Source organism: Streptomyces sp. NPDC004539, assembly GCF_040610055.1.
GTDB lineage: Bacteria > Actinomycetota > Actinomycetes > Streptomycetales > Streptomycetaceae > Streptomyces.
Genome location: NZ_JBEXLS010000048.1, coordinates 1 through 50966, shown reverse-complemented (window position 1 = coordinate 50966; position 50966 = coordinate 1). Strand labels below are relative to the sequence as shown.

Here is a 50966-nt window from a genome sequence, read left to right as displayed (position 1 = left end):
TCTCGGGTGACAGCCACACCCGGCACTCCTGGGTGTCCCGATCCTACGAATGACCCGGATCAACCCACGAAGAAAGGTATGGATCGGGTGACGGGAGCGATGCCCGCAACGCACGAGGCTCCCGTGCTGTTGGGGGAGGTGTTCGAAGTCTCAACCCACAGGCACAGGAGCCGCGTTGGTTCCGTATTCTGCCGCACTCGACCTGCCCCACGCCCTGGTCGAGTGGGTCACCATGCTTATCGTCACCCGCGAGGGTGACCGCCGTTGCAAGCTCCCACCGCACCAGCGTGCCCTGGTCGGCCTGGTGTACCTGCGCCGGCACGACACCCTCGCCCAACTCGCTGCCGGGTTCGGTATCTCCGTCGGTACCGCCCACGCCTACACGACAGCGGTCGTCGACCTGCTCGCCGACCGCGCACCTGGCCTGCTGCGCGTCCTGCGCGAGGCGGATCCGGACTACGTCCTGCTCGACGGCACCCTCGCGGAGTGCGACCGGGTCGGCGACAGCCGGGCCGACTTCTCCCACAAGCACCGCCGACACGGAGTGAACGTGCAGGTGGTGACTGACCCGGTCGGGCGGCTGCTGTGGATCTCGCCGACTCTTCCTGGTCGCGCGCACGATCTCACTGCGGCCCGCGCCCACCGGATCATCCGGATCTGCGAACGCCAGGGCGTGCCTATCCTTGCCGACCGCGCCTACATGGGAGCTGGCCCGTGGGTGACGACACCCCTCAGACGCCCGCCGGGCCGTGACCTCACGCCGACCCAGCAAACTGTCAACCGGGCGCTGTCCGCAGCGCGGGCGCCGGTCGAGCGTGGCGTCGCGCGACTGAAGTCGTGGCGGATCTTCCGTAGGTCCCGGTGCAGTCCGAATCGAATGTCGTCAATCGCCGCGGCCGTCCTCACTCTGGAGCGGCAGCGCTGAAAGAGCTCACTCAACCCTGTTGATATCCCGGGCTACGACGGGACGGCCTCGCGTCTAGCTGCAGATCTGGCGGTACGGGGCGTCCGGAACGTACACATCCCACTCGGTCCGTGTCAGATCGCCGCGCGCACGGGCGCAGACCAGTGTGACGGCCTTGTCAGGAGCAACGGTGTAGCGCTGGAGCGGGACATGGGCGCTGCCGGCGTACAACGTGTCGCTGCCGCTGCTGAAGGCGAGCGTCTGGATGCCTTCCCCGGGGGTGGTGATCGGGCCGCCGAGTGGCTGCTGGGTGGCGATGTCCCAGAGCTGGAGCGTGCCGGCGTCCCCGCCGACGGCCAGCGTGCGTTGGTCGGGGCTGATGGCGAGCGCGCTGACTGCTTCGGGGGTGTCGCCGAGCGGGGTGGGGAAGACGTTCCGCAGGACGCCCACGCGGTGGCGCAACGTGCCGTCCCACAGCGCGACACGGCCGGTCTGGTCGCCCACGGCCAGGCGGGTACCTTCGTGGGTGAAGGCGAGCGCGCCGACCTGTTCACCCTGGACAAGGCCCTGCCTGGCGACTGCCCCGGAGGGAAGGTGGGCGATGCGGTTGTCGCCGACGAGGAGGCGGCCGTTGGGGTGGGCGGCCAGGTGGATGCTGGCCAGGTCAGTGCCGAGGGGTGCTCTGCGGCCCGAGGTGGTGTCCCATGCTTCGTTGATCACTTCACCGATGGCCGCGATGCGCCCGACGTACAACGTGCGTCCGCCGGGCCCGGCGGCCAGGGCGACCACGCTTCCGGCGGACGGAGGCCCGGCCAGGTCCGGTGTGGCACGTCTGTGGTCGCGGGTCAGGTCCCAGACGACGAACCGGTGGGATGCCGCTTCATGGCCGGGCGGCGCCGAGACACCGTACGTGAGCGTGCCGCCGTCGGGGCTGAACGCGAGGAGCGCGACAGTGTCCTGTACGGGGATCGGATCTGCGGGATCGCGTGAGACGGGCACCGGCGGGGATGGCAGCTTGCGTATGAGATGTCCGTCGTTCGTGGCGCGGAGTTCGAAGCGGTAGCGCGTACCGGTGCGTTCTGCTGTGGCGAGAGTACGGCCGTCCGGGCTGATTCGTAGGGCGTCCAGCGGATTGCCGAGCCACTCGGGCGTGACAGCCATTCCGAGGTCAAGGCAGTGGACGGTGCCGCCTTCCAGATAGCGCAGGACGGTGTGATCGTCCGGGTCCCAGGCGAGCCCGTACAGATGCTGGTTGTTCAGGGAGTGCCGGAACACCGGAACTGCTGGGTCCGACAGCCGCCACACTCTGATCTCCTCACTGCCCGCAGTGGCAAGGAAGGTCCCGTCCGTACTGAAGGCGGCAATCTCCGCGGAGTGGTCGTCGATGTCGGCGACCTGGCGACCCGAGGTGGTATCCCAGACACGCACCCCCGAAGCGGACAGAGCCGCGAGCCGCGCACCGCCGAACACGAAGGCCGTCCGCTCCTCGGCGCACAGATTCCGGGACTGCTCCCAGATGCCGGGCACGATTTTGCGATGCTCGGTGTCCCAGATTTGCGGCGCTCCGCCTTCTGGGCAGACGGCGAGCAGTCGGCCGTCGGCGTTCACTGCCGGGGGCACCAAGCCGGGCGCCCGGGTCTCGAGCAACACCCTGCCGTCCTCGACGGACTGCAGCCGTACACGGTCGTCGTCGCTTTCGCTGAGGACGTGGCGTCCGACTTCGATGCCGGCGAAGGGCTCGATAGCGAGGGGGCGCTGGTCGCCCGTCCACCGTCCGGCGGTTCGGTCCCACAATCGGACGCCGTCGTCCTCGGAGACGGCCAGAAACCGGGCGTCGGGCCCTGCCGTGAGTACTTCTCCGGCCGGTAGCCGTCCGGAACCGGTGCGGCGGCCCTTGACTACGTCCCAGGTCCGCCAGGTGCGGCCGTCGATACTGAGCAGTGTGCGGCCGGAGTCGGCGAGGAAGCGCGTCGGCTCATCGCCGGGGGCGGGATCGGTGAATACGGCGTGCTCTGGCTGGTCGAGGGAGCCGAGCAGGGCCCGGCGCGCCTCGGGCAGCGGCGAAACTCGCCAGGCGGCCACGCCCAGCAACATCGCGGAGCGGGGGTCGGTCGTGCGCAGCGCGTCGGCGACATCCGCGATCCGCCGGGCAGCGGCATCGGTGCGCTGACGCTGGTTGTCCTGTTGCTGCTGCCACGCAGTCAGTCCCGCTACCAGCGACACCGCTAGCACGGCGGAGAGCGCGGAGAGGAGGACACGCGACCTGCGGGTGGCCCGGGAGGCAGCCCGGCGCTCCGCCTCGCGTGTGCGGAGCGCGGCAGTGAGGAACTCCTGTTCTGGCACGGTCAGTACGGAGCCTCCGCCGCTCGTTCGACCATTCCCGTTACTGTCGGCGCTGGCCTGGAAGTTGTCGGCGAAGAGTTCCTCCGCGCGGGCCAGGCGGGCGCCTCGGTAGAGCGAGCCGGGGTCGCGGTCGTGCTCGAGCCAGGCGCGTGTCGCGTCGGTCAGCTGCCGGTGGCGGCGCAGCCGCTCGCGGTCCTCCTCGATCCAACTACGCAACCGAGGCCAGCAAGTGATCAGTGCCTCATGGGCGAGCTCTACACCGTCCTCGCCGCTGGTGAGGAGCCGGGCACGGGCCAGCCGCTCCGCCACCAGGGGCACGTTGGGATCGGCGCACTCGTACAACTCGTCCCGAGAGAGCGGGCGCCGGGTGTCGGCGGTGCCCTGGCCCGGTTCGATCAGCCGCAGCAGCAAACCCCGGGCGGTGACCGCCTGCTCTCGGGACAGCTGCCCGTACACCTCTTCGGCGGTCCCCGCGATGGCGCCGTGAACCCCTCCCACCGCCTCGTACGCCGCCAAGGTCAACAGTCGGCTGCGGCGGCGCTTCCAGGTCTCCAGCAGAGCGTGCGAGAGCATCGGCAGGGCTCCGGGCTGATCCCTGACATCCTCGACGATCCGGGCCGTCAGTTCCCGCTCGACGAGGAAGCCGAGAGCCTGAGCCGGGCGTACGACGGCTTCCCGCAACTCGTCCGCCGACATCGGCCCGACCAGCAGTGCGACGCGACCCAACATTTCCGCCAAGTCCGGGTGGTCGGCGCATCGGGCGTAGAAGTCTGCACGCACGGCGATGACCACCCGCAGTCGGCTTCCCGGGTTCCGGGCGGCCAACAGCATGTCAATGAACCGAGCTCGCTCCGCCCGATCCCGGCACAGGGTGAAAACCTCCTCGAACTGATCCACCAGCACCCAGCCCTCTGGCCCGTCTTCCGCCGGAGCGAGCAGATGTCCGTGCGTGGTCGCGGGCTGAGCGCCTGGAGTGAGAACCCGAACCACCGCCGGACTCTCCTGCCGCGCGATGTGCTCCTGCAGGCAGGGGATCAGCCCGGCCCGCAGCAGCGACGACTTACCGCTGCCCGAGGCGCCGAGCAACACCGCGAAGCGATGCCCGCTGATCAGTTCCTGCACCGCCTCCACGAGCCGGTCACGCCCGAAGAACAGCCCTCGGTCGTCCGGATCGAACCGCGCGAGGCCCCGGTAGGGAGGCGAGGCGTCCTCTGTCTCCTCACGTACAGCGCCCGCATCCTCCGCTTCCGCCTCCTTCCACCGCTGTTCCCACTCCGCCCAGTCACCACCGCACACTCGTACATATCCCTGCACCACGGCGAGCGACGGGAGCCGTATTCCGGCTGCCGCGTTGGACAACGACGCGGCGGAGAAGCCCGCCGACTCGGCCATCGTCCGGTACGAGGGGTTGCCCGCAGACCTGCGCAGCTCACGGAGCTCATAGGCCAGGCGTTGTATGGGACCGGCCTCAGGGTCGACAGGCCTCTCGGGACGCCCCACAGGACCACCACCTCTCGTCCACGCCGGGGGGATGGGAACTCGCTTCGCAGAGCTGTGTTTGACACAGATGCGGCGTAAACAGGTTCCGGCCAGGCGGCGGCGTTGACGACATCATGGAACTTGACGGTGACCTGCCGGCCGTGCCGTGTGTGGACAGCCTGTGCACCAAACCGCACCAGGTCAGCTGGCTCTTGGGCTGTTCGTGCTGTCCGGACACATACCGGCGTGGCCGTCGCCGGCGGCGATCATACCCGCATGCACACCAGAATCCTCAATCGATGCATGCCGCCGCCGCGATCTTGGTCACCACCAGAACGGATTTCGCCATAAGGACATGGCCGCCGACCGAAGGTCAGGGCAGTACGACGATCTTGCGTCCCTGGCCGGCCGCGAACTGCTCCAATGCCCGCGGGTACTCGGCCAGCGGCAGCCGGTGGCTGATGAACACCTGTGGATCGAGCACCCCGGTGGCGAACAGTTCCGCGGCGCGTTCGTAGCTGTGCAGCACGGCCATGGAGCCGGTGATGGTGATCTCCTGGTTGTAGATGCGGTACGGGGAGATGGTGGCTGTCGTCGCGTAGTCGGAGACCCCGAACTGCAGGAACGTGCCGGCCTTGGCGACCCGCTCCAGGCCGTCCTGGATGGCGGCGGCGTTGCCGGTCGCGTCGACGACCACGTCCCAGCCGCCCGGCCGCCCCAGCTCGTCGGCGGAGAGGGCTGCTTGAGAGCAGCCGAGCTTCTCGGCCGTCGCCAGGCGTTCGGGGTTGATGTCGATGACATCCACTGAGGCGGCGCCGGTGCGCTTGGCCAGTTCCAGCATCATCAGGCCCATCGTGCCGCTGCCGTAGATCAGCACGTGGGAGCCGAGCCTGCTGCGCAGTACGTCGTAGCCGCGTACGGCGCAGGACAGCGGTTCGATCAGGGCGGCGTCCTGGACGTCCACGTGGTCCGGGAGACGTACGCAGTTGGCGACGGGTGCGACGGCGTACTCGGCGGCGCCACCGGCCACGGTCACGCCGATCGCCTGCCAGCGGTCGCAGAGGTTGTTGTGGCCGGTCCGGCAGTAGCGGCACTCGTTGCAGTACAGGGATGGATCGACGGCGACGCGGTCGCCGATGGCGAGTTCGGTGACGTCGCTGCCGAGGCCGACGACCTCGCCGGCGAACTCGTGGCCCGGCACGACCGGCAGGGTGGGCGCGAACTCGCCCTGGAGGATGTGCAGATCGGTCCCGCACAGTCCGCAGGCGGCCACGTCGATCACGACTTCGCGCGGCCCGGGGGTGGGGTCGGGCACCGTGGTGACGGTGACCTTGCCGGGGGCTTCGATGACGGCGGCTCTCACTTGACTGCTCCAAGGGACAGGCCCCGGACCAGTTTGTCCTGGGCGGCGAAACCGGCGATGAGGACCGGCAGGGAGACCAAGGTGGCGGCGGCGCACAGCCGGGCGAGGAAGAGGCCCTCGCTGGTGATGAAGCCGACGAGGAAGACTGGGGCCGTCGAGGCGTTGGTCGCGGTGAGGTTGACGGCGAACATGAACTCGTTCCAGCTGAAGATGAAGCAGATCAGCGAGGTGGCGGCGAGTCCCGGCATGGCGACCGGTGCGACGATCCGCAGTAGGACTGTGGGCAGGCCGGCGCCGTCGACCTCGGCGGCCTCCAGGATCTCCTTGGGCACCTCGGCGAGGAACGAGCGCATCATCCACACCGCGATCGGCAGGTTCATGGCGGTGTAGAGGATGATCAGCGTCCACACGTTGTCCAGCATCCCGGCGTCCTTGACGATCAGGTACACGGGCAGCAGCGCCGCGATGGCGGGCAGGAACTTGGTGGACAGGAAGAAGAACATCACGTCGGTCCACTTCTCGACCGGCTTGATGGACAGCGCGTAGGCCGTCGGCACCGCCAGGGCGAGCACCAGCAGCGTCGAAATGACGCTGGCCATGGCGGAGTTGAGGAGGAACGGGGTGATGTCCCGGTCGAAGAGCAGTTTGTACTGGTCGAAGGTGACCGGCGCCAGCGGGCTGGGCGGGTTGGTCGCCGCGTCCGCCTCCTGATGGAAGGAGGTGAGCACCATCCACGCCACCGGCGCGAAGAACGCAAGGGTGGCCAGCCAGGCGACGAAGGTCCACAGAGGCGACAGTCGTGGCGTACCACTGTGGTCGCGGCGGCGGATGAGTTTCTTGAGTTTCGCCCCGGGCGCGGCGACGGCTGCGTGGGTCATCGGGACACCTCCTCGCGGAACAGCGACGCGATGGTGCGCAGCGCGAAGGTCGCGATCACGATCGAGCCGAGTACGACGACCACGCCGGCGGCGGCCGCCTGGCCGTACTCGTACTTGCGGAACATGGTCAGGTAGATCTCGTACGGCAGGTTGGTCGTCTGCGAGCCCGGCCCGCCCTGGGTGATGGTGTAGACCGCGTCGAAGGTCTGCACGACGTAGATCGTGCCGAGCAGGACGCCCAGCTCGATGTACTGGCGCAGGTGCGGCAGCGTGATGAAGCGGAAGGTGGCCATCGCCGAGGCCCCGTCGACCTTCGCCGCCTCCAGGACGTCACCGGGCTGCGCCTGCAGACCGGCCAGCAGGATCAGCATCATGAACGGCGTCCACTGCCACACCAGCGACACCACGACCGCGGGCATGGGGTAGGAGGAAACCCAGTCGATCGTGGGTCCGTTCTCCGCGCCGAAGAGCCGGTAGACGGCGTTGAGAGTGCCGTTGAGCAGGCCGTAGTCGGGGTTGTAGATGGCGTGCTTCCACAGCAGCGCCGCCGCGACCGGCATGACGAGGAACGGCGCGATGAGCATCGTCCGCGCAAGCCCCCGGCCGAGGAACCGGCGGTCGAGCAGCATCGCCAGGCCGAGGCCGAGGACCACGCTGATGAGCACCACCGACGCGGTGAGTACGACGGTGTTGAGCACCGCCGTGCGCAGCCGCTCGTCGGTGAAGACGAACGTGAAGTTGGACAGGCCGACGAAGTGCCGTTCGCCCGGCCTGAGGATGTTCCACTGGAAGGTGGAGATGACGAGCGTTGCCACGAAAGGCAGTTGGGTGACGACGATGGTGAAGACCAGCGCCGGCAGCAGCGGGATACGGCGCTTCCACTTGCCGGCGCCGGTGGAGGAGCGCGGTCGGCTTCGTGGTGGCGCTGTCTTGGGGGGAACGGTGAGCGTGGTCATGGACTTTCCTCCGCCAGTGACGGCCGGATAGGGGGGAGTGACGCCCGGCCGGGGGGAGGGCCGGCCGGGCGGTTCGTGTGGGTCACTGGTAGTTCTTGGCGACGTCCTCGGCGAGCTTCTGGCCGTCGTCGAGTGCCTTGTCCACGCTGGTCTTGCCGGCGATCGCGGCGGAGATCTCCTGGGTGACCTTGGTGCCGAGGTCCTGGAACTCGGGGATGGCCACGTACTGCACGCCCACGGTCGGCCTGGGCTGCACACCGGGGTTGGCCGGGTCGGCCTGCTCGATGGACTTCAGGGTGATGTCACCGAACGAGGCGGCGGCCTTCTTGTACTCCGGGATCTCGTACGTGCTGGCCCGCTTGCCGGCCGGGACGCGCGACCAACCGAGCTTCTCGCCGACCAACTGCTCGTACTTCTTGCTCGAGGCCCACAGCATGAACTTCGAGGCGGCGTCGGCGTTCTTCGTGGTCTTGGGCATGGCCCACGCCCAACTCCACAGCCAGCCGCTGCTCTTGGTCTCGACGGTCGGCGCGTAGGTGTAGCCAACGTGACCGGCGATCTTGCTGGAGGCCGGGTCCTCCAGCGATCCGGCCGCGCTGGTCGCGTCGTACCACATCGCGACCTTCTTCTGGCTCATGGCGTTCAGGCACTCGGTGAAGCCGGCCTGCGCCGCTCCCGCCTCGCCGTGCTTACGGACCAGGTCGACGTAGAAGTTGGTCGCCTTCTTGAACTCCGGCGTGTTGACCTGGGCCTTCCAGTCCTTGGTGAACCAGGTGCCGCCGAAGGTGTTGACCACGGTCGTCAGGGACGCGCCGAGTTCGCCCCAGCCGGCCAGACCGCGCAGACAGATGCCCCGCATCCCCGGCTCGGCGCCGTCGACCTTGGCCGCGATGTCGGCTATCTGCTGCCAGGTTGGGCGTTCGGGCACCGTGATGCCCTTCGTCTTCATGACGTCCTTGTTGTACATGAGCATGGACGACTCGCCGTAGAAGGGCAGGGCGTAGAGCTTGCCGTCGGAGCCGGACAGGGACGTGACCATCGGCTTGAGCAGGTCGGCCTTGTCGAAGCTCGCGTCCTTGTCGGCGTAGGAGCTGAGTTCGTGCAGCCAGCCGTTCTTCTCCCAGATGGGGACCTCGTAGGCGCCGATGGTGGCGACGTCGTACTGGCCGGCCTGGGTGGCGACGTCCTGGGTGACCTTGTCGCGCAGCTCGTTCTCGGGAAGGATCGTGAAGTTGACCTTGATGCCGGTGTCCTTGGTGAAGGTGTCCTTCGTCAGCTTCGCGATGTCCTCCATCTGCGGATTGCCGACCATCAGCACGTTGATGCTCTCGCCCCCGCCACCGGAGCTCGAGGAGCCGCCCGCACCGCTGCAGGCGACCAGCAGCGAGCCCGCGGCCGTGGCCGTAGCGAGAACATGGACCATTCTTCGTGTGCGCATGACTGACTCCAGGGTGTGTTTCGAGGGTGTGCGGAACCAGGCCCCGGGCTCGCGGGGGTGGGATACGGGGATGAACCGCGGCTAGACCCGGATGACCTCGGGGCCCAGCAGTGAATAGCGATGTGCTTCGGAGGCGGGCAGCCCCGCGTCGGTGACGATCGCCTCGAACTGCGTGACGTCCGCGAAGCGGCAGAAGCTCACGGCGCCGAACTTCGTGTGGACTCCGGAGAAGACCCGGCGCCTGGCGGCCTTCAGGACCTGGGACTTGACCTCGCTGACCGCGGGATCGGGGGTAGTGAGTCCGAACTCGCGGGAGATGCCGTTCGCGCCGACGTACGCCAGGTCGATGACAAAGCCGGACAGCATCCGCGTCGCCCAGTGGTCGACCGTGGCCAGCGTTCCGCCGCGCACCCGGCCGCCGAGCAGCAGCACGGCGATGTTCTCGGCGGAAGCCAGGTCACCTGCCGTGGCCAGCGAGGAAGTGACCACGGTCAGTGGCCGGTCCCGGGGGAGCGCGGCGGCGATGAGCTGCGGGGTGTAGCCCTCGTCGACGAAGACGGACTCCGCGTCCCCGAGCAGCTCGGCCGCGGCGGACGCGATCCGGGACTTCTCGGGGACGTGCATGGTGGTGCGGAAGGCGAGCGTGGTCTCGAAGCTCCGGCTCTCCACGGGGTGGGCGCCGCCATGGGTACGCCGGACCAGCCCGTGCCCCTCCAGCAGGCTCAGATCCCGTCGCACGGTTTCCTTGGAAACCCCGAGGTCGGCTGCCAGCTGTCCGACGTCCACGGCCCCGGAACGGCGTGCCCTTTCCAGGATCCCGCGTCTTCGTTCCTCGGCATCCACGGCGACACCTCCGTTTCACGGCTCTGCGCGTTGTGCCCGCGCCGGCTTTTCCCTGATCCCGGTCCCGTTCGGGCTTCAGTGGCCAAATTTCTACATGGCGATTGCCAATATTGGCCAGGTTCGACGTAGGGAGTTCATGACCGAATATGACCGTTTCTCGGCAGGGGGAAGCCCAAGAAGATGCGATGGAGGGCACGCCGGTGCGACAGAGTGATGCCCGATCGGCGGCTGAAGTGTGCCCGTTTACTGGCCGTTTCGCTGGCCGGTTCGGACAGCCGACCGGGTGCGGCTCGGCCTTCGCCGCCGCACCGGGCCCTCCGTTACGGAGGGAGAAACGGGTGGGGGGTAGAAAATTCTCCCTGTCACGGGTGTTGCTGGTGATGCAAAAGTGATCGAATATCGGCCACAGCGGTCGACGTGCGCGTTCGTCGGTTTGCCGGGAGCAGTGATCCGGCCTCTTGCCGTGGCGTGGTGCAGGCTGGTCCGTCCGCGATGTGAAGACATAGGTATGTCCCTGAACCTTCTGAGCCTCATCGCTCACCCCTTATCGGATCCAAATCCTCTCGATGTCTGCACGACGTACCTTCATCGCTGGCCAGGCCGCCATCGTCGGTGCCGTGGACATGGGCGCCTTGATCGCGGAATCGACGTTCGGCGCCCCGTGAGCCGACCTGCTTGCGATGCTGGTCGTCGCGCTCACGCACTGCTCACAAAGCCAGGCTCTGGCCTGGCGCACACCTTCCGTGCGTATCCAGTCGTCCGGCAACCGGGGCGTCTACCGTTCTGTGGTCGGCGGCGCGCCCCCTGCGGTGCGTCTGAACGTCTGCCGGACACGATCAACAGCTGGCCCTTGGCCCTCCGTGCAGACGGAGCCTCCGAACCCGGACGGGCGCAGAGGGTCTCCCTCGCCCACATCTCGGCACTCAAGCAGTTCGGATCGCCGAAGAGGCCGCAGGCCCGTCCTAGTTGGCGCGGCGTGTTGCGGTAGGCCGCCTGCCCGCCTCGGGGAGTCGGCCGGGATCCGTGTCGCCAGGGGCAACACCTCTACGCAGGACGAGACTTCATACTGAGGCCGGGACGCCCCGCCCGACCGAAAGATTCATGGTTGCTCAACTTTTTTTGCATGAGAGTGTGCTAGGAATGCATTGTCAACAGGATTGCCTGATGATTGCTGCACTGTGCGGCACCCTCGGCGCCATTACCCTCTCGCAGATGTCGGTCTATGCGGGCTGCGCCCTTCCCAGTTGCCCGCGCAGATAGCGCGCAGACGGGGCGAGGTGCGTTCATGGCTGACCGAAAGGTGAGGCCCTCCAGGGGTAGTTGGGTGCAGACCTTCAGCTGCCCCGGACTTCGGCGCTACCCGACGCGGCGTCTCAACTTCTAGTGGAAAGGGTGGTGTTGACGAGCCATGCACTAGATGCCACAAGGTTATTCCACCTCGGCCATTCAGCCCCTGAGTGACTCCGCCGTTCTCGTCCAATCGGCTGGTCCCGCGTTGCGGCACCCTCCTATACGGTCACGGAGCGGACCGGTGAGGAACTCACGTACTGCTGTTGGTTGAGGAACCTCTCGCTCTCTGGAAAATGAGGATCTACAGAATGTCAATAGCGAACAAGCGTCTCGCTGCCGCTTACCTGGCGTTGACGACGACCTTTATCGGGGTTGCTGGCGCCGGCCCGGCGCTGGCGAGCACAGCACCGGTCGCTTCGGCCGCACCGGAGGCGGAGCCTCAGTTGGCCGTCGCACCTCCCGTGGACTTCGTTGACCGGCCCACCAGACCCCTTCAAACTGCGTCGTCACACACGTTCACGATCTCCTACCGCAACGACACGTCGGCGGGCCAAGTGGTTGCCCCGCAAATTTTGGTGGAGTCCCCGGACGCGGGGCCATTCCTGAGCCCTTCGGATGTCAAGATCGAGCGGAGGGCGCCAGACGGCTGCTGGGAAGTCCTACCGCTCGAGAGCCAGACGGGCACGCTGTTCACCGACCTCTCGGCGGCACAGCGCATCCTGCATCCAGCCGGCACCCTCGTGGAGCGGTTCCGCGTCACTGTGATCACCTCCAACGCCCAGGGCGTCGTGCACCCGAGACTCGCACTCTACGGCTGAAAGCGTTGACCATTCGGCCGAGTTGGGCCTGCTCTGCGGCCCAGTTCACAGCCGGATTCGAGGTCGACCTCCCTGGGTTCCTCGCAGTTGTGAGCTCGCATCGATGATTGCCGGGACCTCTGCTCTGGCGCGTGCGGTTAGGACGTCCGTCGGTGCACCAGTGCCAGGGTGCACCGACGGAGCCGAGGAAGGCACCAGTGCGATCACTGCTGCATTGAGGGAACCGGGCGCGGCAAGCATCGAGCTGCCCTTGTTGAGAAATCTGCCGCTGCTTGAAAAATTAAGCAAATAGTAAAGGATTCTTCCCTGGCAGAGAATCGTCAAGAGGAGGAAATTCTGCCCCCCAGAGCCTCAGGCCGTGATGTCAGACTGACGGCGCTGCAGCTGGCTGGGGTGCTGTCCTCCTGCACGTCGGCTGGCACAGCGACGAATGATGCAAGCGCGCATCCGGCGGTACGGCGCGGTGCGGCCAGTGCGACATCAGTGACGCTGACGCGGTCGGCCGATTCATCCAGGATGTGATCGCGGAGTTCGGCCTGCTCGACTTCGCCAAGAATGAGATGCGAGAGCCATGACCACTGTGGCATCACGGGCGGGGAATCTGCCCACGCCGTTCACCAGCTTTGTCGGCCGACGGTCTGAGGTCGCCGAAATCGGTGGCCTGCAGGGGACGGCGCGGTTGGTGACGCTCATCGGGCCTGGCGGTGTGGGTAAGACGCGGCTGGCACTGGAGGTGGCTGCCGGGTCGGCGAATGCCTTCCCGGACGGGGTGTGGCTGGTGGATCTGGCCCCGGTACAGGATCCGGCCGCAGTGGCGGGTGTGGCGGCGACCACGCTGGGGGTGTCGGACCTGGGTGCCCGGCCTGTTACGGAGCAGCTCGCGGAGCACATGGCTCAGCGGCGGGCGCTGATCGTGCTGGACAACTGCGAGCACCTGGTCGGCGCATGTGCCGAGCTCGCGAACGCTCTGCTCTCAGCCGCCCCCGAGCTGCAGATCCTGGCGACGAGCCGTCATGCGCTGGGTCTCACGGGCGAGCACCTCTACACCGTGCCCCCGTTGTCTCCGAAGGAGGCGGCGGGTCTGCTGCAGGACCGGGCCGTCGCTGTCCGCCCCGGGTTCCGGATCAGTGATGCGAACCAGACGCAGGTGTCCCGGCTGTGCGCCGACCTCGACGGGCTGCCGCTGGCGATCGAACTGGCCGCGTCCCGGCTGCGCACCCTGACAGTCGACCAGATGGTGGGCCGGCTGGAGAACCGCTTCGTATTGCTCACAGGCGGCAGTTTGACCGCACGGCCGCACCAACGCACGCTTCGCGGGATGATCGCCTGGAGCTACGAGCTGTGCACTCCAGCCGAGCGTCTGCTGTGGAACCGGCTGTCGGTCTTCGCCGGGGGCTTCGATCTGGACGCGGTCGAGAACGTCTGCGCAGGGGACGGCATCGCGGAGCACGAAGTACTGGACCTCCTGGACCGGCTGGTCGTCCAGTCCGTCGTCCTCACCGTCGAGAGCGAGGGCCTGCCGCGCTTCCGGTTGCTGCAGACCATCCGGCAGTACGGGCGGGAAGAGCTCGCCGCCTCCGGAGATGAGGAGCATCTGCTGCTGCGGCACCGCAACTTTTTCCTCGCCCTGGCCCAGCAAGTCGATCAGGGCTGGTTCGGCCCCGGCCAGGCACACGCCCTGGACCGGCTGCGTGCCGAGCACACCAATCTCCTGGCAGCCCTGGACTACGGCGCCGACCCGCAGGGCACGCTCACGCTGGCCTCAGCTCTGGGCTTCCACTGGTGTGTTGGCGGCTTCCTCGGTGAGGGGCGCCGGCAGTTCGACCGGGCGCTCGCGGCGGCGCCTGAGTGCACACCGGCGCGGGGCCGGGCGCTCCTCGGCGCGGCCTGGGTGGCGCAGACGCAGGGCGATCTCGCGACGGCCAACCGATGGCTGGACGAGGCCGAAGCGTTGGCCGAGGAACTGGGCGACCCGGCGATGCGCGCCCAGGTGGGCGGCTTCCGCGGCGTTTCAGCCCACTACCGGGGGCAGCCGGAGGAAAGCATCGCCCGGTATGAGGACGCGACGGCCGCTTTGACGGTGCTGGGTAACGAGCGTGAAGCGACCTCCTGGCATCTTGCGCTGGCCTGTGTCCAGGCGTATGCCGGGGACCCCCGTGCGGCGGAGACGGGCAGGCAGGTGATCGCCGCCTTCGAGGCGAGTGGGGAGCGGTGGGGCCGTGCGCAGGTGCTGATGGCGCTGGGCCACTATGCCTGGGAGCGTGGTGACAGAGAGGCGGCCAAGGCGCTGGCCCGGTCCGCGCTGGAGAACATGCAGGGATTCAACGACTGCGCGATGATCGCTCGGATGCTTGAACTGCTCGCCTGGGCCACCGCTTCCGGCGGCGCCCACGATAGGGCGGCCCGGCTGCTGGGCGCTGCCGATGCCCTGTGGAAAGAGGCCGGCAGCTCCATCCATGCCTTCGGACCACGAATGGCCGAACATCACACGCACTGCGAGAAAGCGGCCGCAGATGCCCTGGGACCGACGGCGTACATGCAGGCGCTCGCGGAGGGCGGCCGCCAGGACAGTCCCGTTCGGGCCCTACAGTACGTACTGGCCCCTGCCCGTGAGATGGCCTTGTCAGGCGCCGTTCCGGGCCCGCTGACCTGCCGGGAGCGTGAAGTGGCGGCGCTGGTGGCCAAGGGTCTGAGCAACCGGCAGATCGCCTCCACACTCACGCTCTCGCCGCGTACTGCCGACCGGCACGTCCAGAACATCCTCGGCAAACTCGGCTTCGGCTCCCGCGCTCAGATCGCTTCCTGGTGGTCCGCGAACCCGCTACCCACTCAGTAGTAGCCCCGATACCCACTTTCCAAGCTGCCGCCCCTTGGGTAGAAGTGCGTATCGCGCAGGCGGCGGCTGCCAGCGATGCTCCTTGCATCGATATCCGCTCCGACGGCCTCGGACGCCCGTGTCGGCGACGGCTGAATTGTGGTTCTGGATCACTTTCAGTGCCAGGGCCATGGAGGGGCACCGAAACCGCGATCATGAACGAGACCGTGGGTGATGTGCTCCTCCAGGACCTGTGGTTTCACCAGGTCGAGGGTGTCGAGGTCGAAAACGCCGTGTGCGAAGGCGAGTTGGTGATCGTCCGGGCTCGGACGGGTGCGGAGCATGCCGCGTGTCCGGCGTGCGGAACGCTATCGTCCGGGTGCACAGCCGGTACGTGCGCCGGCTCGCTGACAGCGCGGTCGGCGGCCGTCGGGTACTGATCGAGTTACAGGTGAGGCGGTTGCGCTGCGGTGAACGTGCCTGCCCGCAGGCGACCTTCGCCGAACAGGTCGACGGGCTCACCTTCCGGCACGGGCGGCGAAGTACAGGTCTGCAGACGGTGCTTGAACGCCTGGCGGTGATGCTGGCCGGTCGGGCCGGCGCCCCTTGCCCCAAACCCTGACGGCCGGGGTGAGCAGGTCGACGCTGCTGCGGCTGATCCGCCGACTGCCGGAGCCCGAAAACACCACGCCGCGGGTGCTGGGGGTGGACGAGTTCGGGCTGCGCAAGGGGCACAACTACGGCACGATCCTGATCGCGTCCCATGAAGTGGTGTAGCCGGGCCGGGTACCGGAACGCGCGGATGTCCTGCCCGGGGCGAGCATCCATTGACCGTGCATGCGCCCTGAGCAAGGGCAGGCCATCGCACAAGTCTCCCTGGTGAACTGGCCAGTTCAACCGGAGGAGCAGGCGATGACCTTGTCCCAGTCCGAGCTGATGCGGCTGCTGAAGTCACTACGTCGGGCCTACGGAGTTTGAGGCAATCAGCCGGAGCCGGTGTGAACTCCAACCGACCCCCGAGCTCGCCCCGGGCGGTGAACCATGGCGGAGCCGGGACGGCGTGATCGTCCCGGCTTCAGCCTGCTGCCACTGGCGAATGGAGGGCAGCAGCGCGCTGTCGGTGGCGGACACGAGTGGTCCTCGGCTGCCGATCGCCCAGATGCGGAGGGTGAAGCTCCTTAGAGCGGCGCCTATGAAGGCCACTGCCCGCCAGCCACCTGTAGACCGCACCAGGACGCGGCAGTGAGCCGCTGGCGCCCCCGATGATGCGGCCGGTTGGTCGCCGGCCACGACAGGCACCTCGCCGCGCGGCCGATCCAACCGCATGGCTGATGCACTCCCGCCTGACTAGGCCGCGATTACGAAGCTATGCCCGCCTCCAGCGAGGCGACGATCCAGTGGTCGATGATCACGCGAATGCGCCGACGTATGGCACAGCCACGGACCGACGACCGGCACTGAATGCTCACGTCGTCGTGGACTTCGCCTACACGACCGACCCGGCGCGGACCAGGCGCTCGAAGCAACGGACAGAACCTTGCCGATCGCAAGGTGATCAATCAGTATGGAAGCGCTTTCACGCCAGCGTGCTCGACTTCTCATGGCCCTAACCTTTGGAGCCCGAATGGCACCCGCAGAGCCGCCCACCGAGGTCAGAAGGCGAACGCTCCTCCGCGCCACCGCCGTCGGCGCGACCTTGCTCACCCCGTCAGTCGCCCCTCCGCAGCAGGCCGCAGCCGCCGCAGCCTCCGGCAGGCAGGCGTACAGCCTCAACCTGGACTGGAAGTTCATCAAGCAGAACGTCTCCGGAGCGCAGCAGCCGACGTACGACGACTCGGCCTGGACTACTGTCAGCGTGCCGCACACCTACAACGACGTCGACTCGTTCGACGACTGGATCAGCAGCTCCGGCGAATCGTCCGTGGCCATGCAGCCCACCTGGTACAGAAAGCGCTTCCAATTATCGGCCGCCCATGCGGGCCACAAGGTGCTCCTGGAACTGGAGGGAATCCGCCAGGCAGCCACCGTGTACCTCAACGGCTCCCTCATCGGCACGTACGAGCACGGCGTGACGCCCTTCGGGTTCGACCTCACCGACAAGGTCCTCTTCGGCACCGACAACGTGCTCGCCATCTGCGCGGACAACACCAAGTGGCGCCCTGAGGCGGCCACCGGTACGACGTACCAGTGGGACACCCGCGACTTCAACCCCACCTTCGGCGGGCTCACCAGGAACGTGACTCTGCACGTCCTGCCGAAGACCTACTTCACCCTGCCGCTGTACTCCAACCTCCGCACCACCGGCACCTACGTCTACCCGACAGCCGTCAACGTCTCCGGCCGCACTGCGACCATCAACGCCGAGGCGCAGATCCGCAACGAGGAAACGACCGCCCGCACCCTCACCGTCTCCGCGGAACTCCTCGACTCCTCCGGCACCGTAGTGGGCACGCTCCCTGCCGTCTCCCTCACCGTGGCCGCCGGTGCCACGCAGACGGCGAAACTCAGCAGCCGTATCAGCAAATTGGCCTTCTGGTCACCCTCACGCCCGGCTCTCTATGCGGTCCGACTGGCCCTCGCGGACGGCTCCACAACGGTGGACACCCATACCGTGGTCACCGGGTTCCGCAAGGCGGAGTTCAAGGGGGGCGCGGCTGCGGGCGGCGTCTACATCAACGACCAGTTCGTGTGGCTCACCGGGTACGCGCAGCGGGCCACCAACGAGTGGGCCGTGCTGGGCGACGCCGTACCGGAGTGGCTGCGCGCCCACGACGGCGAGTTGATCCGTGCGAGCCATGCCAATCTGATCCGCTGGATGCACATCGCCGCGCAACCGTCCAATATCCGCATGACCGACCGCTATGGCCTTGTCAGTATCCAGCCCGCCGGCGACAAGGAGTCCGACGCCAAAGGACACCAGTGGGAGCAGCGCATCGAACTGATGCGCGACGTGATGATCTACTTCCGCAATAGTCCCAGCATCCTGTTCTGGGAGTCCGGCAACAACTGGCTCACCGCCGAACACCAACAGCAGATGCGGGAGTTGAAGCAGACGTGGGACCCGTACGGGACGCGGGCCATCGGTTCTCGTGCCACCTCCGACAACGTGGCGTACGGCGGCACGGCGGCCGTCGACCAGTGTGAGTACATCGGCACGATGCTCAACCGCCACTACTCAGACTACGCCCGTGATCGGATGCCGATCATCGAGTCCGAGTACACCCGGGACGAAGCCCCTCGCCGGGTGTGGGACAGTGCCTCGCCACCCGACTTCGGGTACGTGACCGGCCCCGACGTCACCTACAACTGGACCTCGGAGGACTTCGCCGGCCCCCTGGCCGCCTCTTTGCGCCACGAGTTCTGGAGCCAGCGAGTCCAGGGCCCCGGCAACCGGCGCTACTCCGGCGCCGCCGCGCTGACCTGGGCGGACTCCAACCAGCACGGCCGTCAGTACAACTGGGAGACCTGTCGTCTGTCGGGCCGTGTGGACGCCGTCCGCATCCCCAAGGAGAGCTACCACACCTATCGCGTCATGCAGAACCCGGCACCCGACATCCATGTCATCGGCCACTGGAGCTACCCGTCCGGCACGACGAAGACGGTATACGTCATGGCGGCCCGAGTCGCCCGCGTGGACCTGCTCGTCAACGGGAGCCGGGTCGGATCGTCGAGCACGCCACAGTACGACTTCCTTTACACCTTCCCCGGCATTGCCTGGCAGTCCGGCACCATCACCGCCGTCGGCCATGACCACACCGGCGCCGAGGTGGTCCGTACGCAGAAGCAGACCGCAGGAGCCGCGGTGGCACTCAGACTCACCCCGCACACATCGCCGGACGGTCTCAAGGCCGACGGCACGGACGTCGTGATGCTCGACGTCGAGGCCGTTGACGCACAGGGCCGGCGCGTCCCCACCGACCAGGCACGCGTCGACTTCACCGTCACGGGCCCCGGCCGACTGCTCGGCGGCCACAATCCCGGCAAGCGATTCAGCGTCTTTCAGACCTATGTCGACACCGAGGCCGGCATCAACCGCATCTTCGTCCGCACGGCCCGCACCGCAGGCACGATCACCGTACGGGCCACGCGCAGTGGGCTCGCCACCGCCACGGCCACGGTGACGTCCGTGCCGGTCACCACGACGGGCGGGCTCATCCCTCTCTCGACATGAGGACCCGGTCTTCGCACTCGACATGGGCTTGCCAGATCACTTCCGCAAGTCCTCGACGAATGCCATGCCGATCACCCTCACCGCTTCGAAACTGATCACATCGACGTTGTGGAAGTTGTACACCTGCCTTCCTGACGGGATGGTCCGCGTCGCGTCTCCTAGACCAAGATTCGGGCCATCCCCGGGCCAAGTCGCCTTCCACCGCCGACACCCGGCATAGGCGGGGTTCGTCAGGAAGTCGTGCACGGCCGGATACGTTGCCTCAGCCCATGTGACCTGTTTCGATGTTGCGGCGCCGGGGCAGCTTCAGGTGGTCCTCGCGCAGGCTGATCAGCGTCTGGCGGGCGGAGCCGAGCTCGTCGAAGGGGCGGAAGACCGTCGCGATCGCCTCCCGCACGGCCTCGTCCGCGGTGATGTGGACCTTGTCGTCCTCGTCGTAGTCGAGTCCGACCGGCAGGCCCTGACGCGGTTCGCCCCTTGCCGCCTTGTGCTTGGGTCCGGCGGTCAACCGGGAGCGGATCAGGTGGAGTTCGGCCTCCGACATCGCGCCCTTGAGACCGAGGGTCCACCACCGGATTTAACGAACTGCCGGTAGTGGTCGAGCGCAGTGATGGAGCCTCGGCGTGAAAACGAAGAAGGGGTGACGGTGTCCCGTCACCCCTCTCGCATTGTCTCCCCCTGTTAGCCGACTTGCGCCGACGACGAGCCGGCACCAGCCTCGGCGGACCGAGGAGCGATCAGTTTCTCACCTACAACGGAGTCAGACTCCTGAGCGAGCCGCTCCATGCCGCTGGTGTCCTTCAGCGGCTTCTCCTTGATGAACAGCACGGCGATCAACGCAAGCAGAGCGAACGGCGTGGCCACAAGGAAAAGGTCACCCGTGGCGACTCCGTACGCCTGCTCCACGATCTCGCGCATCGGAGCGGGCAGCGTCGTCATGTCCGGTACGCCATGACCAGCGCTCCGTCCGGAACCGGCTGGGACGCCCGCCTCCTTCAGGCCCTTGGTCATCTCGGTGGCGACGCGATTGGCGAGGATCGCGCCGAGCACGCTAGTGCCGATGGTGCCGCCCAAACTGCGGAAGAATGACAGCACCGAGGTAGCAGCCCCGAGTTCGGCCGCAGGTACGTCGTTCTGCGCAGCGAGAACGAGGTTCTGCATCAGCATCCCGACGCCAATCCCCATCACCGCCATGTAGATGCTGAGCAGACCGAAGTGAGTTTCAGCGCCGATCGTGGAGAGCAGGGCGAGGCCGACGGTCATGGCGACGGCACCGAGGACGAGGTAGATCTTCCAGCGGCCGGTGGCGCTGATGATCTGCCCGGCAACGGTGGAGGAGATGAGGAGGCCGAGGATCATGGGCAGGCTCATCAGGCCCGCGATCGTCGGGGACTTGCCGAGGGAGACCTGGAAGTACTGTGAGAGGAAGACGGTGCCGCCGAACATGGCCACACCGACCAGTAGGCTGGCCAGCGTCGTCAGTGACACGGTGCGGTTGCGGAAGATACCCAGCGGGATGATCGGCTCGGCGACCCGTGACTCGACGAAGACCGCGGCCACCAGGAGCACCAGTCCCCCACCGGTCAGCGCGGCGGTCTGCCAGGACCCCCAGTCGAACTGGTTGCCCGCCAGCGAGACCCAAATCAGCAGCGCGCACACGCCTGCGACGATGAAGAAGGCGCCCAGGAAGTCGATCTTCGCCTCGCGGCGAACAGTGGGCAGCTTCAAGGTGGCCTGCAGTAGAACGATAGCTAGCAGCGCGAACGGAACTCCGATAAAGAAGCACCAGCGCCAGCCCAGCCAGGACGTGTCCACGAGGACACCTCCGATGAGCGGCCCGGCCACGGTGCCGACAGCGAAGACCGCACCGAAGATTCCCGCGTACCTGCCCAGACGGCGCGGCGGGATGATGGCGGCCATCACGACCTGGGCCAGAGCCGTGAGCCCGCCCGCGCCGACGCCCTGGGCGACACGGCTGAAGATCAGCAGTCCCACGTCGTGGGAGAAGCCTGCGAGCAGCGAGCCGACTACGAACATGCCCAGGGAGAGCTGGAGCAGCAGTTTCTGGTTGTAGAGGTCGGAGAGCTTGCCCCACAACGGCACTGTCGCCGTCATGGCCAGCAGTTCCGCCGTGACGACCCAGGTGTAGGACGACTGGCTGGCCCCGAGGTCGGCGATTATCCGCGGCAGTGCGTTGGAGACTACGGTCCCGGCCAGAATGGCGACGAACATGCCTGCCATCAGCCCGGACATGGCCTGGAGAATCTGCCGGTTAGACATGGAGGTAGGTGACGTCTCTTCCGACGCTGCTATTGAATTCACATCGTCTCTTTCAAAGTTGGACGGTGGGCGGGGCACGGCCGCACGAGCAGGGGCGCACGGCCAAGCGATGCGGCTGTACGCGAAGGGCTAAAAGGGGGGAGCGTCGGATTGTGACCAGGTCAGCTCCGGCCGGGCTGGGATGGCGGTTCTGGCAGCCCTGCGGCCAACTGTTGGAACACCTCCCGGAACACGTCCGCGAAGGCGATCTCGTCCTGCCGTACGCACCAGTGCTCTACGGCGACCCGACTGGCCGTGGCACCGGCCGCAGCCAGCAGCCTGGGGTAAAGCCCGAGCGCCCGCCGACGCTTCTCGTCCTCGGTCGATGAGCACGCCAGGTTGCCCGGCGCCGACATCACCCTCGACTGACGGGCAGCTCCGTATCGTCCGTTCCTGGTCACCCCGCAGTACGTGGCGTGGTACGCCCAGAGAACACCGCCGGGACGACCGCTCTCAGGCGGTCGTCCCGGCGGTGCGGCCTGCACGGGATGACGTGATGGTCTGGGTGCCCCAGGTCAGACCCATGTGGGCATGGCCTGGTTGGCGTAGCGGGGGCCGAAGCCGCCGTGGGGGAGGATGTCCCGGATGGTGGCGAGGTCGGCGAGAGTGAGGGTGACGTCGGCGGCGCCGGCGTTCTCCTCGATCCGGGTGGCGCTGCGGGTGCCGGGGATGGGCACGATGTGCTCGCCCTGAGCGAGCAGCCAGGCTAGGGCCAGCTGCGAGACCGTGACACCCTTCGCCTCAGCGAGTTCGCCGAGGCGGCGGACGGCCTCGGCGTTCTTCTCGAAGTTCCCGGGCTGCCAGCGCGGGTCGTGGTTACGGTAGTCGGTCGGGTCGTACTCGTCGGCGGGCTTCGCGGAGCCGGTAATGAAGCCACGCCCCAGCGGCGAGTAGGGCACGAAGCCGATACCGAGTTGCGCGAGGACAGGGAAGAGCTGCTCGACGGTGCGCTCGAAGAGGCTGTACTCGGTCTGCAGGACGGAGAGCGGCTGTACGGCGTGGGCGCGGCGGATGGTTTGAGGGCCGGCCTCACTCAAGCCGAAGTACTTCACCTTGCCCGCGTCGATCAGCTCCTTGACCGCCCCGGCGACCTCCTCGATCGGTACGTCGGGGTCGACGCGGTGCTGGTAGAACACGTCGATGCGGTCGGTGCCGAGGTAGCGCAGGCTGTTGTCGGCGACCTTGCGAATGTTCTCGGGCCGGCTGTTGAGACCGAGCCCCTGCTCCGACGGCGGAGACGAGAAGTCGAAGCCGAACTTGGTCGCGAGCACCACGTCGTCGCGGACGTCCTTGAGCGCCTTGCCGAGCAGGATCTCGTTGGAGCCGGTGCCCATGCCGTAGAGCTCGGCGGTGTCGAAGAAGGTGACGCCCAACTCGTAGGCACGGTGGATGGCGGCGACACCCGCCTGCTCGTCGGTGGGGCCGTAGGACATGGTCAGGCCCATCGAGCCGTAGCCGATCGCCGAGACCTCAAGGCCCTGGTTGCCAAGTGTCCTGAGCTGCATGTCACCCTCCCGGAGGCAAACCAAACTGTGTGGTTTGACCATAGGATTCTCACGGTCCATTGTCAAACCGAACTGTTCGGTGCGGCGATATGATCCCGTGAACCATTCCCAGATGACCCGCTTCTGGCACTGTGACCGTAGCGATCCTCGTTGATTTTGAAGTCTTGAAGAAGGTCGCCGTACGGCCCCTCGGTCTCGGCCCGGAGGCCGACGAGTTCACTGGTCCGAAAGCCGGTGGAGTCGGCGTAGACCCGTTCGGCGGTTTCTGGACACGCCGCGCGTCGGTTGGTAGGTGCAGCGGACTGCGACGGCTCCCCAACTCGACGGGGGCTGCTGGGTGTTGAAGTGGTAGACGAGTGCCATGTCGGCGCGTCGGTCGCCGAGCGCGTCCGAGGTGGTACCCCGGCACGTGGTGTAGCCGATCAAGCAAGCGGAACACCCAGGTCGCGGCCCTGATCGATTTTGCCGGACGGCCTGTTGGGGCTCGCCCCGCCGCGACCGGCGACAACTGCCTGGCACCCCATGGCGGGACATGCCTGCCGGCCCCATGACCGGAGGCCGCGGGTCGTGATCGACTACACCACGACCGGGGACGTGACCTGTGGTCAAAACGGTGGCGACGTATTAGGGGCGGCCCATCGGAAAGCGTCGACCTTGACCGAACCAAAATGTGAGGACAGGACGGAAATACCTGCCTAGATTCAGGGAGCAGCGCGACTCTTGGTTCGCACCGCTAAGAGCTCACCGGTCCTTTACAGTGATATTCAGCGCCTGACACAGGGCTGGGGCAAAATTCATCATCTGTACCGAGTTGATAATGGATCCGCCGAGCGAACTGAAACCGTCGGTGATCCCCAGCTCAACCGCTTGGCGAAGGTCCACGTCCTTCATGCGCGCCTTGGTGAACTGCACGCCCTCCAGCTTCGACCCCGGGAACGTAACGTTGGTCAAGATTGCTCCACCGAAGTCGACATTACGCAGGGTGCAGTCGACGAAGGAGACGTCCCGCAGGTTCACCGCCCGCAGGTTCACCGAGTCCAACTTGCATTCGTAGAAGGTGACCCGCCGCATCTTCGAACTGATCAGCTCCAGACCCGATAGCGATCCGGAGCGGACCTCTACGTCCGTCCACTCGGCCTCGCCGAGTTCGGTAGCCACCCAGCGCACCGTGTGCAACCACACATCATTGAGGCGAGCTCGCCTCATCCGGCCAGCGGAAAACATCACCGAGGTGAAGACGGACTCGCCAGCACGCAAATAATCGGCGTCCATGTCTTCGAAGGTGACGCCATCGACGTGGGCGCTGTCCAGAATTTCACTTCGGTTCAAATTGCCGTGGAAAGGTTCAAGATAGCGGGCGTATGGCAGATCGATCAGTTCGCGGGGTGTGGGCACCAGGGAACTCATGGGCTCTCCATGGGAATGGGAAGGGTGCGACAGAATCCGACGCAGAGGGGGTGGGAGCAATGGCTACGGTATGCCATCCGCAGGGATCTTCAAAATGACCCATCAAGGCCCCTGGATGCCCGCTGGAGGGCCTCTCTCTGTAGATTTGCACGGCGGTGCAGGCTCAACCGAGAAAGGCCGCCAGGGTCGCCCCTGGCGCTTCTACGTGTCAGTCCGATCAGTCTTCCCTGGACCGAGAAAGCCCGCCGTCCCGCACGTATTCGACTGCATCGACGTCGTAAGGTCTGCCCCGCAGCTGCCGACGACGAGCGGCGCTCAGCCGTCCTGGAGGCGAAGGAGGACGGCGGCAGTCCGACCGGCCCCGGGCGGAGGTGTTCCGCTACGCCGGCGGCATCACCGAGTTCTGCGAGTGCCTAGCACAGGACCGTCCCATCTGCGACGTGCTCCGCATCACTGGCACCATCAAGGAGACCGTCCCCGTGCTCGACGAGCGCGGCCTAATGGCGTCCACTGAGGTGACCCGCACTCTCGGCGTGGACATCGCGCTGCGCTGGGGTAGGGACTACGACACCACCGTCCGCTCCTTCGTCAACGTGGTCGCCACGCACGAGGGCGGCACCCACGTCTCCGGCTTCGAGCGGTCGCTCACCCGCACCCTCAACGAGGTGCTGCGTTCCTCCAACATGGTGCGGGTCGCCGAGGACGACGTCATCAAGGATGATGCCGCCGAGGGGCTCACCGCGGTGGTCACCGGCCGCCTCGCGGAACCCCAGTTCGAGGGGCAGACCAAGGAAGTGCTGCAGGGTCTCGTAACCGAGCTGGTAGCGGTGCTTGAGATAGAGAGGCACAGCAGCGTGTCCACCGGCACCGAGGGCCGCCCCAGCCGCTCGGCGAACACTGCCCGCCACGGGGCGATGAACCGCTCGTCGTCCAAGAATGCATCGACGCGGGCCAGCTCGGCGGGTAACTGCCGCGCGTGCTCCGGCAGCACCTCCCACCAGGCATCCTGCACTCCTGCGACACGCAACACCGCCACCACCCCCGGCCGCAACGACCGATTCAACTGTCGTGGCCAGCGACGGCTCTTACCAGCTATCCCCAAAGGGCAACCCAGTGCCATCCGCGGACTTCTTCAGGGGCAAGTAGCTAGGCGTTGGACCGGAGCAGGTGGGGCACGACGTCGCCACAGTTCAGACCAGGCCCGTACCGAGTCAAAGCGAGCATCGCTGCGGCGTACGCGGCGCACCTGGGCGAAGGGCGCGCAAAACCCCAGGATTCCCCGCTCGACACCGACCCCCGCTCCAGCCTGCACGGTCAGTGCTTCTCACTGGGGGATGTCTGCACCGCAGGGAAGACGCGCTCGACGGCGGCGACGATGGCACTGCGACGGGCGGCCAGGAAGTCGGACCGCTCTGCCGCCGGAACGGTGGCGGCAAGGTCCGGCTGCATGGCCCAGGCGCTGGCTATCTGGTTTACGAGGACGAGTACGTCGAGCGGGTTCCAGGACGGATCGAGGCGCCCATCCTGCTGCGCCTGGCGGAGCTGCTCGGTCTTTGCCATGAGGCTCTGCTGCATGGGGTTGTCCTCGGCCGGCGTGGCGTTGGGATCGAGTTCCAACTGCCCCCACATCATCAGCCGGTGGCGCTCGGGATGGGCAATAAAGTAGTCATGGATGCGGCCTGCATAACCGGGCAGGTCGGCCGGGTCCATGCGGGCGGCCTCGGTGACAGCGGCGAGTTCGCGGCCGGAGACGAAGCTGTAGAGCTTCTCCTTGCCGCGGAAGTACGCGTAGACGCGTTCCTTGCTGGTCTTCGCAGCCTTGGCGATACGATCGATGCGCGCGCCGGCGATACCGTAGCGAGCGAATTCAGTCGTTGCAGCGCTCACGATGCGTTCACGGGTGGCCTCGCTGGCGGGGTCGGGCTGAGAAGTCATGACACCAACATACCAAACCGTTCGGTTTGGTTGTGGATGAGCGCCGATCCAGCCTCCGAGGGCCCCTCTCGCACTCTTTCCCCGGTGGCCCGGGATCGGCGCACACTACGCCTGGACCTCGACCAACTCGGCCATGGGCGCGATCGCCATCGGGCCTCCGCTCGGATGGGGTCTCTGGTGCGTCAACCCGGACGCCCGTGCACCCTGTAACCCTGATCGGCATTCACGCCGAACGGTCGGCCGGACCAGCGCCTGGTTCCTGAACGGCGGCGGCACTGCATTTGTTCCATTCGCCCACCGGGGATAATAAGCAGCAAGGGCATCGGCGTGGCGCACCTGAGAGTGTCGCGACGACATGTCCCGAACTGCGAGAGCTCAGTGCGACGGAGTAGTCGACGAGAGCGAGATGAGCGGTTATGGAGCGGCGTGCTGTCGACAACAAGGACGACAAAGAAGTGCGTTCCGCCCGAGACGTCGTCGGCGAGGCGCTCACCGCACGCGCCATCATCGACGAACGCGGCATTGTGACCGGGTGGAGCGAGGGCGCTGAGCAACTGCTCGGGTATGCGTCGACACAGATCCTGGGCCATCCGGCGGCCTCGCTGCTCGCAGAGGAACCCACACTGGGCGATCTCCCGCCACTATCGGAGCTGTCGAGGTGGCATGGAACGCTGGCTCTCCGGCATGGCGACGGCCACCGCCTGGAGGCCAAGGTCATAGCGCATCATAGGACGCAGGACGACGAGACTCGCGACTGGCTCCTGGTCTCCGCTGTGAGGGCACCGCAGCCCAATCCCGATGACGAAACGCTCGTGCAGCTGGGTTTCCTTGGCTCCCCGTGCTGCGCTACCAGCGTGTATGACACGGATCTGCGTTTGCGCCGGTCCAACCGGTCCGGGCAGGGTGCAATCGGCCTGAGCGACGAGGACATGCACGGGTTGCACCTGGCGGACGTGCTTGCTGACCCTATGGCGAAGGAAGCCGAGCGACGGATGCGACGGGCGCTGGAGACTGGCGTGCCGCAGTACCTTGAGCACTATGCGCGTGCTCCCGGCGAGATCCGTGAGCACGCCTGGGCGTCCTGCTTCTACCGCTTGGAGGGCCCGGACGGCCGTGTCCTGGGCGTGGCCTCTACCGGGCACGACATGACGGAGCAGTACTGGGCCCGCAAACGCCTCCAGCTGATCGCCGAGGCCAGTACCCGCATCGGCAGCACTCTCGACGTGACCCGGACGGCGCAGGAACTGGCGGACGCTGCCGTCCCGGTACTCGCCGATTTCCTCAGCGTCGACCTCTTGGCGGCCCTCGACGATCTGCCCGACCAGCTCCCGGGAGTGGCGACAAGCGGCTCTCAGATGTTGCGGCGCATCGCCCACCGGTCAGTGCATCCGGGGGCTCCCGAAGCGGTCATCGTCCCGGGCGAGGTGGATGAGTACCCGGAAGACTCCCCACCGGCGGAAAGTCTGCGATCGGGACGGGCCGCGCTGTACCGGGTGACCGACCCGGCGATTGCCGACTGGGTCGCCAAGGACCCGCTCCGGACATCTCGGATCCACGATTTCGGCTTCCACTCGGTGATGACGGTGCCACTGTCAGCGCGTGGAACGACCTTGGGCCTCGTCGTCTTCGCCCGTCACCGGCACCCGGACCCGTTCCAGCAGGACGACTTGGTACTGGCCGAGGAGCTCACGGCCCGGGCGGCGATCTGCATCGACAACGCCCGCCGCTACACCCGCGAACGCGCCACGGCGGTCACTCTGCAGCGCAGCCTGCTGCCGCAGGGACTGCCCGAACAGGCCGCGGTGGAGGTCGCCTCTCGCTACCTTCCGGCCGGGGCTCGGGCGGGTGTGGGGGGCGACTGGTTCGACGTGATCCCTCTCTCCGGGGCCAGGGTGGCGTTGGTCGTAGGTGATGTCGTGGGCCACGGCATCCATGCCTCCGCGACCATGGGGCGGTTGCGTACGGCCGTGCGGACCCTCGCCGACATCGATTTGCCCCCCGACGAACTTCTCACCCATCTTGACGACCTTGTAGGTCGCCTGGCCACGGAATCCGACGACACGCAGCCGACCGCAAGGAGCGGTGAGTCGTCGGGAGATGTCGGGTCGACGTGCCTGTATGCCGTGTACGACCCTGTCTCCCGCCGCTGCACCTTCGCCCGGGCCGGACATCCGCCTCCTGCTGTGATGGCGCCGGACGGCACCGTGAAGATGCTCGACCTTCCGGCGGGACCGCCACTGGGCCTGGGGGGCCTGCCCTTCGAATCGGTGGAGACGGAACTGCCGGAGGGCAGCCTGCTCGTCCTCTATACCGACGGTCTGATCGAGTCCCGTGACTACGACATCGACGTCAGCGTCTCCCGGCTGTGCCAGACCCTGGGCGGTGCCGCCGGCGGCCCGGCGGTCTCGCTGGACGTGGTGTGCGACACCGTTCTCGACGCCATGCTTCCCGAGCGGCCTGCCGACGACGTGGCCCTGCTCATCGCCCGTACCCGCGCGCTCAAGGCCGACCAGGTCGCCGCCTGGGATGTGGCCCCCGATCCGGCCGCCGTCGCCGACATCCGCAAGAAGGCCGTCGGCCAGCTGAAGGCATGGGGCCTGACAAGTGCCACCTTCGTGACCGAGCTGATCGTCAGCGAAATGGTCACCAATGCCATTCGGCATGCCGCGCCGCCCATCCAACTGCGCCTCATCCACGACCGGCGCCTCATCTGCGAGGTCTCGGACGCCAGCAACACAGCCCCCCACATGCGCCGCGCCCGCACCTACGACGAGGGTGGCCGCGGCCTGCTCCTGGTCGCCCAGCTGACTCAGCGGTGGGGCACCCGCCCCACCGCAAAGGGCAAGACGATCTGGGCGGAACAGAGCGTTGAGTACGACTGACGCTCTTGGCTGCAGCGATGCGATCGTCCCCGCAGGAGCAAGAGGTCGAGGCCCGGGACCCAGCCGTTGGCGAGTGTGGGGCCCCTCCGGCGCGGGTGCAGCGGAGATCAGCGTCGCGGCCACTTCGGAGCGCCCCGATAAGGACCGTGGAGTGAGCCTGCGGAGGAAACGGCACACAGCGTCGCCGTCACCCCAGACGCCCCAGATGGTCGGGTGGCGAGGCGATGGACTGCCGACAGCTCGCGGCGCGTTCGGCCATGAACGCCCGACCGGCGCGCTGCGGCTGGGCCGGCAAGCAAGTGCGGTTGGCCAGGGCCGGTGCGGCGTCGATGTAGTTGCTGTGGGCGCGGGTACGCATGGTGGCCGTCAGCCGGCGATTTCCGACGGCGGCATGCGATGCATCGCTCACGATCACCCGCCCGAAGCGGCAGGCGTTCTATGCGGGCAGCGTCACCACCGAGCGCAGGATGTCGCCGTGGTCCATGCGCTCGAAGGCCTTCTCCACGTCGGCGAGTTGGATGGTCTCGGTGACGAACGCCTCCAGGTCCAGGCGGCCTTGCATATGCAAGTCGATCAGCATGGGGAAGTCGCGGGAGGGCAGGCAGTCGCCGTACCAGCTCGACTTGAGCGCGCCGCCGCGGCCGAACACGTCCAGGAGCGGCAGTTCGAGCTTCATCTCCGGGGTGGGCACGCCGACCAGGACGACCGTGCCGGCGAGGTCGCGGGCGTAGAACGCCTGCTTGTACGTCTCCGGACGGCCGACCGCCTCGATCACGACGTCGGCGCCGAAGCCGCCGGTCAGCTCGCGGACTGCTTCCACCGGGTCGGTCTCGCGGGAGTTGACCGTGTGCGTGGCCCCCATGGTGCGGGCTGTGGCCAGCTTGCGGTCGTCGATGTCCACGGCGATGATCCGCGCCGCCCCGGCCAGGCGTGACCCGGCGATCGCCGCGTCGCCGACGCCGCCGCAGCCGATGACCGCCACGGTGTCGCCGCGGCCGACGTTGCCGGTGTTGATGGCCGCGCCGATCCCGGCCATCACCCCGCACCCCAGCAGGCCCGCGACCTGAGGTGCCACCGACGGGTCGACCTTGGTGCACTGCCCGGCCGCCACCAGGGTCTTCTCCGCGAACGCGCCGATTCCCAGCGCGGGTGACAGCTCCTGCCCGGTCGAGGCGAGGGTCATCTTCTGCCGGGCGTTGTGGGTGTCGAAGCAGTACCAGGGCCGCCCGCGCAGACAGGCCCGGCACTGCCCGCACACCGCCCGCCAGTTCAGGACCACGAAGTCACCGGGCGCGACATCGGTGACGCCCTCGCCGACCGACTCCACCACACCCGCCGCCTCATGCCCCAGCAGGAACGGGAAGTCCTCACTGATTCCGCCCTGCTTGTAATGCAGGTCGGTGTGACAGACCCCGCAGGCCCGGATCTTCACGACGGCTTCGCCCGGACCCGGGTCCGGCACGACGAACGTCCCCACCCGCACCGGCTCACCCTTGCCCGGTGCGATCACGCCCCGTACTTCCTGCGCCATGAGGTCAGTTGCCCTTCTCGGAGTAGTCGTGGAAGCCGCGTCCGGACTTGCGGCCGAGCAGACCGGCCTCCACCATGCGCAGCAGCAGGGGAGGCGCGGCGTGCAGGGGGTCCTTGAAGTCCGCGTACATCGCCTCGGCGATGGCGGTGAGGGTGTCCAGGCCGATCAGGTCGGCCAGGCTCAGCGGGCCCATGGGGTGGGCGCAGCCGAGGACCATGCCGGTGTCGATGTCCTCGGCGGAGGCGTGACCGGACTCCAGCATGCGGATCGCCGAGAGGAGGTACGGCACGAGCAGGGCGTTGACCACGAAACCCGCCCGGTCCTGGGCGCGGATCACCTTCTTGCCCAGCAACGCCGTCACGAACTCCTCGGCACGGGACTGGGTCTGAGCGTCCGTCAACAGCGACGGCACGATCTCGACGAGTTCCAGCACCGGCACCGGGTTGAAGAAGTGCACCCCGATCACCTGGTGCGGGCGTGCGGTGGCCATGCCCAGTTTCATGATGGGCAGGGAGGAGGTGTTCGAGGCGATGATCGCGTCCTCGCGGGTGACGATCCGGTCCAGCTCGGCGAACAGCTCGACCTTGACCTTCTCGTCCTCCGTGGCAGCCTCTACCACCAGGTCCCGGTCGGCCAGTTCGGTGAGGTCGGGGGTGACCCGCACCCGGTCGAGGGCGGCGTCGCGTTCCTCGCCGCTGAGCTTTCCGCGCCGTACGCCCCGGTCGAGTGAGGCCGTGATCCGGGCTCGGCCGGCCTCCGCCGCACCCTGGCTCACCTCCTGGACCACCACGTCCAGCCCGGCCCGGGCGCAGACCTCGGCGATGCCCGCGCCCATCAGACCGCACCCGACGACACCGACCCGGCGTATGTCCTCGCCCGGGCCACCGCTCACCGGAAGGCCGCCTGCCCGGTCAGCGCCTGGCCGATCATCAGCGTGTGCATCTCCACCGTGCCCTCGTAGGTGAGGATCGACTCGAGGTTGTTGGAGTGCCGGATGACCGGGTACTCCAGCGAGATGCCGTTGGCGCCCAGGATGGTGCGCGCGGTATGGCAGATCTCCAACGCGGCGCGGGTGTTGTTGAGCTTGCCGTAGCTGACCTGCTCGGGGCGAAGGCCCCGGTCGTCCTTGGTGCGGCCCAGATGGAGGGCGAGCAGCGTGCCCTTGGCCAGCTCCAGGGCCATGTCGGTCAGCTTGGCCTGGGTCAGCTGGAAGGAGCTGATCGGGCGCCCGAACTGGACCCGGTCGCCCGCGTATGCCAGTGCAGCGCGGAACGCCGAGCGCGCGGCGCCCATCGCGCCCCAAGCGATGCCGTACCGGGCCTCGTTGAGGCAGGACAGCGGGCCTTTGAGGCCGCGTACCTCGGGCAGGACGGCCGTACCCGGCAGCCGCACGGAGTCCAGGACGAGTTCGCTGGTCACCGAGGCCCGCAGCGACATCTTGTGCTTGATGGCGGGGGAGGAGAAGCCGGGGGTGTCGGTGGGGACGACGAAGCCGCGGATGCCGTCGGCGGTGCGGGCCCAGACCACCGCGACGTCGGCGACCGAGCCGTTGGTGATCCACATCTTGCGGCCGTCGAGGATCCAGTCGTCGCCGTCGCGGCGGGCGGCGGTGCGCATGCTGCCCGGGTCGGATCCGGAGTCGGGCTCGGTGAGGCCGAAGCAGCCGATGGCAGTACCGGCCGCAAGGCGCGGCAGCCACTCCTCCTTCTGCTCCTCCGAGCCGAATGCGTGAATCGCGAACATGGCCAGCGAGCCCTGCACCGAAACCAGGGAACGCAGCCCGGAGTCGGTCGCCTCCAGTTCGAGGCAGGCCAGGCCGTAGTCGACCGCGCTCATCCCGGCACAGCCGTAGCCCTCCAGGTGCATGCCCAGCAGGCCGAGTTCCCCGAGTTCTTTGGCGAGCCCGCGGATGTCCTCGATCTCACCTTGCTCGAACCACTCGGCGATGTGCGGCTCCACGCGCCGGTCGCAGAAGGTGCGCACGGCGCCCCGGACAGCGCGCTCGTCCGACGTGAGCAGGCTGTCGAGTTCCAGGAGGTCGAGGGGGTCGGCCGGGCGGCCGGTGTGCTGAGCGTGCATCAGGGTCTCCAGAGATCAGGCGGGGAGGGTCGGGGCCGCCGGCATAGGGGAGTGGACCGGCGGCCCCTGGCTCGGGGCGGCGTCAGGAGGCTTCCGAGGCGGCCCTCGGGTTGATGATGAAGTTGCTGAAACCACCGTTGCGCCGGGCGATTCCGCCGATGGCCTCGTTGACCTGCTCCAGCGGGAACACCTGGTGCTCCAGCGGGCTGAGGTCGATGACGCCGGCTTCCACCAGGTCGGCCATCGCCTGGCCCTCGCCGGAGGTGAACCAGGCCGATCCGATCAGCCGGAGCTGCTGGTCCATCATCCGGTGGATGTCGATGGGCAGGTCACCGGCGACGGCGCCGATGTTCACCGCGATGCCGCCGCGTGCCATCGCCCGCATGCCGGCCAGGAACGTCTCGTGCGGGGCGCCCGGGCCGAGGGCGTCGATGTAGATGTCGACGCCGTAGCCGTTCGTCTCCTCGCGGATCCACTCGTCGAGCGGGCCGTTGTTGAGGGAGTGCAGGCGCAGTCGGCCACCGCCGAGCTTGCCGACCTGGTCGAGCAGGCTCTGGTCGCGGCCGGTGCCGTAGACGTGGGTGAGACCGAAGGCGGGGGCCAGGAGCGCGGCGCCGATGCCGAGGGTGCCGCTGATGCCGTTGATCAGGACCGACTTGCCGGGTGCGGCACCGGCCTTGCGGAGGGCGGAGTACATGGTGCCGAGGTAGCCGAAGCGGGCTGCGGTGTTGAAGGACAGGTTGTCGGGGAGCTTCACCAGTGAGTATGCCGGGGCCAGCATGTACTCGGCGAGGCCGCCCTGGTAGCGGTCGAGCAGGTCGAGCGCGGTGGGGGAGAAGCCGAAGTAGCCGGCGAAGGCGTAACTGGCGCAGTTGATCGAGTCGTTGTCGCGACAGGAGCGGCACGAGCCGCAGCTGCGGCCCGGGTTGACGTATACCCGGTCGCCGACCTCGAATCCGTGGACTCCTTCGCCGACCGCCTCGACCACTCCGGCCGGGTCGAGTCCGAAGACCGCCGGAAGGGTCGGCAGGGGGCTGTGCGGGAACCAAGTGGTCCACATGTTCAGGATGTTGGCGAGGTTGGGGACGATGTTGACGGCGTGGACGGCCACACGGACGTCGCCGGGACCCGGCTCGGGGACGGGGAGTTCCTCGAGCTTCATCGGTTCGCCGACGTGGTGCATCCGCGCGGCTCGCATGGTCGCACTCATGGCTTCTCCTTGCTGAAGGGTGGGGAGATGTCGCCGGTGGCGCCGGCCCCCATCTCGGTGAGCGGGAATGTGGGAGGCGGTCTGCTGGCGTGGGGGATACCGGCCGACGGTGTCGGTCACTCGTCGAGCAGGGTGTTGAGGCGCTGCCGCTGGAGCTTGCCGGTGGCTCCGCGCGGCAGCGCCGGTACGACGTGGAGGCGGCGGGGCCACTTGTGCCGTGCCAGCCGACCGTCGAGGTGGGCGCGGACGTCGTCCAGGGACGGCTCGGCGGCATCGCAGACCAGGAACGCGGTCACGATCTCGCCCCAGACCGGATCCGGTGCCCCGGACACCGCGACCTCGACGACACCCGGCAGGTCGGTCAGCGCGTTCTCGACCTCGGCTGGGTCGATGTTCTCGCCGCCGGTGATGATGGTGTCCCTCAGTCGGCCGACCACCTCCAGGCGGCCCTCGGTGTCCAGGCGTCCCCGGTCCCCGGAGTGGAACCATCCCTCGGCGTCAGTGGTTGGCACCGCTCCGGCGGCGGTCCAGTACTCGGCAGCCACCGAGGGCCCGCGCACCCAGATCTCACCGGGCGTGCCATCCGGCGTGGGTGACCCAGCCGAGTCCACGATCGTCAACTCGACCTGCGGAACGGGGGATCCGGTGGAGGTGGCCGATTCGTCGGGCGCGGAGTACGTCACGCCGGCGCTGGTCTCCGTGAGGCCGTAGGAGTTGACCACTCCGATCCCGCGAGCCCGGAACCGCTCGAGGGTGTCGGTCTGGGCCGGTGACCCGCCGGACAGGATCCAACTCAGAGTGTCCAGGTCACCACCGTAGAAGCGGGGGTGGCGGGCCAGCAGGGCGGACATGGCGGGTACGGCGAACGCGCAGGTGACCTTGTGCTGTCGGACGAGGTCGATGAACAGGCCGGGCTCGAAGCGCGGGGCGAGGATCACCGTCCCGCGCCGTGCCCAGGTGCATTGCGGGAGCCCGCCCAGCACGGCGACATGGGCCAGAGGGGTAGAGACGAGCGCGGTGGCGTCCTCACCGAAGGGCAGCCGCGCCAGTCCGCCAGTCATGCTCCAGTACAGGTTGTCGTGGGTCAGGGCGACGCCCTTGGGGCGGCCCGAGGTGCCGGACGTGAACGCGATGACAGCCACGTCGGAACCAGCAGGAGGATCGAGCGCGGGAGCTTCGGGCCCGATCTCCGCGGGGTACAGCTCCGTCCAGGTCAGCCGGAGGCCCGTACCGCCGGGGAATCCCTCGCCGGCGACCACGGCGACGGGAGCGGTCTCCTCGCAGACGACCGCGAGTTCGCCCTCGGTGACCTGCGGATGGAGCGGTACGAGCACGGCCCCCATCCGGGTCACCGCGAACAGCGTGATCAGGGCCTCGGGCCGTGCCGCCCCCTGCATCACGACCCGGTCGCCTTTGCGTACCCCGAACTTGTCCAGGCGGGCGACGGCGCGCCGGATGGCCAGATCCAATCCGGCGTAGGTCCATGACCGGTCGTTGAAGACCAGGGCGACCCGAGAGCCGGCCTCGGCCGCACTCGCCACCAGGTGGCCACCGAACCAGGTGTTCATGTCCGCACCTCCGCCTTACGCCTGGCCCGGGCGAGGGCGCCGAGTGTCGCCCCCGCGAGGTCAGCAGAGCAGACAGGTGTCTCCTGCTCCAGCAATCGTCGGGCGGCCAGGTGCTCGGCGGGCCAGTTCAGCGTCTCCACGGCGACCAGCCGGTCGTCACGGAAGGCGTAAGCGGCCAGCTTCTCCGGTGTGTCACTCGGCACTACGCGTACCTCGTCGGTGGCCGTACGCAACCCTGCGATCTGCAGTCTGATGTCGCCCTGATCGCTCCAGAACCACGGCAGGCTCCGGTACGGGGCCGGTGAGCCCGCGATACGGCGGCCGACCAGCGCCCCCTGATCGGTGGCGTTCTGCACTGACTCCAGCCGCACCAGCCCGTCCGCGTGCGGGTGGGGATGGCGGGCGCAGTCGCCGACGGCGGAGATCCGAGGGTCGGTGATGGAGCGGAGCTGCTCGTCCACGAGCACACCGTCGTCCACGGCCAGACCGGCGTCCCGGGCGAGCTCGTCGCGCGGGGCAGCGCCGATTCCGTAGACCACGAGGTCGGCGGGGAGCATGCCCCGGCCCGTGACGACCCTCTCCACCCGCCCCGCGCCCTCAATGGCCTGCACGCCCGTCCCGGTGAGGATCCGGACGCCGCTGCGCTCGTGCCGCGCCCGCAGGTGTTCCTGCAACTGCGGGGAGACGGCCCGGCTCAGCAGCCGGTCGGCCAGCTCGACCACCGTCACATCTGCTCCGCGGGCCGCAGCGACCTGGGCGAGTTCGAGGCCGATGAAACCTCCGCCCACCACGACCACGTCCCTGGCCGTGGTCAGCGCCTGGCCGATCGTCAGCGCGTCGTCGAGCGAGCGCAGGGCGTGGACGCCGTCCAACTCGGCGCCGGGTACTGGCAGTTGGTGGTTGCGTGCGCCCGTCGCCAGCACCAGATGCTCGTACGGGACACGGGTGCCCGTGCCGGTGACCACCGTGCGGGCGGCGGTGTCGAGAGCGGTCACACCATCGCCGAGCCGTAGCTCGATGTCCCGCTCGCGGTAGAAGGACTCGGGTACCAGGTCGACGCGTATGCCGTCCGGCTCGGTGTGGGCCTTCTTGGACAGCGGCGGCCGCTGGTACGGCAGATGGGGCTCGTCGGCGAGGACGATGACCGGGCCGTCGTAACCGGCACCGCGCAGGGCCGAGACGACGCTGTGTCCGGCCTGTCCGCCGCCGACGACGACCACGCCCGCCCGTGCGCTCGTCATACCTGCTCCTCGGGCACGTGGACGACCAGTCCCTCGAGGGCGTCGGAGATGTGGACCTGGCAGCTGAGGCGGCTGGTGGGCCGGCGCTCGGCCGCGGTGAAGTCCAGCATCTCGTCCTCGACGTCGTTGGGCGGTCCCACCAGGTCGGTGTGCTGGTCGTCGACGTAGACGTGGCAGGTGGCGCAGGAGGCGTTGCCCCCGCACTCAGCGACGATGCCGTCGACGCCGTGCGACACGGCCGCCCGCATGAGCACCGTCCCGGACTCGGCGGTGACCTTGCGCTGGGTGCCGTCGTGCAGCTGGAAGATGACGATAGGCATGTGGTCCTCCCATGGGGACGGCTCAGGCGGCTTGCCAGGTGACGTGCAGCGAGGTGAGTCCCCGGAACACCCAGCCCTCCATGCGGTCCTCGGCGCCGTCGTCGAGGCGGAGTCCCTTGAGGCGGCCGAAGACGAGGGGCCACGCGAGCGCGCTGACCTCATGGCGCGCGACCCACGCGCCCATGCAGAAGTGCGGGCCGGCGCCGAAGGCGAGGTGCGGGCGGTGAGGCCGGTCGATGTCGAACTCGTCGGCGCGCTCGAAGACCGACTCGTCCCGGTTGCCGGACGCGATCACCAGGGCCACCCGGCTCCCGGCGGGCAGGGTCACGCCCGCGATCTCGTAGTCCTGGGTGAGCTGGCGCGGGTACATGCCGATCGGTGAGACCCAGCGGGCGCTCTCCTCGAAGACCCGCTTCCACAGCGCCGGGTCGGCGAGGACCCGTTCCCGTACATCGGGGCGTTGCAGCAGCGCCTGGGCGCCCACGCCGAAGACGTCACGCGGCTCGTTGACGCCGCCACCGATGATGACCTTGACGTTGTTCTGGATCTCGGTGAGCTCCACCGGCTCGGCCGCGTTGACCATGGAGGAGATCACCGAGCCGTCGGGCTCGTGCCGGACCGCCTCGGCGATCTCGGCCACCGCTTCCTCGATGGCCCGGGTGGCCTGCTCGGCGCGCAGCCAGATGCCGGGGTCGTCGGCGTAGTTGCTGTTGGCGGCCATCATCGCCCGCGACCAGGCGGATATGTCGGCGGCGGTGGCGTTGCGCAGGCCGAGGACCACGGCCAGGTTGGCCGCCGCGAGCGGCTCGGCGAAGTCGGCTATGAGGTCGGCCGCGCCGTGCCCGGCGATCCGGTCGAGCAGTTCGTGCGCGGTCTTCTCGAAGGCGCCGGCCCACAGGTCGCGGACCTGGCGGGGCCGGGTGGGCGGCTCGGCGGCGGTGCGCAGCCGTCGGTGCTCGGGGTCGTCCTCGCGGAGCATGCTGGGACCGACAGTGCGCAGCAGGAGGGAGCCCTCCTCGCGGGAGCTGAACACCTCGGGCAGCTTCTCGGCATGGACGACGTCCTCGTAGCGGGTCAGCAGATGCCGGCCGACGGACGGGACCCAGGCCAGCGGGGCGGTGCGGCGCAGCTCGGCGTAGGCGGGGTACGGGTCGCTGCGCAGCTCGGCCAGGTCGAGCTTGACGACGGGCGCGTCGGATGCCGCCGTCGTCAAGGCGCTCATTTCGCGCCGCCCGCGCCGATCAGGACGAAGAACAGAGTGGCCGGCTCGGTGCCGTTGTTGCGCCAGGCGTGCCGGGTGCCGTTCTGGACGACGAGATCACCGGGCCCGAGGACCGCGGTCTCGCCGCCGTCGAGGTCGAGGAGTATCTCTCCGCTCAGGACGACGCCGTAGTCCACGGTGGGCGTGGTGTGCATGCCCGGGTTGTCGGGCTCGAAGAGCTCCGCCAGACCGGGCGTGTTCTCCAGCTGCTCGGCACCGGCGGCCACGGGGTCCCAGCCCGGGTCGGCGTAGACGCTGCCCGGCGGGAAGGTGACGGTCAGGGCGATCGTCTCGCCGGGGGCCGGGACGTAGGACTTCAGGGTCTGCGTCGGGTCGGCCGACGGGGTCGCGGGAGCCGCTGTGTTCCACACCAGCGAGCGGGCGAAGCCCGGGGTGTGGGTGTACTGACGGGTGACGGGCGGCTCTCCGTCACTGACGATCACGGGCTTGCCGCTGGCGCTGACACCGGTGACGACTCGACGGACCATGGTTCTCTCCCTTGAGAAACAATGCTGAGGAAAATCCCAAGACGTTTGAGGCGCGACAGTAAGAGTCCTGACGACTTTGGGGTTGTCGTGGCCCGCAGCGGACTGTGTCCGGGGGCGGTTCGGTATGAGTGGTTGGTGTATGGGCGGTCAGTCTGCGGCGGGGGTGTCCTGATTGACCAGGGTTCGCAGCAGGTGAACCAGCTCACTGAGCTGGTCGTCGCGCAGGACCGCCGTCCAGGCCCGCTCGCGCTTCGTCTGGGCCGCGATGGCCTTCCGTAGCGTCTCGGTGCCCTGGTCGGTGAGCTCGACGACCAGTTGGCGGCGGTCGGTCTCGTCCCGCTCGCGGGTGACCAGCCCCCGGCTCTCCAGGGTGGTCAGCGCGCTGGAGATGCTGGCACGGGTGGAGCCGGAGACCCGGCCGATGTCCTGCTGGCCGATCGGGCCGTAGACCCACAGGGCGTTCAGGATCCGGAAGCCCGCCCAGGTCAGGCCGAGCGGCCGGTGGACGTGCTTTTCGAAGTCCTTGGTGAGCCGGGCTTCGAGGCGGGTGAGGTCGGTGACCATCTCGATCGCGTCGAGATCCCGGGGCTCGGTCGTCCCCAGCTCACGATGGTGGTGGCGCAGGAGCTCCGAGAACTCCCGGGTCCGGCTCGCGCCGGCGGTCCCCGTCTCGCGCATGGTGTCGGTCACGATCTCCGCCCTTTCTGCTCCGACCGCACCGGTGTCAGCCGGCGACGATCGGGTTGACCATGGTTCCGACGCCCGTGACCTCGGTCCGCAGGACCTTACCCTCGGTCAGGTACAGCCGGGGGGTGCGGCGAACGCCGCAGCCCGCGGGAGTGCCCGTGAAGATCATGTCGCCCGGCTCGAACGTCACCCGCTTCGACAACCAGACGATCAGCTCGGGCACGCTGAAGATGAGGTCCGAGGTCCGGCCCCGCTGCACCTCCAGGTCGTCGACCCAGCCGGCCACCTCGATGTCGTCCGGGTCCTCGAACTCGTCGACCGTCACCAGGTACGGGCCGACGGGGCTGAAGGTGTCGTACGACTTCGGAAGCGTGAACTGGTTGATCGGCTTGCGCCACTGCTCCTTGCGGTCGCTGATGTCCTGACCAGCGGTGACACCCGCCACATAGGACCAGGCCTCGGCCTCGGAGATGTTCTTGCCGGCCCGGCCCATGACCACCACGAGCTCGGCCTCGTAGTCGACCTTGTCGTACTGCGGCTCGACAACGACCTGGTCGTAGGGGCCGACCACGGACGAGGCGAACTTGGCGAACACCGACGGCTCGTCCGGGACGGGCAGGTTGGACTCCTCGGCGTGCGCGCGGTAGTTCAGCGCCACGCCGATCGCCTTGTACGGCTTGGCGACCCGGCCCAGGTCACGCGGCTCGAACGGCTTCCAGTCCGCCTCCGCGGCCCGCTCGGCGAGGGCGCGCAGCTCGTCGTGCGACGACAGGTCGGACAGCACCTCCAGGCGCGGCTCGATCGCTCCCTTGCTGGCGTCCGCGATGTCCAGGGCGCGGTCGTCGCGCACGACGACGGGGCGGCCGGCGAGGTTGGCGAGCTTCATGCGGGCACTTCCTTCAGGTCTGCGGGGTCGGGGAGGGGCAGGGCGAGGCCGCCCTCGACCTGGACCCCGAGGGTGTTGATGACGGTGGCGATGGTCAGGTACTGGCCGACGGTGTAGAGCACGTCGATGACCTGCTCGGTGCTGAGGTGTTCCGTCAGCCGGCCCCACAACTCGTCGTCCACGCCCTGGCGGTCCAGGAGCGAGTCGGTGGCGGCGAGCAGCACCCGGTCGAGCTCGTCGAGCCCGTCCCGGTCGCCGGTCGCGGCAGCCAGGATCGTGTCGTCGGCGAGCCCGGCGCGGCGGGCGATCCGGACGTGCTGGTCCCACTCGTACGCCGCCTGCGCCCGGGCGGCGATCCGCAGGATCATCATCTCCCTGGAAGCCAGCGGCAGGGTGTTCTTGCCCAGCACGTGGTTGCCGAAGACGAGGAAGCGGCGCAATGCGTCCTCGTGGTGGGCCAGGGTCGCCCAGATCGTGTAGATCCGGCCGTCCTGATCGCGGTACGGCGCCAGCGACGCCAGTGTCTTCTCGTGCAGCTCGCTCTCGTCGACGGGCTGCAGGCGGGCCTTCTCAGGCACTGCTCCCGGCATCGGGTCCTCCTCGGCTCGGCGGCTCAACTTATTCGTATGAATCTTGACCGTCAAGAGTCTTACAAATATCGTCCTCGCCATGACGATCCAGAGCCTTGGGTACGTGGGCATCGGTACGCCCGACCCGGATGCATGGGCGGAATACGCCCGGACAGTGATAGGTCTCAGTGCCGAGCCAGGGACTGCGGCCGACGGCGGCTCCGCCGCGGGTGGCGACTTCGCGCGCCACCGGCTGCGCATGGACCAGCACCCGTTCCGCATGTGGCTGACCGAGGCAGAGACCGGGGGAGTGACGGTCATCGGCTGGGAGGTCCGCGACGGAGCGGCCGTCGACGAGATGATCGTGCGTCTCAAGGAGGTCGGCGTCGACGTCACCGCGGGCACGGAGGAGGAGTGCCGGGACCGCCAGGTGACCCGCATGGTCCACTTCACCGGACCGCTCGGCATCCGCACTGAGCTCTTCTGCGGCCGCCGCCTCGCCCCGAGCCAGTTCGTCTCACCGCTCGGCGTCGACTTCGTGACCGGCGAGCAGGGGCTCGGGCACGTCGTAATGAAGACGCCGCGCGTGCAGGAGGCCGTCGACTTCTACTGCGACGTGCTCGGCTTCCGGCTCAGCGACACCGCCGACTACCCCTGGGGCACCTTCTACTTCCTCGGCTGCAACCCGCGCCATCACAGCATTGCCTTCATCCGCTCGTACAAGAACGAAGGCACCCACCACATCCTGTGCGAGGTGACCAGCCCGGAGGAGGTCGGCCGCGCCCTCGACCGCACGCGCGAGCACGACGTCAAGCTGATGGCCACCCTCGGCAAGCACGCCAACGACGGGATGTTCTCCTTCTACATGAAATCGCCCGCTGGCTTCGGCATCGAGATCGGCGCGGGCGGGGTCCAGGTCGACGAGAGCACCTGGGTAAGCCGCACCTACACCGCCGACATCTGGGGCCACCACCCAGTGGACTGACACCAGGCTCTTCCCTGCCCGCCCTCGACGAAAGCAGCCGTATCCCATGCTCCAGAGCTACCTGCAGGACACCTGGGTCACCCCAACGGCCACGCGCGCTTCAGCGGCCGCCGCGCACGACGCGGTCACCGGTGAGACGGTCTGCCACGTCTCCTCCGAAGGCCTCGACATCGCGGGGGCGTTCGAGCACGCCCGGCGCGTCGGCGGTCCCACCCTGCGTGCCCTCACCTTTCACCAGCGAGCGGATCTCCTGGACGCGATCGCCGCTGCCGTCCGCGCCCGCCGCGAGGAGCTCTACGCCCTCTCGGCCCGTGCCGGTGCCACTCTGAACGACGCCCGCTACGACGTCGACGGCGGCGTCCGCGTCCTGCGCGACTACGCGGCCCGCGCCCGCACCGAACTCCCGGACGCGCCCCACCTCGTCGAAGGCCCCGCCGAACGCCTAGCCCGGGGCGAGGACTTCCTGGGCGTCCACCTCGTCACCCCCTCCCCGGGCCTGATGCTCCAGGTCAACGCCTACAACTTCCCGGTGTGGGCACCCCTGGAGAAGCTCGCCCAGGCCGTGCTGGCGGGCATGCCCAGCGTGATCAAGCCGGCCACCCCGACCGCCTACCTCACCGAGCGCTTGGTCCGGATCCTCACCGAAGCAGGCCAGTTGCTGCCCGGAGCCCTGCAGATGGTTGTCGGCTCGGTACGCCCGGCGCTCGATCTGCTGGGCGAGCAGGACGTCCTGTCCTTCACCGGCTCCGCCGCCACGGCGGAGACGCTGCGCACGCACGCGAACCTGGTGGCCCGCTCCGTCCGTTTCAACGCCGAGGCCGACTCCGTCAACGCCATCGTGCTGGCCCCGGACGTCACCCCCGGAACGCCGCTCTTCGACGCGTTCGCACGCGAGGTCGTGACCGAGATGACGGTCAAGGCGGGCCAGAAATGCACCGCCATCCGCCGAGTCCTCGTCCCCGCCGAGCACGAAGCCGCCGCACTCGACGCCCTCGCCTCCGAACTCGCCGGCGTCACGATCGGCAACCCCACCACGGAGGGCGTGCGGATGGGCGCCGTCGTCAGCCTCACCCAGCGCGACGACGTACGACGGGCGGTGCGGGCGATCGCCGAGTCCGGGCGCTTCGTGTACGGCGACCCCGAGAAGGTGCGTGTGGTGGACGCCGACCCGGAGCGGGGCGCCTTCCTGGACACGCTGCTCATCTCCGCGGACCCGGACGCCGCTGCACCCCACGAGGTTGAGCCGTTCGGACCTGCCGCGACAGTACTGGCGTACCGCGACACGGCCCATGCCACCGACCTGGTGGCCCGAGGCCGGGGCAGCCTCGCCGCCTCCGTGGTGAGCGACGACCTCGCCTGGACGACCGCCTTCGTGCGGGCGGCGGCACCCTGGCACGGGCGACTCCACCTGCTGGACTCGACGAACAGGACGCAGACCACCGGGCACGGCTCCCCGCTCCCCGCCTTGCGCCACGGCGGCCCCGGCCGGGCCGGAGGCGGTTCGGAGATGGCGGGGATCCGAGGCGTCGTCGACCTGATGCAACGAACGGCACTCCAGGCATCGCCGAGGCTGCTGAACGCCTTCGCGTCATGAGCGGACAACTCCGCTCACGGGCTCTGATCTGCACCTGGGAAGTGCTCCTTTCCTCGCAGCCAACAGGCCCCTCACAAGTCCTGTCGTTGCAGTTCAGGAGCGCTTTTCGCCTTCTTTGCCAGCCCTCGGACAGGCCACTTCGTGAACGCGCGAGGCCAAACGGGACGGATATGGTCACGCCGACCTCGGCCTCCTCCACCTGCAGATCCTCCACGCAGACTGAACATCGTGACGCCCGGTCACGGCTCCGTGGCGAGTGGATCAGAAAGCTTGGGACGACCGGCGTCATCAGACGTACGCACCGTGGAGTCACCCCACGCCCACACCGGCCTCCCGTGACCACCTCACATCCCGAACCCTGAAGCCCATCCCCAGCGCAAGAAACAAGGCGGAAGGCCGTGCCGAGGACGGCGACACGGCCTTAGGGAGTGGGTCATGCCCAGATGATCAGGCGGTTGTTCGCGGTCACGCCGACAAAAGACCGCTTCCCCACATGTCCGGATGCGCCCGATCGACACCCATTCCTTCCCGTTTGGGTGCAGCCGTAACATGCAGTTAACCCGCGGGCCGACACGCGGATGGTAGCCGTGCGCTCCCAGGCGGAAGCTGGCGTTACTCAGGTTGAACTCGCGGAGTCCGGTATCTCGACAAGGCCCGTGAGGTCCGGGCCGGTGGGTGGCAGGCGGCCGGTGATCGGGTAAGGCCGGTACTGGATCTTCTTCAGCTTCCGCTTGGTGACCCGGGTCAGGTGCGCCAGGTCGGCAGCGGCGAAGTCGGCCAGGGCCCGTTTGGGCAGGCTCCAGATCCCTTCCTGGGGGTTGATCTCCGGCGCGTACGGCGGCAGGTGGAAGATGACCAGCCAGTCCTTGTGCTCTTCCGTGAGGACGTGCAGGGGCAGACTTGTCTGGGCGGTCATCGTGCTGATCTCCTTCGAGGCTTCGAAGATCGCGCGGAGCCGGTAGGGCGCGTTGACCTCCAGCAGCCCGGTTGGCGACCTCGAGGCAGGATCCCGGGCAATATGTTACACTCAGTTTAATAATATCGGGGGCGGTGCCTCCGCCATGGAACAAGTCCCATCCTCATCCGGAGGGTGGAGGGGCGGTGCGAGCGGAGGGCGACGGTCAGTGACACAGGAGACGGCAGCGGCCAAGCGGGGACGTCCGCGGACGATCGACCCGAACGCGATCGTCGACACCGCGACGCGCCTGATGCACCGACAGGGCTACGCAGACACCACAATGATGGAGATCGCGGATGCCTGCGGCATCTCGCGCAAATCGCTTTTCCTCTACTTCCCCGCAAAGTCTGACCTCATCTGGGCGACCTTCGACGGCTACGTCGAGGGGTTGCGCAAGAACATCACCAACTCCGACGCAGCCGACCCCCTCGACAAGGTCATTGACGCCGTCATCGTCGGCTTCGATCTTTTTCCCCTTCGCCCCGACATCATGCGGCTGCAAGTCCAGATGATTGGCACCGACAGCGAGCTCCGCCAGCAGGGTGAGAGCCGTAGCCTCTCTTGGCGCGACGCCGTGGCGGACTGTCTCGTCCGGCGAACCGGCAACCGCCCTCTCGCCGACGGCCTCGCCTATGGCGTCTGGCGGTGCCTGTGGAAGGGCCTGCACCTCTGGGCCGACACCAGCCTTCCCAGCCCGCTGCCGTTGGTACAGGTTCAGCTCGATCAGTTCGCCAGAGCGGTGAACGAGCCGACCGGGATGCCCACCGAGCACGACAAGCGCAGCTGACTCCGGCTGAGGCGCCCTTGGCGCACAAGACGGGCACGTACGCGACTCGGACCACGAAAGCAGACAGGGCACGCCCGCACACCGGGAAGGAACCGCCGTGAGCAACGACATCACCGCAGTCAACGCCGTTCTGCTCGTACTGCGCATCACTGTCGGAGGCACCTTTATCGCTCACGGATATCACCACTGGCGCGGCGGCGGCCGACTCAAAGGCACCGCCAGTTGGTTCGAGAACCTTGGACTCAGACACGGGGTGTTGCAGGCCTGGGCCAGCGTGCTTACCGAGATCGGCGCCGGAGTCCTGCTCGTTGCCGGCCTGTTCACGCCGCTCGCCTCCGCCGCGGTCGTCTCGGTGATGCTCGTCGCCTTCGTGATCTGGCACCGCAGGAACGGCTTCTTCATCCTCAAGGAGGGCTGGGAGTACGTCGCCGTGCTCGCGGTCACCGGGCTGACACTCGGCACGCTCGGAGCCGGCGAGTGGTCGCTCGACCATGCGCTCGGTCTCCACCGTGAGCTGTACGGCTGGACCGGTCTATGGATCGCGCTGGGCGTGGGCTTGGCCAGCACGGCTCTGCTCCTTGCCGGGACCTACCGCCCCGCGAAGCGCGAGGACTGAGCGTTCCGGCCGGACGCCGCGATGCGCTGCTGGTTCATCCATCGCCACCGTGGCCATCGCACGCGCACCTGCGACGGCCGTTGCACGCCGCTGCTCGCCGGTCGGGGCGTGAGTCGGCCGGGCTCACACACGACGCCGTCGCCACTACCTGATCACCTCGGTGGGGCAACGGACTTTCAGGCGCTGAGGTCCCTGCCAGGCGTCACCGGCGGCGATTCGGCCGTGGCGCAGGGGCGAGCCGCACCCTCGCGGACCTGGACGCGGTGCGGGCACGTGTCGCCGTCCCGCCGCTGCCTAAGGACTTCGTCGTCGACCCCTACCAGTTGTGGGAGGCCCGCACACACACGGCCCACGAACAGGAGAGGGCGGGCCGGACGGGCGAGCCGCTGATCGGGGTTAACGCGAGGGACCTGACGACGCTGAAGGCGGATCGGAACGTCTTCCGCGATCTGGCACCGCACACTCCTGAAGACGCTGTACGCCTCGCGGAGTCGGGGGTGGGCGGGGACCGCAGGATGTCGCGAGTACCGGAGCTGGGGCGCAGACGTCGTCCTGGGCAGGGAAGCCTTCGTACGCTCGGGCGATCCGCGGCGCACGTCGGTGCGCGAGTTCATCGAGACCGCGGCGGCTTCCGCCCCCGCGCCTTGATGCTTGCCGCTGTTCCACAGACAGGTCCTGCCCCCTGCTGACATTCGTCAGCGGTGTTGAGCGAGCGGTGCTCCAAGCCGCGAGTCCCGAAGGGGTGGACGTCCGGTTCGGGCGTCCACCCCTTCATGTCATGAGGCCGTGTCGCCTACGGAGTGACCTTCTCGATCGTTACGCTGCCGTGTCCCGCCGTCGTCCCGCGCGCGGTCACCAGCCGTACCTCAGCGAAGACGTCGCGGCCGTCGGACGGCGCCGTCGCGACGCTGACGGTCGCGGACGCCGTTGTCGTGGCGCCGGTTGCGAGTTTCACCGACGGCGAGCCGTGGACCGTGACCGTCCCGAGCGTGGTGGAGGTGTAGGTGTCGCGGTAGTCGTACGCGGTCGAGCCAGAAGGTACCGAGTAGCCGAGGACCTCGACCGTGTAGGTGCCGGCCGCCGGATCGGCGAGGGATACGGACTCTTCGGAGCCGTCGGTCGCGGACCGGCCGACCACGTTGCCCTTGACGTCGTACACCGTGAGGTCGAGGTCGGCGGACGAGTCGGAGACACCGCCGACGGCGACGTCCAGCGAGGTGGTGCCCTTGGGTACCTCGACCATGGTGGTCTGGGTGGCGCCGTTCGCGATGGTCGGCCGGGCGGTCTTGGACGAGCCGAGCACGGCGCCCTTGAGAGTGCCGTCAACGGCCGCCATCTTGTTGGTCACCGTCCAGGAGGCGGCGACATTCGTACCGACCTTGGCCTCGGGCACGGTCACGGTCTCGGGGGAGAAGTCCGCTCCGTATGCGGTGGCATTCACGTGGTACGGGTTGTCGAGCACGGACACCCGCCATGCATCAACTTCGATCTCCCAGACGCCGGGCACCGGGTTCTCGTACTGGGCCAGGTGCCTTGGCTCGCTGGCGTCGCCATCGACGGGGACACCGTAGGGGTTGATGGCGGAGAACCCGGTCCAGCTGTTCTTCTTCAGCCCGCTCAGCGTGACTTCGAGTGACTTCGTGCCCTTCGGGACGGTCACGAAGTACGAGTTGACCTGGCTGCGCTGCACCGAGCCGGTGGCGGAGAAGTCGTAGCGGGCGGGGGTGGAGACGACGACGGTGGTCAGGATCTGCTTGTCGATGCCTGCCGTCTTCGGGTCGTCGACCTCCAGGATGGCGCTTTTGATGCCCGTGGACGTCGGCGTGGCCTGGATCTTGACGGTCACTGGCTTGTTCAGCGGCAGGTTTACCACCTGCGGGCCGACGATTGAGAAGGTGCGGGCCTTGTTGTTCGCCAGGCGCAGGACGTGCGCCAGTGAACCCTCGGAGCCCGACGTACGGGTGATCGTGACGTCGTACATCTTCTGCTGCCCGGCCTTCAGACCGCCCTCGCGGTCATAGATGCCGGTGCCGAAGCCCGGCGTCTTCAGCGCCTGGCCGAGCAGGGTGTCCACCGGGGCCTTGACGGTGTAGTCGTGGGCGGTGGCACCTGCCTTGATCGCATTCCAGGCGCCGACGATGTCGATGAGGCCGGCGCCCTCCTCGTATGCCTGGAGGCCCTTGACATGGCGGGCGGTCGAGGTCAGCGACGTGCGCAGCTTTTCCGGGGTGAGCTTGATGTGCTGCTGCTTGGCGGCGCTCAGCACCAGTGCGCTCGCGCCCGTCACATGTGGGGAGGCCATCGACGTGCCGTTGTACATCGCGTAGCCGGCCGGCAACTTCCAGCCCGCCTCGGGCATCGGCGAGCCGGGCATCCAGGCCGGGATCGTGCTGACCGCGGAGCCGGGGCCCACGAGGGTCGGGGTGAAGCCGCCGTCCTCACGCGGTCCGCGCGAGGAGAAGTAGAACAGCTGGTACTTCCTCGGCGCGACGGCGCCGTAGTTGGCGGCGTAGGTCTGCTTGGAGAAGCCCGCACCGACGGAGATGACCTTGTCGGCGAGGCCGGGGTCGCCGATGGTGTTGGCACCGGGACCGGAGTTGCCGGCCGAGATGACGAGCTGAACGCCGTAGGTGTCGATGAGCCGCGTGTACAGCTCGGCGCGGGCGTTGTTGCCGTCGTTGAGAGCCGGCAGGCCGCCGACGGACGCGTTGACGACGTCGACGTGACGGTTGGCGACGAGGTCGATCATCCCCTCGGTGATCGCCACGTTCGTGCAGCCGCCGTTGAAGACGCAGGCCCGCTCGGAGACTATCTTCGCGCCGGGGGCGGCACCGTTCATCTTCCCGCCGAACATGCCGTTGGCTGCGGTGATGCCGGCCACGTGGGTGCCGTGCGCGCTGGCGGTGAGGCCGATGTCGACGAAGTCGGCCTTCTTGCCGGCCCAGTCGCCGCCCATCTGGTCCATCGGCACGTCCTTGCGGATCTGCACGACGAAGTCCTGGCTCTCGGCGATGTCCGTCCCCGGGTCGTCGGTGCCGAAGCGGCCGATCTGATGGCCGTGGCCGTATGCCTTCATCGGGGTGTCGTCGGTGAAGTCGCCGTTGTCGTTGACATCGACGGTGACTGTGCCGACGGCCGGGTCGTACAGGACGCCCCACTCGTCGGTGGTGTCGCTGTCGCGGTTGACATCACCGTCCGCGTCGCCGTCCTTCACGTCACCCATCTTGGTGACCGACTCGTGGAACACACTGATTCGGTATGAGCCCGCGGAGGCCTTCCAGGTCTTGCTGTCATAGGTGAAGGCCGGCCCCGTGACGGAGGTGGTCATCGGCAGCCAGGTGCCGTCACCGTCGATGATCGGGTCCGTTGCCGTCACCCAGTCGACGATCTTGCGCGCTCCGGTCGTCGTCTTCTGCAGTGCCGGGTTCGCGAGATCGACACCGGTGTCGAGGACGCCGATGGTGACGCCGCGGCCGTCCGCCTTCGGGTGCTGCTCCACGAAGTCGACGGCACCCGTGTCGGCAGACGGGTTGTACGGATTCGCAGCGGGGGTGTTCTTGCCGGGGCCGGGATAGCCGGCAGCAGACGCGTCGGCCTGACCGATGTCGGCCTTGGGATCTTCGAGGGGTATCACCTTGCGCAGGTCGACGCCGTGCACGGAGGAGAGCTTGACGGCTCCCGCAATGGCCGAATCTGCCCTGGAGGTGGGGATGGTGGCCCGGACGTAGCCGAGCTTGTCGTAAGTGCGGCCCACGGAACCGCCCTTGACCGCGTCTAGTTCCTTGGCGACCTGATCAGTCTTGCCGGGCGCAGTCGCGATCATCATCGTGACGGTCTTGTCGCCATGGGCCTTCGCGGCGGCGAGAAGGCGGGCGTCCTCGGAACCGAGCTTGTCGTGGGCAGATTTGAAAGGGGCAGGTTTGGTCGGGGCGGTCGCCGGGGCGGCCGTCTGCGCGGCAACAGCGAGGGGCATAGGCCCGATCGAGGCAAGAGCGGCCGCCAGGGCCGCGGTCACTGCTGCGCGGGCCACGCGACTTGCGCCCGGTATGAGAGCGCGGTGGGGGGTGGTCATGGGAAGTCCCTAGTGCTGAATAACTACGGCACGGCAGCCGGAACGATCGCGTGCGACCGTTGAAGCCAGGGCTGCGAGCCTGAATGATCACTTAGTCTCGCACAAAGGGCCTGCGCTTGTTGAAAGTTCATACGGATTGCCTGTGAATCCTCTGTGTGCGGGCCGGATTTGGGTCGCGGCTACTCGGCCATTCCGAGCCGACAGTGGCACCGCTGGGCCGTTGTACCGTTCAGCTTCTGCACATCCACATCGCGCTCTGACATGCGGCTGGCGTCCGCGCCTCTTGAAAAGTGTGGTCCTTGCGTGAACACGCCGCCGTTTCGCCGCCGGTGACAACTGATTCTCCCGAGAACATGGCCAGGGCACTCGACAGCCGTCCATGCAGAACGCTCGGCGGGGGAATCCCCGTCCGAGAACCGGCTGCACGAACCGTTTCCGTGTCAGCCGACGCCCGGAAGGGGACACACTGGGCGCTGAGATCCGCGGTCTGGTGCCGGAATTGGCGCAGGAGGCTGCGGAAACCGTCGCGACCGTCGTCGCACTTGTCTGTCAGGGGGGAATCCGCCGGGCACCATCCCCGCCATGCTGTCGTCCGCCTGCGAGACACTGCTGACCGCGACGGTCAGTTGCCGTGGGCGTGGAGCGCGGTCGTCAAGTAGGTCACCAAGAAGAGGGGCTGTTCACGAGTGGGGTTGACGTGCAGTTCTGAGCCCGTTCGAAGATCTTTTCCCTTGGGCGAGGTGATCGTTCCCCGTCGGTGGGCTTCTC

At 67.9% G+C, this 50966-nt stretch carries 39 protein-coding genes and 3 pseudogenes; 13 read left to right on the top strand and 29 right to left on the bottom strand.

Annotated features, from left to right (window positions below):
- The first annotated feature begins 175 nt into the window (after nt 1-175).
- The gene (locus ABZX85_RS48415; RefSeq protein WP_355884752.1) at nt 176-925 is read left to right on the top strand and encodes a transposase family protein; all 750 of its coding nucleotides are present in this window, start codon (nt 176-178) and stop codon (nt 923-925) included.
- A 54-nt stretch (nt 926-979) separates the two neighbouring features.
- Here ABZX85_RS48415 and ABZX85_RS48410 read toward each other — a convergent pair whose 3' ends face one another.
- The 6 genes from ABZX85_RS48410 to ABZX85_RS48385 all read right to left on the bottom strand — a co-directional run bounded on the left by ABZX85_RS48410 (nt 980) and on the right by ABZX85_RS48385 (nt 10204).
- The gene (locus ABZX85_RS48410; RefSeq protein ID WP_355884750.1) at nt 980-4639 is read right to left on the bottom strand and encodes a hypothetical protein; all 3660 of its coding nucleotides are present in this window, start codon (nt 4637-4639) and stop codon (nt 980-982) included.
- A 460-nt stretch (nt 4640-5099) separates the two neighbouring features.
- A complete protein-coding gene (locus tag ABZX85_RS48405) occupies nt 5100-6089 on the bottom strand; it encodes a zinc-dependent alcohol dehydrogenase family protein (protein WP_355884748.1) in 990 nt (329 codons plus the stop codon).
- Nucleotides 6086-6967: a carbohydrate ABC transporter permease gene (locus ABZX85_RS48400; RefSeq protein ID WP_355884746.1), complete on the bottom strand. Its 882-nt coding sequence runs from the start codon at nt 6965-6967 to the stop codon at nt 6086-6088. The genes ABZX85_RS48405 and ABZX85_RS48400 overlap by 4 nt, the downstream gene beginning before the upstream one ends.
- Nucleotides 6964-7923: a sugar ABC transporter permease gene (locus ABZX85_RS48395; RefSeq protein ID WP_355884744.1), complete on the bottom strand. Its 960-nt coding sequence runs from the start codon at nt 7921-7923 to the stop codon at nt 6964-6966. The genes ABZX85_RS48400 and ABZX85_RS48395 overlap by 4 nt, the downstream gene beginning before the upstream one ends.
- Nucleotides 7924-8005: 82 nt before the next feature.
- A complete protein-coding gene (locus ABZX85_RS48390; RefSeq protein ID WP_355884742.1) occupies nt 8006-9361 on the bottom strand; it encodes a sugar ABC transporter substrate-binding protein in 1356 nt (451 codons plus the stop codon).
- Between the two features lie 81 nt (nt 9362-9442).
- Nucleotides 9443-10204 carry a DeoR/GlpR family DNA-binding transcription regulator gene (locus ABZX85_RS48385; RefSeq protein ID WP_355884740.1) on the bottom strand — a complete coding sequence of 254 codons (762 nt, stop codon included), beginning with the start codon at nt 10202-10204 and terminating at the stop codon, nt 9443-9445.
- Between the two features lie 1553 nt (nt 10205-11757).
- On the opposite strand from ABZX85_RS48385, the gene ABZX85_RS48380 reads away from it, so the two are divergent.
- The 5 genes from ABZX85_RS48380 to ABZX85_RS48360 all read left to right on the top strand — a co-directional run bounded on the left by ABZX85_RS48380 (nt 11758) and on the right by ABZX85_RS48360 (nt 19298).
- Nucleotides 11758-12312 (top strand): signal peptide protein, encoded by a 555-nt coding sequence (locus ABZX85_RS48380; RefSeq protein WP_355884738.1) that lies wholly within the window; start codon nt 11758-11760, stop codon nt 12310-12312.
- Between the two features lie 571 nt (nt 12313-12883).
- Nucleotides 12884-15148: a LuxR C-terminal-related transcriptional regulator gene (locus tag ABZX85_RS48375; protein ID WP_355884736.1), complete on the top strand. Its 2265-nt coding sequence runs from the start codon at nt 12884-12886 to the stop codon at nt 15146-15148.
- A gap of 328 nt (nt 15149-15476) precedes the next feature.
- Nucleotides 15477-15749, top strand: coding sequence for a hypothetical protein (locus ABZX85_RS48370; RefSeq protein WP_355884735.1), 273 nt, complete (start codon nt 15477-15479; stop codon nt 15747-15749).
- An 8-nt stretch (nt 15750-15757) separates the two neighbouring features.
- Complete coding sequence (locus ABZX85_RS48365) at nt 15758-15904, top strand: hypothetical protein (protein WP_355884753.1); 147 nt, start codon at nt 15758-15760, stop codon at nt 15902-15904.
- Nucleotides 15905-16751: 847 nt separating this feature from the next.
- Nucleotides 16752-19298, top strand: coding sequence for a sugar-binding domain-containing protein (locus tag ABZX85_RS48360; RefSeq protein WP_355884733.1), 2547 nt, complete (start codon nt 16752-16754; stop codon nt 19296-19298).
- Nucleotides 19299-19334: 36 nt separating this feature from the next.
- Here the strand turns inward: ABZX85_RS48360 and ABZX85_RS48355 are convergent, their stop codons facing one another.
- From ABZX85_RS48355 to ABZX85_RS48330, 6 genes are all read right to left on the bottom strand, one after another.
- The gene (locus ABZX85_RS48355; protein WP_355884731.1) at nt 19335-19544 is read right to left on the bottom strand and encodes a hypothetical protein; all 210 of its coding nucleotides are present in this window, start codon (nt 19542-19544) and stop codon (nt 19335-19337) included.
- A 16-nt stretch (nt 19545-19560) separates the two neighbouring features.
- Nucleotides 19561-19842, bottom strand: coding sequence for a hypothetical protein (locus tag ABZX85_RS48350; RefSeq protein ID WP_355884729.1), 282 nt, complete (start codon nt 19840-19842; stop codon nt 19561-19563).
- A 137-nt stretch (nt 19843-19979) separates the two neighbouring features.
- Nucleotides 19980-21578: an MDR family MFS transporter gene (locus ABZX85_RS48345; protein ID WP_355884727.1), complete on the bottom strand. Its 1599-nt coding sequence runs from the start codon at nt 21576-21578 to the stop codon at nt 19980-19982.
- Between the two features lie 161 nt (nt 21579-21739).
- Complete coding sequence (locus ABZX85_RS48340; protein ID WP_355884725.1) at nt 21740-21973, bottom strand: hypothetical protein; 234 nt, start codon at nt 21971-21973, stop codon at nt 21740-21742.
- A gap of 159 nt (nt 21974-22132) precedes the next feature.
- Nucleotides 22133-23122, bottom strand: a complete 990-nt coding sequence (locus ABZX85_RS48335) for an aldo/keto reductase (RefSeq protein WP_355884723.1) — start codon at nt 23120-23122, stop codon at nt 22133-22135.
- A gap of 741 nt (nt 23123-23863) precedes the next feature.
- Nucleotides 23864-24529: a pentapeptide repeat-containing protein gene (locus ABZX85_RS48330; protein ID WP_355884721.1), complete on the bottom strand. Its 666-nt coding sequence runs from the start codon at nt 24527-24529 to the stop codon at nt 23864-23866.
- 368 nt (nt 24530-24897) lie between these two features.
- Between ABZX85_RS48330 and ABZX85_RS48325 the strand changes: the two are divergent.
- Nucleotides 24898-25329, top strand: a pseudogene (locus tag ABZX85_RS48325) (DNA topoisomerase IV subunit B); the annotation flags it as partial.
- Here the strand turns inward: ABZX85_RS48325 and ABZX85_RS48320 are convergent.
- Together ABZX85_RS48320 and ABZX85_RS48315 are read right to left on the bottom strand one after the other, a co-directional pair.
- Nucleotides 25330-25559 (bottom strand): annotated as a pseudogene (locus ABZX85_RS48320) (ISNCY family transposase); the annotation flags it as partial.
- Nucleotides 25560-25843: 284 nt separating this feature from the next.
- Entirely contained in the window at nt 25844-26464 is a 621-nt protein-coding gene (locus ABZX85_RS48315) for a TetR family transcriptional regulator (protein ID WP_355884719.1), read from the bottom strand.
- Between the two features lie 416 nt (nt 26465-26880).
- Here ABZX85_RS48315 and ABZX85_RS48310 point away from each other — a divergent pair, with 416 nt between their 5' ends.
- The gene (locus ABZX85_RS48310) at nt 26881-29346 is read left to right on the top strand and encodes a SpoIIE family protein phosphatase (protein WP_355884717.1); all 2466 of its coding nucleotides are present in this window, start codon (nt 26881-26883) and stop codon (nt 29344-29346) included.
- A 298-nt stretch (nt 29347-29644) separates the two neighbouring features.
- On the opposite strand, the pseudogene ABZX85_RS48305 reads toward ABZX85_RS48310, so the two are convergent.
- The 13 genes and pseudogenes from ABZX85_RS48305 to ABZX85_RS48245 form a co-directional block, all read right to left on the bottom strand.
- A pseudogene (locus ABZX85_RS48305) lies at nt 29645-29734 on the bottom strand (MBL fold metallo-hydrolase); the annotation flags it as partial.
- Between the two features lie 48 nt (nt 29735-29782).
- The gene (locus tag ABZX85_RS48300) at nt 29783-30877 is read right to left on the bottom strand and encodes an S-(hydroxymethyl)mycothiol dehydrogenase (protein WP_355884715.1); all 1095 of its coding nucleotides are present in this window, start codon (nt 30875-30877) and stop codon (nt 29783-29785) included.
- A 4-nt stretch (nt 30878-30881) separates the two neighbouring features.
- Nucleotides 30882-31769: a 3-hydroxybutyryl-CoA dehydrogenase gene (locus ABZX85_RS48295; protein WP_355884713.1), complete on the bottom strand. Its 888-nt coding sequence runs from the start codon at nt 31767-31769 to the stop codon at nt 30882-30884.
- Nucleotides 31766-32956, bottom strand: a complete 1191-nt coding sequence (locus tag ABZX85_RS48290; protein ID WP_355884712.1) for an acyl-CoA dehydrogenase family protein — start codon at nt 32954-32956, stop codon at nt 31766-31768. Before ABZX85_RS48290 ends, ABZX85_RS48295 begins: the two co-directional genes overlap by 4 nt.
- 82 nt (nt 32957-33038) lie before the next feature.
- A complete protein-coding gene (locus ABZX85_RS48285; protein ID WP_355884710.1) occupies nt 33039-34166 on the bottom strand; it encodes an alcohol dehydrogenase catalytic domain-containing protein in 1128 nt (375 codons plus the stop codon).
- A 116-nt stretch (nt 34167-34282) separates the two neighbouring features.
- Complete coding sequence (locus ABZX85_RS48280; RefSeq protein WP_355884708.1) at nt 34283-35734, bottom strand: AMP-binding protein; 1452 nt, start codon at nt 35732-35734, stop codon at nt 34283-34285.
- Entirely contained in the window at nt 35731-36975 is a 1245-nt protein-coding gene (locus ABZX85_RS48275; RefSeq protein ID WP_355884706.1) for an FAD-dependent oxidoreductase, read from the bottom strand. Before ABZX85_RS48275 ends, ABZX85_RS48280 begins: the two co-directional genes overlap by 4 nt.
- Nucleotides 36972-37295 carry a 2Fe-2S iron-sulfur cluster-binding protein gene (locus tag ABZX85_RS48270; protein ID WP_355884704.1) on the bottom strand — a complete coding sequence of 108 codons (324 nt, stop codon included), beginning with the start codon at nt 37293-37295 and terminating at the stop codon, nt 36972-36974. The genes ABZX85_RS48275 and ABZX85_RS48270 overlap by 4 nt, the downstream gene beginning before the upstream one ends.
- A 22-nt stretch (nt 37296-37317) precedes the next feature.
- Nucleotides 37318-38508 carry a cytochrome P450 gene (locus ABZX85_RS48265; RefSeq protein ID WP_355884702.1) on the bottom strand — a complete coding sequence of 397 codons (1191 nt, stop codon included), beginning with the start codon at nt 38506-38508 and terminating at the stop codon, nt 37318-37320.
- Nucleotides 38509-38513: 5 nt separating this feature from the next.
- The gene (locus ABZX85_RS48260; RefSeq protein ID WP_355884700.1) at nt 38514-39044 is read right to left on the bottom strand and encodes a cupin domain-containing protein; all 531 of its coding nucleotides are present in this window, start codon (nt 39042-39044) and stop codon (nt 38514-38516) included.
- 147 nt (nt 39045-39191) lie between these two features.
- On the bottom strand, nt 39192-39734 hold the full coding sequence (locus tag ABZX85_RS48255) for a MarR family transcriptional regulator (RefSeq protein WP_355884699.1): 543 nt from the start codon (nt 39732-39734) through the stop codon (nt 39192-39194).
- Between the two features lie 34 nt (nt 39735-39768).
- On the bottom strand, nt 39769-40617 hold the full coding sequence (locus ABZX85_RS48250; RefSeq protein ID WP_355884697.1) for a fumarylacetoacetate hydrolase family protein: 849 nt from the start codon (nt 40615-40617) through the stop codon (nt 39769-39771).
- Nucleotides 40614-41207 (bottom strand): carboxymuconolactone decarboxylase family protein, encoded by a 594-nt coding sequence (locus ABZX85_RS48245; protein ID WP_355884695.1) that lies wholly within the window; start codon nt 41205-41207, stop codon nt 40614-40616. Before ABZX85_RS48245 ends, ABZX85_RS48250 begins: the two co-directional genes overlap by 4 nt.
- Nucleotides 41208-41286: 79 nt before the next feature.
- On the opposite strand from ABZX85_RS48245, the gene ABZX85_RS48240 reads away from it, so the two are divergent.
- Both ABZX85_RS48240 and paaZ read left to right on the top strand, forming a co-directional pair.
- Nucleotides 41287-42171: a VOC family protein gene (locus ABZX85_RS48240; protein ID WP_355884693.1), complete on the top strand. Its 885-nt coding sequence runs from the start codon at nt 41287-41289 to the stop codon at nt 42169-42171.
- Between the two features lie 46 nt (nt 42172-42217).
- A complete protein-coding gene (gene paaZ, locus ABZX85_RS48235) occupies nt 42218-43765 on the top strand; it encodes a phenylacetic acid degradation bifunctional protein PaaZ (RefSeq protein ID WP_355884691.1) in 1548 nt (515 codons plus the stop codon).
- Nucleotides 43766-44381: 616 nt separating this feature from the next.
- Here the strand turns inward: paaZ and ABZX85_RS48230 are convergent.
- A complete protein-coding gene (locus ABZX85_RS48230) occupies nt 44382-44681 on the bottom strand; it encodes a transposase (protein ID WP_355884689.1) in 300 nt (99 codons plus the stop codon).
- Between the two features lie 208 nt (nt 44682-44889).
- Between ABZX85_RS48230 and ABZX85_RS48225 the strand changes: the two genes are divergently transcribed.
- From ABZX85_RS48225 to ABZX85_RS48215, 3 genes are all read left to right on the top strand, one after another.
- Nucleotides 44890-45510, top strand: coding sequence for a TetR/AcrR family transcriptional regulator (locus tag ABZX85_RS48225; RefSeq protein ID WP_355884687.1), 621 nt, complete (start codon nt 44890-44892; stop codon nt 45508-45510).
- Between the two features lie 97 nt (nt 45511-45607).
- Entirely contained in the window at nt 45608-46126 is a 519-nt protein-coding gene (locus ABZX85_RS48220) for a DoxX family protein (RefSeq protein ID WP_355884685.1), read from the top strand.
- 263 nt (nt 46127-46389) lie between these two features.
- A complete protein-coding gene (locus ABZX85_RS48215) occupies nt 46390-46815 on the top strand; it encodes a hypothetical protein (RefSeq protein ID WP_355884684.1) in 426 nt (141 codons plus the stop codon).
- 104 nt (nt 46816-46919) lie between these two features.
- Here the strand turns inward: ABZX85_RS48215 and ABZX85_RS48210 are convergent, their stop codons facing one another.
- Nucleotides 46920-50198, bottom strand: a complete 3279-nt coding sequence (locus ABZX85_RS48210; protein ID WP_355884682.1) for a S8 family serine peptidase — start codon at nt 50196-50198, stop codon at nt 46920-46922.
- Nucleotides 50199-50966: the final 768 nt, after the last annotated feature.

Excerpts from the sequence above, each read along its gene's own strand:
- ABZX85_RS48300 (WP_355884715.1), bottom strand. The coding sequence starts at position 30,877 with ATGGCGCAGGAAGTACGGGGCGTGATCGCACCGGGCAAGGGTGAGCCG.
- ABZX85_RS48285 (WP_355884710.1), bottom strand. The coding sequence starts at position 34,166 with ATGAGTGCGACCATGCGAGCCGCGCGGATGCACCACGTCGGCGAACCG.
- ABZX85_RS48250 (WP_355884697.1), bottom strand. The coding sequence starts at position 40,617 with ATGAAGCTCGCCAACCTCGCCGGCCGCCCCGTCGTCGTGCGCGACGAC.
- ABZX85_RS48280 (WP_355884708.1), bottom strand. The coding sequence starts at position 35,734 with ATGAACACCTGGTTCGGTGGCCACCTGGTGGCGAGTGCGGCCGAGGCC.
- ABZX85_RS48330 (WP_355884721.1), bottom strand. The coding sequence starts at position 24,529 with ATGAGTTCCCTGGTGCCCACACCCCGCGAACTGATCGATCTGCCATAC.
- ABZX85_RS48240 (WP_355884693.1), top strand. The coding sequence starts at position 41,287 with ATGACGATCCAGAGCCTTGGGTACGTGGGCATCGGTACGCCCGACCCG.
- ABZX85_RS48210 (WP_355884682.1), bottom strand. The coding sequence starts at position 50,198 with ATGACCACCCCCCACCGCGCTCTCATACCGGGCGCAAGTCGCGTGGCC.
- ABZX85_RS48260 (WP_355884700.1), bottom strand. The coding sequence starts at position 39,044 with ATGGTCCGTCGAGTCGTCACCGGTGTCAGCGCCAGCGGCAAGCCCGTG.
- ABZX85_RS48310 (WP_355884717.1), top strand. The coding sequence starts at position 26,881 with ATGGAGCGGCGTGCTGTCGACAACAAGGACGACAAAGAAGTGCGTTCC.
- ABZX85_RS48375 (WP_355884736.1), top strand. The coding sequence starts at position 12,884 with ATGACCACTGTGGCATCACGGGCGGGGAATCTGCCCACGCCGTTCACC.
- ABZX85_RS48345 (WP_355884727.1), bottom strand. The coding sequence starts at position 21,578 with ATGTCTAACCGGCAGATTCTCCAGGCCATGTCCGGGCTGATGGCAGGC.
- ABZX85_RS48400 (WP_355884746.1), bottom strand. The coding sequence starts at position 6,967 with ATGACCCACGCAGCCGTCGCCGCGCCCGGGGCGAAACTCAAGAAACTC.
- ABZX85_RS48350 (WP_355884729.1), bottom strand. The coding sequence starts at position 19,842 with ATGTCGGAGGCCGAACTCCACCTGATCCGCTCCCGGTTGACCGCCGGA.
- paaZ (WP_355884691.1), top strand. The coding sequence starts at position 42,218 with ATGCTCCAGAGCTACCTGCAGGACACCTGGGTCACCCCAACGGCCACG.
- ABZX85_RS48335 (WP_355884723.1), bottom strand. The coding sequence starts at position 23,122 with ATGCAGCTCAGGACACTTGGCAACCAGGGCCTTGAGGTCTCGGCGATC.
- ABZX85_RS48340 (WP_355884725.1), bottom strand. The coding sequence starts at position 21,973 with ATGTCGGCGCCGGGCAACCTGGCGTGCTCATCGACCGAGGACGAGAAG.
- ABZX85_RS48390 (WP_355884742.1), bottom strand. The coding sequence starts at position 9,361 with ATGCGCACACGAAGAATGGTCCATGTTCTCGCTACGGCCACGGCCGCG.
- ABZX85_RS48360 (WP_355884733.1), top strand. The coding sequence starts at position 16,752 with ATGGCACCCGCAGAGCCGCCCACCGAGGTCAGAAGGCGAACGCTCCTC.
- ABZX85_RS48410 (WP_355884750.1), bottom strand. The coding sequence starts at position 4,639 with ATGGCCGAGTCGGCGGGCTTCTCCGCCGCGTCGTTGTCCAACGCGGCA.
- ABZX85_RS48290 (WP_355884712.1), bottom strand. The coding sequence starts at position 32,956 with ATGCACGCTCAGCACACCGGCCGCCCGGCCGACCCCCTCGACCTCCTG.
- ABZX85_RS48395 (WP_355884744.1), bottom strand. The coding sequence starts at position 7,923 with ATGACCACGCTCACCGTTCCCCCCAAGACAGCGCCACCACGAAGCCGA.
- ABZX85_RS48230 (WP_355884689.1), bottom strand. The coding sequence starts at position 44,681 with ATGACCGCCCAGACAAGTCTGCCCCTGCACGTCCTCACGGAAGAGCAC.
- ABZX85_RS48315 (WP_355884719.1), bottom strand. The coding sequence starts at position 26,464 with ATGACTTCTCAGCCCGACCCCGCCAGCGAGGCCACCCGTGAACGCATC.
- ABZX85_RS48275 (WP_355884706.1), bottom strand. The coding sequence starts at position 36,975 with ATGACGAGCGCACGGGCGGGCGTGGTCGTCGTCGGCGGCGGACAGGCC.
- ABZX85_RS48270 (WP_355884704.1), bottom strand. The coding sequence starts at position 37,295 with ATGCCTATCGTCATCTTCCAGCTGCACGACGGCACCCAGCGCAAGGTC.
- ABZX85_RS48245 (WP_355884695.1), bottom strand. The coding sequence starts at position 41,207 with ATGCCGGGAGCAGTGCCTGAGAAGGCCCGCCTGCAGCCCGTCGACGAG.